This is a genomic window from Prauserella halophila, assembly GCF_024171895.1.
GTDB classification, from domain to species: Bacteria; Actinomycetota; Actinomycetes; order Mycobacteriales; family Pseudonocardiaceae; genus Prauserella; species Prauserella halophila.
In genome coordinates this window covers 973,761-1,031,431 of record NZ_JAMTCQ010000008.1, presented here as the reverse complement: position 1 = coordinate 1,031,431, position 57,671 = coordinate 973,761, and the positions used below count along the sequence as shown (strand labels likewise).

Annotated in this window: 43 protein-coding genes and 2 riboswitches (1 of these 45 only partly in view); of the genes, 20 read left to right on the top strand and 23 right to left on the bottom strand. The window is 72.1% G+C overall.

The window, feature by feature from the left end; all coding sequences use genetic code 11:
* On the bottom strand, positions 1 to 1,831 hold the 5' portion of the coding sequence (locus tag LY41_RS05015) for a Tex family protein (protein ID WP_253862608.1). It extends 605 nt beyond the left edge of the window; only the first 1,831 of its 2,436 coding nucleotides appear in the window; its start codon is at positions 1,829 to 1,831; its stop codon lies off the left edge, out of view.
* A 42-nt stretch (positions 1,832 to 1,873) separates the two neighbouring features.
* Here LY41_RS05015 and ilvD point away from each other — a divergent pair, with 42 nt between their 5' ends.
* The gene (ilvD, locus tag LY41_RS05010) at positions 1,874 to 3,547 is read left to right on the top strand and encodes a dihydroxy-acid dehydratase (protein WP_253862607.1); all 1,674 of its coding nucleotides are present in this window, start codon (positions 1,874 to 1,876) and stop codon (positions 3,545 to 3,547) included.
* A 119-nt stretch (positions 3,548 to 3,666) separates the two neighbouring features.
* On the opposite strand, the gene cobN is transcribed toward ilvD, so the two are convergent.
* Positions 3,667 to 7,275 carry a cobaltochelatase subunit CobN gene (gene cobN / locus LY41_RS05005; RefSeq protein ID WP_253862606.1) on the bottom strand — a complete coding sequence of 1,203 codons (3,609 nt, stop codon included), beginning with the start codon at positions 7,273 to 7,275 and terminating at the stop codon, positions 3,667 to 3,669.
* 183 nt (positions 7,276 to 7,458) lie between these two features.
* Here cobN and LY41_RS05000 point away from each other — a divergent pair, with 183 nt between their 5' ends.
* From LY41_RS05000 to LY41_RS04985, 4 genes are read left to right on the top strand one after another with little or no spacing between them, the layout of a single operon-like run.
* On the top strand, positions 7,459 to 8,769 hold the full coding sequence (locus tag LY41_RS05000; protein ID WP_253862605.1) for a ferredoxin-like domain-containing protein: 1,311 nt from the start codon (positions 7,459 to 7,461) through the stop codon (positions 8,767 to 8,769).
* 55 nt (positions 8,770 to 8,824) lie between these two features.
* Positions 8,825 to 9,454 carry a precorrin-8X methylmutase gene (locus LY41_RS04995; protein ID WP_253862604.1) on the top strand — a complete coding sequence of 210 codons (630 nt, stop codon included), beginning with the start codon at positions 8,825 to 8,827 and terminating at the stop codon, positions 9,452 to 9,454.
* Positions 9,451 to 10,974, top strand: coding sequence for a precorrin-2 C(20)-methyltransferase (locus LY41_RS04990; RefSeq protein ID WP_253862603.1), 1,524 nt, complete (start codon positions 9,451 to 9,453; stop codon positions 10,972 to 10,974). The genes LY41_RS04995 and LY41_RS04990 overlap by 4 nt, the downstream gene beginning before the upstream one ends.
* 17 nt (positions 10,975 to 10,991) lie before the next feature.
* Positions 10,992 to 11,531 carry a nitroreductase family protein gene (locus tag LY41_RS04985; RefSeq protein WP_253862602.1) on the top strand — a complete coding sequence of 180 codons (540 nt, stop codon included), beginning with the start codon at positions 10,992 to 10,994 and terminating at the stop codon, positions 11,529 to 11,531.
* 24 nt (positions 11,532 to 11,555) lie between these two features.
* Here the strand turns inward: LY41_RS04985 and LY41_RS04980 are convergent, their stop codons facing one another.
* Together LY41_RS04980 and LY41_RS04975 are read right to left on the bottom strand one after the other, a co-directional pair.
* Positions 11,556 to 14,744, bottom strand: a complete 3,189-nt coding sequence (locus tag LY41_RS04980; RefSeq protein WP_253862601.1) for an arabinosyltransferase domain-containing protein — start codon at positions 14,742 to 14,744, stop codon at positions 11,556 to 11,558.
* Between the two features lie 51 nt (positions 14,745 to 14,795).
* A complete protein-coding gene (locus LY41_RS04975; RefSeq protein ID WP_253862600.1) occupies positions 14,796 to 15,548 on the bottom strand; it encodes a cobalt-precorrin-6A reductase in 753 nt (250 codons plus the stop codon).
* A 76-nt stretch (positions 15,549 to 15,624) separates the two neighbouring features.
* On the opposite strand from LY41_RS04975, the gene LY41_RS04970 reads away from it, so the two are divergent.
* Entirely contained in the window at positions 15,625 to 16,695 is a 1,071-nt protein-coding gene (locus LY41_RS04970) for a cobalt-precorrin-5B (C(1))-methyltransferase (RefSeq protein ID WP_253862599.1), read from the top strand.
* 265 nt (positions 16,696 to 16,960) lie between these two features.
* Here the strand turns inward: LY41_RS04970 and LY41_RS04965 are convergent, their stop codons facing one another.
* The 3 genes from LY41_RS04965 to cbiE are packed head-to-tail and all read right to left on the bottom strand — an operon-like array spanning position 16,961 to position 19,574.
* Positions 16,961 to 17,569, bottom strand: coding sequence for a DedA family protein (locus LY41_RS04965; RefSeq protein WP_253862598.1), 609 nt, complete (start codon positions 17,567 to 17,569; stop codon positions 16,961 to 16,963).
* 32 nt (positions 17,570 to 17,601) lie between these two features.
* Positions 17,602 to 18,387, bottom strand: coding sequence for a precorrin-4 C(11)-methyltransferase (gene cobM / locus LY41_RS04960; protein ID WP_253862597.1), 786 nt, complete (start codon positions 18,385 to 18,387; stop codon positions 17,602 to 17,604).
* On the bottom strand, positions 18,384 to 19,574 hold the full coding sequence (cbiE, locus tag LY41_RS04955; RefSeq protein ID WP_253862596.1) for a precorrin-6y C5,15-methyltransferase (decarboxylating) subunit CbiE: 1,191 nt from the start codon (positions 19,572 to 19,574) through the stop codon (positions 18,384 to 18,386). Before cbiE ends, cobM begins: the two co-directional genes overlap by 4 nt.
* Positions 19,575 to 19,645: 71 nt before the next feature.
* Positions 19,646 to 19,734, top strand: a riboswitch (adenosylcobalamin (AdoCbl) riboswitch).
* 61 nt (positions 19,735 to 19,795) lie between these two features.
* Between cbiE and LY41_RS04950 the strand changes: the two genes are divergently transcribed.
* The 4 genes from LY41_RS04950 (at position 19,796) to cobC (ending at position 25,012) form a co-directional block, all read left to right on the top strand.
* Positions 19,796 to 21,916, top strand: coding sequence for a magnesium chelatase subunit D family protein (locus LY41_RS04950; protein WP_253862595.1), 2,121 nt, complete (start codon positions 19,796 to 19,798; stop codon positions 21,914 to 21,916).
* A gap of 113 nt (positions 21,917 to 22,029) precedes the next feature.
* Positions 22,030 to 22,632, top strand: a complete 603-nt coding sequence (cobO, locus tag LY41_RS04945) for a cob(I)yrinic acid a,c-diamide adenosyltransferase (protein ID WP_253862594.1) — start codon at positions 22,030 to 22,032, stop codon at positions 22,630 to 22,632.
* Positions 22,626 to 23,966: a cobyrinic acid a,c-diamide synthase CobB gene (locus LY41_RS04940; protein WP_253862593.1), complete on the top strand. Its 1,341-nt coding sequence runs from the start codon at positions 22,626 to 22,628 to the stop codon at positions 23,964 to 23,966. The genes cobO and LY41_RS04940 overlap by 7 nt, the downstream gene beginning before the upstream one ends.
* On the top strand, positions 23,963 to 25,012 hold the full coding sequence (gene cobC / locus LY41_RS04935; protein ID WP_253862592.1) for an Rv2231c family histidinol phosphate aminotransferase CobC: 1,050 nt from the start codon (positions 23,963 to 23,965) through the stop codon (positions 25,010 to 25,012). The genes LY41_RS04940 and cobC overlap by 4 nt, the downstream gene beginning before the upstream one ends.
* Here the strand turns inward: cobC and LY41_RS04930 are convergent.
* Positions 24,901 to 25,455 (bottom strand): thioesterase family protein, encoded by a 555-nt coding sequence (locus LY41_RS04930; protein WP_253862591.1) that lies wholly within the window; start codon positions 25,453 to 25,455, stop codon positions 24,901 to 24,903. The genes cobC and LY41_RS04930 overlap by 112 nt on opposite strands.
* 6 nt (positions 25,456 to 25,461) lie before the next feature.
* Between LY41_RS04930 and LY41_RS23805 the strand changes: the two genes are divergently transcribed.
* Positions 25,462 to 26,040: a multicopper oxidase family protein gene (locus LY41_RS23805; RefSeq protein WP_253862590.1), complete on the top strand. Its 579-nt coding sequence runs from the start codon at positions 25,462 to 25,464 to the stop codon at positions 26,038 to 26,040.
* Between the two features lie 129 nt (positions 26,041 to 26,169).
* On the opposite strand, the gene LY41_RS04920 is transcribed toward LY41_RS23805, so the two are convergent.
* From LY41_RS04920 to LY41_RS04910, 3 genes are all read right to left on the bottom strand, one after another.
* Positions 26,170 to 26,910: an adenosylcobinamide-GDP ribazoletransferase gene (locus LY41_RS04920; RefSeq protein WP_253862907.1), complete on the bottom strand. Its 741-nt coding sequence runs from the start codon at positions 26,908 to 26,910 to the stop codon at positions 26,170 to 26,172.
* A 121-nt stretch (positions 26,911 to 27,031) separates the two neighbouring features.
* Positions 27,032 to 28,051, bottom strand: a complete 1,020-nt coding sequence (cobT, locus tag LY41_RS04915; protein WP_253862589.1) for a nicotinate-nucleotide--dimethylbenzimidazole phosphoribosyltransferase — start codon at positions 28,049 to 28,051, stop codon at positions 27,032 to 27,034.
* Between the two features lie 9 nt (positions 28,052 to 28,060).
* The gene (locus tag LY41_RS04910; RefSeq protein WP_253862588.1) at positions 28,061 to 28,705 is read right to left on the bottom strand and encodes a bifunctional adenosylcobinamide kinase/adenosylcobinamide-phosphate guanylyltransferase; all 645 of its coding nucleotides are present in this window, start codon (positions 28,703 to 28,705) and stop codon (positions 28,061 to 28,063) included.
* Positions 28,706 to 28,741: 36 nt separating this feature from the next.
* Between LY41_RS04910 and LY41_RS04905 the strand changes: the two genes are divergently transcribed.
* The gene (locus LY41_RS04905) at positions 28,742 to 29,686 is read left to right on the top strand and encodes a cobalamin biosynthesis protein (protein WP_253862587.1); all 945 of its coding nucleotides are present in this window, start codon (positions 28,742 to 28,744) and stop codon (positions 29,684 to 29,686) included.
* Here the strand turns inward: LY41_RS04905 and LY41_RS04900 are convergent.
* The 8 genes from LY41_RS04900 to LY41_RS04865 form a co-directional block, all read right to left on the bottom strand.
* Positions 29,680 to 30,609 (bottom strand): CbtA family protein, encoded by a 930-nt coding sequence (locus LY41_RS04900; RefSeq protein ID WP_253862586.1) that lies wholly within the window; start codon positions 30,607 to 30,609, stop codon positions 29,680 to 29,682. The genes LY41_RS04905 and LY41_RS04900 overlap by 7 nt on opposite strands.
* Before the next feature lie 16 nt (positions 30,610 to 30,625).
* Positions 30,626 to 30,859 carry a CbtB domain-containing protein gene (locus LY41_RS04895; RefSeq protein ID WP_253862585.1) on the bottom strand — a complete coding sequence of 78 codons (234 nt, stop codon included), beginning with the start codon at positions 30,857 to 30,859 and terminating at the stop codon, positions 30,626 to 30,628.
* A gap of 43 nt (positions 30,860 to 30,902) precedes the next feature.
* Positions 30,903 to 30,991: riboswitch (adenosylcobalamin (AdoCbl) riboswitch) on the bottom strand.
* Between the two features lie 550 nt (positions 30,992 to 31,541).
* A complete protein-coding gene (locus LY41_RS04890; RefSeq protein ID WP_253862584.1) occupies positions 31,542 to 32,996 on the bottom strand; it encodes a glutamate synthase subunit beta in 1,455 nt (484 codons plus the stop codon).
* A 77-nt stretch (positions 32,997 to 33,073) separates the two neighbouring features.
* Positions 33,074 to 37,615: a glutamate synthase large subunit gene (gene gltB / locus LY41_RS04885; RefSeq protein ID WP_253862583.1), complete on the bottom strand. Its 4,542-nt coding sequence runs from the start codon at positions 37,613 to 37,615 to the stop codon at positions 33,074 to 33,076.
* Positions 37,616 to 38,070: 455 nt separating this feature from the next.
* Positions 38,071 to 38,895 carry a 2-keto-4-pentenoate hydratase gene (locus tag LY41_RS04880; protein WP_253862582.1) on the bottom strand — a complete coding sequence of 275 codons (825 nt, stop codon included), beginning with the start codon at positions 38,893 to 38,895 and terminating at the stop codon, positions 38,071 to 38,073.
* A gap of 50 nt (positions 38,896 to 38,945) precedes the next feature.
* On the bottom strand, positions 38,946 to 41,903 hold the full coding sequence (locus LY41_RS04875; RefSeq protein ID WP_372493091.1) for an FAD-binding and (Fe-S)-binding domain-containing protein: 2,958 nt from the start codon (positions 41,901 to 41,903) through the stop codon (positions 38,946 to 38,948).
* Between the two features lie 25 nt (positions 41,904 to 41,928).
* Positions 41,929 to 43,209, bottom strand: a complete 1,281-nt coding sequence (locus tag LY41_RS04870; RefSeq protein ID WP_253862581.1) for a hydroxyacid-oxoacid transhydrogenase — start codon at positions 43,207 to 43,209, stop codon at positions 41,929 to 41,931.
* Between the two features lie 376 nt (positions 43,210 to 43,585).
* On the bottom strand, positions 43,586 to 44,467 hold the full coding sequence (locus tag LY41_RS04865; RefSeq protein ID WP_253862580.1) for a phosphotransferase family protein: 882 nt from the start codon (positions 44,465 to 44,467) through the stop codon (positions 43,586 to 43,588).
* Between the two features lie 182 nt (positions 44,468 to 44,649).
* On the opposite strand from LY41_RS04865, the gene LY41_RS04860 reads away from it, so the two are divergent.
* The 6 genes from LY41_RS04860 (at position 44,650) to LY41_RS04835 (ending at position 52,486) form a co-directional block, all read left to right on the top strand.
* A complete protein-coding gene (locus LY41_RS04860; RefSeq protein ID WP_253862579.1) occupies positions 44,650 to 46,077 on the top strand; it encodes an MFS transporter in 1,428 nt (475 codons plus the stop codon).
* Positions 46,078 to 46,136: 59 nt separating this feature from the next.
* The gene (locus LY41_RS04855; RefSeq protein WP_253862578.1) at positions 46,137 to 47,336 is read left to right on the top strand and encodes a cysteine desulfurase family protein; all 1,200 of its coding nucleotides are present in this window, start codon (positions 46,137 to 46,139) and stop codon (positions 47,334 to 47,336) included.
* A 4-nt stretch (positions 47,337 to 47,340) separates the two neighbouring features.
* Positions 47,341 to 48,432, top strand: coding sequence for a tRNA 2-thiouridine(34) synthase MnmA (mnmA, locus tag LY41_RS04850; RefSeq protein ID WP_253862577.1), 1,092 nt, complete (start codon positions 47,341 to 47,343; stop codon positions 48,430 to 48,432).
* Positions 48,433 to 48,838: 406 nt separating this feature from the next.
* The gene (locus LY41_RS04845; RefSeq protein ID WP_253862576.1) at positions 48,839 to 50,467 is read left to right on the top strand and encodes an acyl-CoA synthetase; all 1,629 of its coding nucleotides are present in this window, start codon (positions 48,839 to 48,841) and stop codon (positions 50,465 to 50,467) included.
* Positions 50,468 to 50,585: 118 nt separating this feature from the next.
* A complete protein-coding gene (locus LY41_RS04840) occupies positions 50,586 to 51,623 on the top strand; it encodes a uroporphyrinogen decarboxylase/cobalamine-independent methonine synthase family protein (protein ID WP_253862575.1) in 1,038 nt (345 codons plus the stop codon).
* An 11-nt stretch (positions 51,624 to 51,634) separates the two neighbouring features.
* The gene (locus tag LY41_RS04835) at positions 51,635 to 52,486 is read left to right on the top strand and encodes a hypothetical protein (RefSeq protein WP_253862574.1); all 852 of its coding nucleotides are present in this window, start codon (positions 51,635 to 51,637) and stop codon (positions 52,484 to 52,486) included.
* A gap of 48 nt (positions 52,487 to 52,534) precedes the next feature.
* Here LY41_RS04835 and hepT read toward each other — a convergent pair whose 3' ends face one another.
* Positions 52,535 to 52,891: a type VII toxin-antitoxin system HepT family RNase toxin gene (hepT, locus tag LY41_RS04830; RefSeq protein WP_308292210.1), complete on the bottom strand. Its 357-nt coding sequence runs from the start codon at positions 52,889 to 52,891 to the stop codon at positions 52,535 to 52,537.
* A gap of 79 nt (positions 52,892 to 52,970) precedes the next feature.
* Positions 52,971 to 53,153: a hypothetical protein gene (locus LY41_RS04825; protein ID WP_253862572.1), complete on the bottom strand. Its 183-nt coding sequence runs from the start codon at positions 53,151 to 53,153 to the stop codon at positions 52,971 to 52,973.
* A gap of 96 nt (positions 53,154 to 53,249) precedes the next feature.
* On the opposite strand from LY41_RS04825, the gene ligA reads away from it, so the two are divergent.
* Both ligA and LY41_RS04815 read left to right on the top strand, forming a co-directional pair.
* Positions 53,250 to 55,376, top strand: a complete 2,127-nt coding sequence (ligA, locus tag LY41_RS04820; RefSeq protein WP_253862571.1) for an NAD-dependent DNA ligase LigA — start codon at positions 53,250 to 53,252, stop codon at positions 55,374 to 55,376.
* A complete protein-coding gene (locus LY41_RS04815; protein WP_253862570.1) occupies positions 55,369 to 55,863 on the top strand; it encodes a GNAT family N-acetyltransferase in 495 nt (164 codons plus the stop codon). The genes ligA and LY41_RS04815 overlap by 8 nt, the downstream gene beginning before the upstream one ends.
* A gap of 137 nt (positions 55,864 to 56,000) precedes the next feature.
* Here LY41_RS04815 and LY41_RS23800 read toward each other — a convergent pair whose 3' ends face one another.
* Together LY41_RS23800 and LY41_RS04805 are read right to left on the bottom strand one after the other, a co-directional pair.
* Positions 56,001 to 56,930, bottom strand: a complete 930-nt coding sequence (locus LY41_RS23800) for a hypothetical protein (RefSeq protein WP_308292203.1) — start codon at positions 56,928 to 56,930, stop codon at positions 56,001 to 56,003.
* 55 nt (positions 56,931 to 56,985) lie between these two features.
* Positions 56,986 to 57,639 carry an ACT domain-containing protein gene (locus LY41_RS04805; RefSeq protein ID WP_253862569.1) on the bottom strand — a complete coding sequence of 218 codons (654 nt, stop codon included), beginning with the start codon at positions 57,637 to 57,639 and terminating at the stop codon, positions 56,986 to 56,988.
* Positions 57,640 to 57,671 lie beyond the last annotated feature (32 nt).

Genomic DNA, 57,671 nt, shown 5'->3' with positions numbered 1-57,671 from the left:
TGACGCCGCCCAGCGCCCGCGCATTGCCGATGAGTTCCCGGATGCCGGTGCCGGTCTCGTCGAGGATGCGCCGCACGACAGGGTAGGCCTCGGGGTGCACGGCGGAGGCGTCGAGCGGGTCGTCGCCATCCGGGATGCGCAGGAAGCCCGCACACTGCTCGAACGCCTTCGGCCCGAGCCGTGCGACGTCCTTGAGCCCGTCCCGGTCGCGGAACGGGCCCGCGGAGTCGCGGTGGGACACGATGTTCTCCGCGAGCGACGCGCCGATGCCCGACACCCGCGAGAGCAGCGGCACCGACGCCGTGTTGAGGTCCACCCCGACAGCGTTCACACAGTCCTCGACGACCGCGTCGAGCGAGCGGGACAGCTTCGACTCCGACAGGTCGTGCTGGTACTGGCCGACGCCGATCGACTTCGGATCGATCTTCACGAGCTCGGCCAGCGGGTCCTGCAGGCGCCGGGCGATCGAGACGGCACCGCGCAGCGACACGTCCAGGTCCGGCAGCTCCCGCGCCGCGTAGGCCGAGGCCGAGTACACCGAGGCACCCGACTCGGACACCATGACCTTGTTCAGTGCCAGCTCGGGTTTCGCCTTGACCAGGTCGCCCGCCAGCTTGTCGGTCTCGCGCGAGGCGGTGCCGTTGCCGATCGCGATCAGCTCGACGTCGTGCTCGCGCGCCAGCTTCTCCAGCTTCGCCGTCGCCTCGTCCCAGCGCGCCTGCGGCTTGTGGGGGTAGATCGTGTCCGTGGCCACGACCTTGCCGGTGGAATCGAGGACGGCCACCTTCACGCCGGTGCGGTAGCCGGGGTCCAGGCCCATCGTGGCGCGCGTGCCCGCCGGTGCGGCGAGCAGCAGGTCGCGCAGGTTCGTGGCGAACACGCGCACGGCCTCGTCCTCGGCGGCCTGCCGCAGCCGCATCCGCAGGTCGATGCCCAGGTGCAGCAGGATCTTCGTGCGCCACGCCCAGCGCACCGTGTCCGACAGCCACTTGTCGGCGGGCCTGCCCTGGTTGTCGACGCCGAAGCGCTCGGCGATCCGCATCTCGTACTCGGTCGGCCCGGTCCGGGGCTCCTCCTCCGGGTCCGCGGGCCGGTCCGGCTCGGTCGTCAGGTCGAGGATCTCCTCCTTCTCACCGCGCAGCAGCGCCAGCACCCGGTGCGACGGCAGCTTCGTGAGCGGCTCGGCGAAGTCGAAGTAGTCGGCGAACTTGGCGCCCTCGGTCTCCTTGCCGTCCCGGACCTTCGACGTCATCCAGCCGTGGTTCCACATGCGCTCGCGCAGCTCACCGATCAGGTCGGCGTCCTCGGCGAAGCGTTCCACGAGGATGGCCTTCGCGCCGTCCAGCGCGGCCTGCGCATCGGCGACGCCCTTCTCGGCGTCGACGAACGCCGCGGCCGCCGCCTGCGGCTCGGTCGCCGGGTCGCCGAGCAGCCCCTCGGCGAGCGGTTCGAGTCCGGCCTCCCGCGCGATCTGCGCCTTGGTGCGGCGCTTCGGCTTGTAGGGCAGGTAGATGTCTTCGAGGCGGGCCTTCGTGTCGGCCGCCATGATGCTGGCCTTGAGCTCGTCGTCGAGCTTGCCCTGCGAGTCGATCGACTCGAGCACGGCCGTCCGCCGATCTTCGAGTTCCCGCAGGTAGCGCAGGCGTTCCTCGAGCGTACGCAGCTGCGTGTCGTCGAGGGTGCCGGTCACCTCCTTGCGGTACCGGGCGATGAACGGCACGGTCGCGCCACCGTCGAGGAGCTCGACCGTCGCCTCCACCTGGCCGGGGCGGACGCCGAGCTCGTCGGCGATCTTCTGGGGAATGGACACCGTCTGAACCACGCAGGGCATTGTGCCCTGCCGCCCCGGCACGATTCGGGGGAGGATCTCCCCATGGCCGAACACGACGTGAAACCTCGCAGCCGCGAGGTGACCGATGGAATGGAACGTGCGGCGGCTCGCGGGATGCTGCGAGCGGTCGGCATGGACGACGACGATTTCACGAAGCCGCAGATCGGGATCGCGTCGTCGTGGAACGAGATCACCCCGTGCAACCTGTCGCTGGACCGGCTCGCCGAGGCGAGCAAACAGGGTGTGCACGGTGGGGGAGGGTTCCCGATGGAGTTCGGCACCATCTCGGTGTCGGACGGGATCTCGATGGGACACGAGGGCATGCACTTCTCGCTCGTGTCACGGGAGGTCATCACCGACTCGGTGGAGACGGTGATGGAGGCCGAACGCCTCGACGGCGCCGTGCTGCTCGCCGGGTGCGACAAGAGCCTGCCCGGCATGCTCATGGCCGCCGCCCGCCTCGACGTGGCGTCGGTGTTCCTCTACGCGGGCTCGACCCTGCCCGGCAGTGTCGACGGCCGCGAGGTGACGATCATCGACGCGTTCGAGGCCGTGGGGTCCTGTGCCCGCGGGCTGATCACGCGGGAGGAGGTCGACAAGGTCGAACGCGCCATCTGCCCCGGTGAAGGTGCCTGCGGTGGCATGTACACGGCGAACACGATGGCGTGCGCCGCCGAGGCACTGGGCATGTCGCTGCCGGGTTCGGCCAGCCCGCCCTCGGTGGACCGGCGCCGCGACCGGTTCGCCCGAGACGGTGGCGAGGCCGTCGTCGGACTGCTGGGCAAGGGCATCACCACCCGCGACATCCTCACCCGCGAGGCGTTCGAGAACGCGATCGCGGTGGTCATGGCGCTCGGCGGGTCGACGAACGCGGTGCTGCACCTGCTGGCGATCGCCAACGAGGCCGAGGTGGAGGTGACGCTCGACGACTTCTCGCGCGTCGGCGACCGGGTGCCGCACCTGGCCGACGTGAAACCGTTCGGGAAGCACGTGATGACCGCCGTCGACCGGGTCGGCGGCGTGCCCGTGGTGATGAAGGCGCTGCTCGATGCGGGCCTGCTGCACGGTGACTGCCTGACGGTCACCGGGAAGACCGTTGCCGAGAACCTCGCCGAGCTGGCGCCGCCGGAGCTGGACGGCGACGTCATCCGCAAGCTCAGCGAACCGATCCATCCGACCGGCGGGCTGACGATCCTGCACGGCAGCCTCGCGCCCGAGGGTGCGGTCGTGAAGAGCGCGGGATTCGACTCGGCCCGGTTCGAGGGCACGGCGCGGGTGTTCGACGGCGAACAGGCCGCCATGGACGCGCTCGGTTCGCTGCAGGCCGGTGATGTGGTGGTGATCCGTAACGAGGGGCCGCGCGGCGGGCCGGGGATGCGCGAGATGCTCGCGGTGACCGGTGCGATCAAGGGTGCGGGCCTCGGCAAGGACGTGCTGCTGCTCACCGACGGCCGGTTCTCGGGCGGCACCACGGGCCTGTGCATCGGGCACGTCGCGCCGGAGGCCGCGCACGGCGGGCCCATCGCGTTCGTCCGCGACGGCGACCCGATCACCCTCGACATGGAGCGGCGCACGCTCGACGTCGGCGTGGGTGACGAGGAGCTGGCGCGCCGGGCCGAGGGGTGGCAGCTGCCCCCGGTGCCGCGCCGGACCGGCGTGCTCGCCAAGTACGCGAAAACGGTGGGCACGGCGGCGAAGGGAGCCGTCTGCTCCTGAGCTGGGCACCGTGAGGGTGAGCACCGCGAGGTGTGAGCACACCGTGAGGTGTGAGCCGTGAGGTGTGAGCCGTGGGTGCATGACGGGCCCGGCCCGTCATGCACCCACGGGCGAGGACGTCACCTGTCTTCCAGGTCGCCTTCGATCCGGAGGTAGACCTCCTGCATCGCCGACATCAGTTCCGGGTCGGGCTCGGCCCACATGCCCCGGTCGGCCGCCTCGTTCAGGCGTTCGATGATGCCCCGCAGCGCCCACGGGTTGGCCTGGGCCAGGAAGTCCTGGTTCTCCTTGTCGAGCACGTAGGACTCGGTGAGCTTCTCGTACATCCAGTCGTCGACCACCCCGGCCGTGGCGTCGTAGCCGAACAGGTAGTCCACCGTCGCGGCCTGCTCGAACGCGCCCTTGTAGCCGTGGCGCCGCATCGCCGCCAGCCACCGCGGGTTGACGACACGGGCCCGGAACACCCGCGTGGTCTCCTCGGACAACGACCGCGTGCGCACCGCATCCGGGCTGGTGCTGTCGCCGATGTACGAGCGCGGCGCTCTGCCGGTCAGCGCGCGCACCGCGGCGATCATGCCGCCGTGGTACTGGAAGTAGTCGTCCGAGTCGGCGATGTCGTGTTCGCGGGTGTCGGTGTTCTTCGCCGCCACCGCGATCCGCCGGTACGAGGTCTCCATGTCCGCGCGCGCCTCGGCGCCGTCGAGGCCGCGGCCGTAGGCGTAGCCGCCCCACACGGCGTAGACCTCCGCCAGGTCGGAGTCGTCACGCCAGTTGCCCGAATCGATCAGCGGCAGCAGCCCCGCACCGTAGGAGCCCGGTTTCGAACCGAAGATCCGGGTCGTGGCGCGGCGCTCGTCGCCGTGGTCGGACACGTCCGCACGCACGTGGGCGCGGACGAAGTTCTGCGACTCCGGTTCGTCCAGTGCCGCCACGAGGCCGACCGCGTCGTCGATCAGATTCACCACGTGCGGGAACGCGTCGCGGAAGAATCCGCTGATGCGCACCGTCACGTCGATCCGCGGCCTGCCCAGTTCGTCGAGCGGAATCGGTTCGATCCCCGTCACGCGGCGTGAGGCCTCGTCCCACACCGGCCGGACGCCCAGCAGTGCGAGCACTTCGGCGGCGTCGTCGCCGGAGGTGCGCATCGCCGACGTACCCCACACCGACAGCCCCACCGAACGCGGGTACTCGTCGTCGTTGTCCGAGCGGTACCGGCTCAGCAGCGAGTCGGCGAGCGACTGGCCCGTCTCCCACGCCAGCCTGCTCGGGATCGCCTTCGGGTCGACCGTGTAGAAGTTGCGGCCCGTCGGCAGCACGTTGACCAGACCGCGCAGCGGCGATCCGCTCGGGCCCGCCGGGATGTATCCGCCGTCGAGCGCGTGCAGGATCGCGTCCAGCTCGCCGCTCGTGCCGGCGAGCCGCGGCACGACCTCCTCGGCCGCGAACCGCAGCACTGAGGCGACGTCCGCCCGTACCTCGGCGCCCGTGTCGGCGCAGACCTCGTCGACGGCGTCCGGCGACCAGCCGCGCTGCTCCATCGCCTCGACCAGCTCGTGGGCGGTGGCCTCGATCCGGTCCACATCGGACTTCGGTGCGTCCCCGGTGAGCCCGAGCGCGCTGCGCAGCCCCGGCACCGCGGCCTGGGTTCCGCCCCACATCTGGTTGGCCCGCAGCATCGCCAGCACGAGGTTGACGCGGGCCTCACCCGTCGGCGCCTCGCCGAGGATGTGCAGCCCGTCGCGGATCTGGGCGTCCTTGACCTCGCACAGCCAGCCGTCGACGTGCAGCAGCATGTCGTCGAACTCCGCGTCGTGCGGACGCTCCTCGAGTCCGAGGTCGTGGTCGAGCTTGGCCGCCTGCATCAGGGTCCAGATCTGCTGGCGGATCGCGGGCAGCTTCGCCGGGTCCATCGCCGAGATGTTGGCGTGCTCGTCGAGCAGCTGTTCCAGCTTGGCGATGTCGCCGTAGCTCTCGGCGCGCGCCATCGGCGGCACGAGGTGGTCGATGATCGTGGCATGGGCCCTGCGCTTGGCCTGTGCGCCTTCGCCAGGGTCGTTGATGAGGAACGGGTAGATCATCGGCAGATTGCCGAGTACGGCGTCCGGTGCGCACGCCGACGACAACCCGGCCGTCTTACCGGGCAGCCACTCCAGCGAACCGTGCTTGCCGAGGTGCACCACGGCGTCGGCGCCGAATTCCTCCTCCAGCCACCGGTACGTGGCCAGGTAGTGGTGACTGGGCGGCAGATCCGGGTTGTGGTAGATCGCGACCGGATTCTCACCGAATCCGCGCGGCGGCTGGATCATCAGCACGACGTTGCCCGCCTGCAGCGAGGCCAGGACGATGTCGCCGTCGTCATCGCCGGAGCCGCCGTCGACGTAGAGCTCGCCCGGAGGCGGTCCCCAGTGTTCGATCATCTCGTCGCGCAGTTGCTGCGGCAGCTGTTCGAACCACTCCCGGTAGCGCGCGGCGGGAACCCGGATCGGGTTGCCCGCGAGTTGCTCCTCGGTGAGCCACTCCGGATCCTGGCCGCCCGCCTCGATCAGCGCGTGGATCAGCGCGTCGCCGTCGGGCTGGTCCGTACCGGTCGGATCGACGCCCGGGAACGCGTCCGGTCCCAGGTCGTACCCCTGGGACCGCATCCGGCGGAGCAGTTCGACGGCCGAGGCCGGGGTGTCCAGCCCGACCGCGTTGCCGACGCGGGAGTGCTTCGTCGGGTATGCCGACAGCATCAGCGCGATCCTGCGGTCGGAAGCCGGGGTGTGACGCAGGTGTGCGTGCGCGAGCGCGATGCGGGCGACCCGGGAGGCCCGTTCGGCGTCCGGCACGTAGTGGGGCAGGCCGTCCTCGTCGAGCTCCTTGAACGAGAACGGCACGGTGATGAGCCTGCCGTCGAACTCGGGCACGGCCATCTGGTTGCCCGCGTCCATGGGCGAGAGGCCCTCGTCGTTGTCGAGCCAGGTGTCGCGGTCGCTGGTCAGGCACATGGCCTGCAGCGTCGGGATGTCCAGCGCGGCGAGTTCGGCCACGTCCCATGACTCGTCGTCGCCGCCCGCACCCGCCTCGGACGGGCGGGTGCCGCCTGCAGCCAGCACGGTCACCAACAGTGCGTCGGCGTGCTCGAGCTCGGCCATCATCTCCGGCTCGCGCGAGCGCAGCGAGGCGCAGTATATCGGCAGCGGCCGTCCGCCCGCGGCCTCCACCTGATCGGCGAGAGTGTGGACGAACGCGGTGTTGCCGGACAGGTGGTGTGCGCGGTAGTAGAGGATCGCGACGACCGGGCCGTCGGCGGGACCGCTCGAGGTCCGCGGCAGCACACCCCACGAGGGCTGCTCGGCGGGGGGCTCGAACCCGTCACCGGTGAGCAGCAGGGTGTCGGACAGAAAACGGTGCAGCTGGGCCAGATTCTCCGGTCCGCCGTGGGCGAGATAGGTGTGCGCCTGGGTCGCGGTACCGACGGGGACCGTCGACAGTCCCATCAGCTCCGCGTCCGGCGCCTGCTCGCCGCCGAGCACCACCACGTGTGCGCCGCTCTCGCGCACGATGCGGAGTCCCTCGGCCCACGTGCGCTCGGTGCCGAGGATGCGCACGACGACGATCGGCACGTCCTCGAGCAGTCCGGGCAGTTCCTCGAGGTCGAGGCGGGCGGGGTTGGCAAGACGGTAGTCGGCGCCGCTCGAGCGCGCACTCAACAGGTCGGTGTCCGACGTGGACAGCAGCAAGATCACAGGTGGTTCCTCCTCGGCCGTCAACTCTCCGGGGGTGGGCGAGGGGAGTCAAGGTGACGTATTGCTCCGGGGCGCGCTGACCTGGGGGAGGCGCCGCGAACGGACCCTTCGTGCCACGCCGGTCGCCTCGCGGGGCAGCCACGAGGGGTCCGGAGCGCCGGGGAGGCTGCCTAGAGTGGGCGCATGGCCACGACCCGACCCGGTGCTGATCGACCCGGCACCGATCGACCCGGCACCGTCCGGCTCCGCGCGGACGCGTGTCCCGGGGTGCTCGCCACGCACGACGCCGCCGACGGTCCGCTCGCCCGCATCCGGTTGCCCGGCGGCGGGGTGTCGTCCGCGCAGGCGCGGGCGATCGCCATCTGCGCCGAGGAGCTCGGCGACGGTCGGGTCCACCTCACCTCCCGTGCCAATCTGCAGCTGCGCGCGATCCGCGACGTCGACGCTCTCGTCGGCCGGTTGGCCGGGGCGGGGCTGCTGCCGTCGCCGGGTCACGAGCGCATCCGCAACATCCTCGGCTCGCCGCTGTCCGGCCTCGCTCCGGCCGGCGGGCCCGAGGCGGACGAGCCCGGGATGGACGAGCCCGGGATGGACGAGCCCGGCGGCGCCGCCGCAGGCACCGGGACGGCGGCGGGTTCCGGCCCCCCGGCGAGGCTCGCCGACATCCGACCGCTGGTGCGCGAACTCGACGCCGGGTTGCGTGCCGCACCCGAGCTGACCGGCTTGCCCGGCCGGTTCCTGTTCGCCCTCGACGACGGCAGCGGCGACGTCGCGGCCGGTGCCGACCTGTGCTGGCGCGCGACGGCGGCCGGCACCGGGGCCGTGCTCGTGGCCGGCGCCGACACCGGGCTGCGGGTACCGGCATCCCGCGCGGCGGGGGCGATGGTCGCGGGCGCGCGGGCGTTCGACGAGGTCCGCGGCGCGGCGTGGCGGCTCCGCGAGATCGACCCGTCACCCGTGGTCGAGGCACTGGGGACCTACGCGAGCGCGCACGCGGACCCCGCGCCGCAGCGGTTCGCCTCCCCGGTGCGGGTCGGGCCGGTTCCGGGCACCGGTGCCGTCGTCGCCGCGCCGCGGTTCGGGGAGCTGGCAGCCACCACACTGCACCGGCTGGCCGCCCGCGAGCTCGCAGGAGGTGAGGACGACACGGTGCTCACCGTCACCCCGTGGCGGACCGTCGTGGTGCACGACACGTCGCCGGAACAGCTCGCCGGATCCCCGGATCTCGTCGCCGACCCCGGCGACCGATTACTCGGCGTGAGTGCCTGCATCGGGGCGCCGCGGTGCGCGAAATCCCACGCCGACGTGCGTGCCGACGCCCTCGCGCTCGCCCCCGACGGCGTCGACGCCCACTTCGCAGGGTGTTCACGGCGGTGCGGCAGACCGGGCGGATCTCACATCGACGTGGTCGCCGCGGAGGGCGGCTATCACGTCGGGGGTACGTTCGTCGGGCTCGACCGGGTCGCCGAGGCCCTGTCCGCGCAGCGCCGGTGACGACCTCGCCTGCGGGTGCGAGACCATCCGACCGCACGACACGGGAAGGACAGCAGTGATCGACTACATCCGGGACGGAGCGGAGATCTACCGCCATTCGTTCGCGACCATCCGGGAGGAGGCCGATCTCGCCGTGTTGCCGGACGACGTCGCAGGCGTGGCGGTGCGAATGATCCACACGTGTGGCATGACCGATCTCGTCGACGACCTGGCCTACAGCCTGGACTTCGTGGACGCGGGCCGTGCGGCCCTCGAGGCGGGCGCCCCGATCCTGTGCGACGCGAACATGATCGCCAGCGGTATCACGCGCCACCGCCTGCCCGCCGACAACGAGGTCGTCTGCACGCTGTCCGACGACCGCGTCCCGCGGCTGGCCGAGCAGCTCAACAACACCCGCTCCGCGGCCGCGCTCGACCTGTGGCGGGACCGGCTGCCCGGCTCGGTCGTCGCGATCGGCAACGCGCCCACCGCGCTGTTCCGCCTGCTCGAGCTGATCAACGAGGGCGTCGGTAAGCCCGCCGCGATCATCGGCGTCCCGGTCGGGTTCGTGGGTGCCGTCGAGTCGAAGGACCTGCTGACCATGCGCGCACCTGCACCGTATCTGGCCGTGCGCGGGCGCCGTGGCGGCAGCGCGCTGGCCGTGGCCGCGGTCAACGCGCTGGCCACGAAGGAGGAGATCCTGTGAGCTCCGGGACCGGTGTGCTGCACGGCGTGGGCCTCGGCCCCGGCGATCCCGAACTCGTGACGGTCAAGGCCGCGCGGCTGATCTCCGAGGCCGACGTCATCGCCTACCACTGCGCGCGGCACGGCCGCAGCATCGCGCGCTCGGTCGCCGAGCCGTACCTGCGTGACGGGCAGCTCGAAGAGCGCCTCATGTATCCGGTCACGACGGAGACCACGAACCATCCCGGCGGGTACGAGGGCGCGATCGCCGAGTTCTACGAGCTGGCCGCGAAGCGCCTGGCCGAGCACCTCGACGAGGGCCGCAACGTGGTGCTCCTGTGCGAGGGCGACCCGTTCTTCTACGGCTCGTACATGTACATGCACGAACGCCTCGCCGACCGCTACGAGGCCCGCGTCGTGCCGGGCGTGACGTCCGTCAGCGGCGCGTCCGCCGAGCTCGGTCGTCCGCTGGTGCAGCGGGACGAGGTACTCACGCTGCTGCCGGGCACCCTGCCGGCCCCGGAGCTCGCCCGCAGGCTCGCCGACACCGAGGCCGCCGCGGTGCTCAAGCTCGGTCGGACGTTCGGTGCGGTGCACGAGGCGCTCGAGGAGGCGGGCCGGCTCGACGAGGCGTACTACGTCGAACGTGCGAGCTGGCAGGTGCAGCGGGTCGGACCGCTGACCGACGTCGATCCCGAGACGGTGCCGTACTTCTCGCTGGCCGTGGTGCCGAGCCCCGCGTACGCCTCGCGCAAGGCGGGTGCGGACGAAGCGCCTGCGCCCGGGAACGACCCGGCCCGCGGCGACGTCGTGGTCGTCGGTCTCGGACCCGCAGGCCCGGAGTGGCTGACGCCCGAGGCCGACGAGGCGCTGCGGGAGGCCGAGCACCTCGTGGGCTACGGCCCCTATGTGGCGAAGGTGCCGCAGCGGGCCGGGCAGGAGCGGCACGCGTCGGGAAACCGGGTGGAGGCCGACCGCGCCCGCGACGCGTTGCAGCTGGCCGCAGACGGCGCGCGGGTGGCCGTCGTGTCGTCGGGTGACCCCGGCGTGTTCGCGATGGCCTCGGCGGTCCTGGAACAGGCGGAGGCATCCGAGTTCGCCGACGTCTCGGTACGGGTCCTGCCGGGCGTGACCGCGGCGCACGCGGCCGCCTCCCGGGTCGGCGCCCCGCTGGGTCACGACTTCGCCATGGTCTCGCTGTCCGACCGGCTCAAGCCGTGGGACGTCATCGAACGCCGCCTCGACGCCGCAGGCGGGGCGGATCTCGTCGTGGCGCTGTACAACCCCGCCTCGCGCAGTCGCACCACGCAGCTGACGACCGCGCGCGACGTGCTGTTGCGGCATCGGGCCGCCGGCACCCCCGTCGTGATCGCCCGTGACATCGGCGGTGCCGAGGAGGCCGTGCGGGTGGAGACGCTCGGCGGGTTCGATCCGGCCGAGGTCGACATGCGGTGCGTGCTCATCGTCGGCTCGTCCCGCACGCGGGTGCGGACCCAGCCCGACGGCACCCCACTCGTCTGGACTCCGCGTAGTTACGACTGACCCCTCGGGAACGACTGATGTCCGGTGCCGAAGACCCCGTCGACGGCCTGCGCGACCTCGTCGGCAGGCCGTCGCGGCGTCGGTTCACGGCCGATCCGGTGCCGCGCGAGGATGTCGAGCAGATGGTCGATGTCGCGCGGCGCACCGGTTCGGCACGGAACCGGCAGCCGTGGCGGTTCGTCGCGGTCACCGACGCCACCGTGCGGCGACAGCTCGCCGGTTGCGGTGCGTACGCGGGCCATCTCGCGGGTGCGCCCCTGGTGCTGGTGCTGCTGACACGCGACGACGGGTTCCGTGACACGCCCTTCGACCTGGGCAGGGTCGCGCAGTCGCTCATCCTGGCCGCGTCCGCGCTCGGCTACGACTCGTGCCTGGCCACGTTCTACCCCGAGGACAACGTCCGCGCCGCGGACCTCCTGCTGGGCGTCGAGGGGCCGTGGCACGCCGAACACGCGGTATCCGTGGGCCGCCCGCCGCGCGACGACGCCGTATCGGGGACGCCGGCGGTGCCGACGGGCAGGCGCCGGGTCTCGGAGCTGCTGACCTGGCGGGAGTGAGCGGTCGCCGCTCAGCGGTTCTCGTCAGCGGCTCTTGGAGTTGCCGTCCGGCTGCTGCGGGCCGGGGCCGGGGGACTGCCAGCCCCACATGGTCCGCTCACCCGTCTCGACCGTCGGTTCCGTGCCCTGGAGATACGGCCTGACCTCGTACAGCGAGCCCCACGCCTGGCTGGGGTTGCCCCGCACGTAGCTCGGCACCTCGGGGTCGTCGGCGACCTCCTCGAGGTTGCCGATCGGGCCGCCGCCCTGGCTGCTGGCGATGTTCGACTCGTGGGCCAGCGGCTCGGCGACGATCCGGTACTCGGGCATCTCGTAGATGCCGTTGCGGATCGTCATCGGGTTCAGGCACGGGTAGACGAACGAGGCAGGCCAGTCGATGTAGACGGGCGCGTCGCCGACGCGTTCGGTCAGCGTGGTGAACGTCGGCAGGCGTGGTGCGGTCACGGCGACCCAGCCGTCCTCGGTGAGGTCGTCGTCGTGGGCGGCCACGCGCACGGCGGTGGCGCGATCGGGGGTCCGGTCGAGACTCAGCCGCAGGTCCTTCCACTCGCCGTCGCCGTCGCCGGAGGCGAGTAGTTCTTCGGTGCCCACGACCTCGAAGCCCTGCGCGGTCGGCCTGCCGAACTCCAGCCCCACCCGCGTGGCCTTGCCGCCCGGTGCGTAGGCCGACAGTGTGATCTGGTCGGCGTCGCCGCGCTCGCCGAGCCCGAACCAGTGCGTGCGCAGCTGTCCGGTCGGGTTCGCGGACTCGTTGTAGCTGCTCCACATCGGCACCGATTCCGGGGTGAACCCGTGCGGCGGTTCGGCCAGCGCGTCGCCGTCGCCGAGCGGTTCGGTGTGGAAACCCGCCTGCACGGGGCCGTTCGCCTGCGCCGGTTCGGGCAGCTCCCCGGGCCGGTTCTGTCCCGGCTGCGTCTCCTGCTGCGGGGCGGTGCGTTGCCGGCCCGCTGGCAGCTGCTCGAGCATGCTCGACACCGGGTCGCGTTCGACCATCACGTAGTCGCCGAGGCCGCAACTGGAGCCCAGCACGTGCTCGGCGTTGGCCTTGCCGAACGAGTACGTGTCGCGCTGCTCGTGGATCGCCTTGGCCATGGAGCCGACCTCTGCGGCGACGAACAGTCCGCTGACCATGACGAACGCGAGCGAGCCGCGGAACAGCATGCGGTGCTGCGACGGTTGCGGCGCCTGCGGACGTCCCGCGCGGATGTTCTCGACGAACGCGTACAGCGCGAACAGCGCCGCACCGGCCAGCAGCACCGTGGCCAGCTTGATGCCGAACAGCTGGGGCGCCATGTTCCACCACGGCACGCCGAGGCGGGAGACGAACCAGTACGCGTTCGGCCCGGTCAGTGCCAGCGCGGCGACGCCGAGCAGTCCGGCCACGAACAGTGCCTGGTTGCGCCGCGACCGCAGCACCGACGCGCTGACCGCCAGTGCCGTCAACCCGGCCATGGCTGCGCCGACCGCGGCGAAGGCACCGAAGTGGTGCGTGAACTTGGTCGGCGTCAGGGCCATGAGCAGGAAGAACACCGCGGTGGTGCCGATGAGGCGGCGGCTCGGCCCGAGCGCGGCCCCGTTGATCCGGCTGCGGCGCAACAGCACGGCCAGGCACGCAGCCGTGCACAGCAGAAGCAGCAGCACCGGGAACCGGCGGGTGGCCGAGCCGTCCGCGGAGTCGGTGAACAGCAGCTCGTAGCGGTTCAGCTCCTGGAACCACGACAGGTTCGGCCCGACCGCGGTCCGCAGGCGGGTGCCTTCCAGGACCGTGGCGAACGTCTGGTCGGCGAACACGACGACCAGCACCAGGAGGCCGGCGCCTGCGATCGGGGCGAGTACCGGAATCCAGCCGTTGTCGCGGGCGCGCTGGCGCAGCAGCTGGAACAGCGGCTTGGCCGCGACCAGGAACGGGGCGACCGCGATGAGTCCCGTGGGGGTGGCGGCCAGGGTGAACGCGGCGGCGAGCAGGCCGAGGCAGACCGGCAGCAGCCGCCGGGTGACCAGTGCGCGCTCGACGGCGCAGAGGGCGAGCAGCGAGCCGACCGCGGCGACCGGTTCGGGCCGGGTACCGGTGTTGTAGGTCATCCACCAGACCAGGAACACCGTCGCCGCGGCCCAGCCGGCCGCACGGCTGGACCGGACCGCCCTGCCGAGGCGGGGCATCACCTCGCGGCTGATGAGCAGCCAGCTGAGCACGCCGAGCAGGAACGACGGCAGCCTGATCCACGGCGCGACCGTGCTGACGTGCGCCATCAGCTCGTAGACGTGGTAGAACCAGCCGAACGGTGCCTCAGCGACGCCGAACCACCGGTGATAGTTCGTGAGGTACCCGGCGTCCTCGGCGACGCGGGCCATCGACAGGATGTAGCCGTCGTCGGCGGTGACGGGGCCGATGAACACCCAGACACCGAGCATCCCGACGACGAGCGCATCGCGCCCGGTCAGCCGCCACCAGCCGGTCGGGGCCCAGCGCGGTGCGCGGCGGGCGAAGCCGCGGTCGAGCCGGTTGACCACGAACAGGCAGCCCAGCAGTGCGACGACGGCGATGCCGCCCACGACGGTTTTCAGCACCGTCGGTTCCGACTGGTAGCGGGTGTCCGGGGTGATCGACACCGCCAGCCCGTCGACCGGGTCCTGCCCGGTCTCGATCGACGAGTAGATGCCGACGACCCGCGGTCGTACGTCGCCGTCCTCGGCATACACCGGGGTGCCGTCGACCGAGAGGCTCGTGTGCTCGGCGGTCGAGGACACCGAGATGGTGCAGTCGCCCGCGGGCAGCGGCTGGCGGGCGACCTGCTCGCCGCGGCTGAACGCGATGAGGGTGTGGTCGTTGACCCGCAGCTGCATGCCGGCGCCGTCCTCGATGCGTTCCGGCGGGATCGTCGAGAGCAGGTTCGCCGTACCTGCGGCGCGGTCGTCGAGCGATCTGGCCGTCGCGCACGGGACGTCGGCCGTGAGTTCCTGGGCCCAGTATCCGGCGAGCGGGGCGTTGACCTGTTCGGTGCTGCCGCCTGCGGGCCAGCTGATCCGCGCGGTGTCCTGGACCACGGGCAGGAACGGGTACGCGACGGCGCACACGGCGGCGACGAGCCCCAGGATCGTGGCGAGCCACTTCTTCTGTGTGTTCGCGCGAGGGCCCGTTGATCCGGTGGAGCTGCCCGAGTGCCCCGGTTGTTCGCCGGAATTGTCCGTCGAGGTCGAGATCGCTGGCGGCATCGGAGGTCACGCTAGCGGGGCTCCGCCGGCGCCACACCCGCGGGGCTGGGGTCACAGGTGGTCGACAAGCCAGCGTACGGCGGATTTTACATCGGCCGAATGGGGCATATCCGGTCGTGGCGGACGACGTACGACGACGACCGGAACGGCCGCTTCGCGTGCCGCGTGGAGCTTCGCCACGGTCAGGTCCCCGCCGCTGTCCTTCGTCACGAGTACGTCGATGCGATGCCGCCGGAGCAGCTCCGTCTCCTCGGCCACGCGATACGGACCGCGGGACAGCGTCACCTCGAGGCGGGCAGGCAGCGGGCCGTCGGTCTCGTCCGGCGGATCGACGCAGCGGGCGAGCAGCCACATGTCGAGGTCGGCGAACTCGGTGAGTCCCTGTCTGCCGGTGGTGAGCAGCGCCCTGGTGCCGAGTTCGGGCAGCAGTCGTGCCGCGTCGGCGAGTGTGTCGGCCCAGTGCCAGTCGTCGCCCGCGCCCGGTTGCCATCCGGGCCGTTCGAGGCGCAGCACCGGCACCCCGGCCGCCGCGGTCGCCGTGGCGGCGGACGCGGAGATCCGCCTCGCGAACGGGTGCGTCGCGTCGACGACGACGCGGACGTCGTGGTCGGCCAGCCACCGCGCGAGACCGTCGGGGCCGCCGAAACCACCCACTCGGATGTCACCCTCAGGGAGGCGCGGCTTCGCCACGCGGCCCGCGAGGGACGATGTCACCGGGATGTCGCGGGCCACGAGTTCGGCGGCGAGTGCGCGAGCTTCGGACGTGCCGCCGAGGACCAGTACGTGTGGAGCGATACTTCCCATGACCCGACAGTCTGACCGAGCTCTCCGCCCGGCCGGGCGAGTGTGTGACGTAAGCGAGCACTGACGGAGTGATTGTGTGACCGAGCAGCTCCGGTATGGCTGGACGACGGGAGCCTGTGCCACGGCGGCGACGACCGCCGCCTACACCGCGCTGCTGACCGGTGCGTTCCCCGACCCGGTCGAGGTGCGGCTGCCGAAGGAGCGGCGCCCGTCGTTCGCCTTGGCCACCGAGCGGCTCGGTGACGGCGAGGCGAGCGCCGGGGTGATCAAGGACGCGGGCGACGACCCGGACGTCACGCACGGTGCACTGGTGATCGCCACCGTGCGGCCGGGGCAGGCCGGTAGCGGGGTCACGTTCCGCGCGGGTGCGGGGGTCGGCACGGTGACGCTGCCCGGGCTGCCGCTCGACGTCGGCGAGGCCGCCGTCAACCCGGTGCCGCGGCGGTTGATGACCGAGGCGGTGCAGCGGGTGGCCGCCGAGCACGGTGGCGGCGCCGACCTCGTCGTGGAGATCGGCGTCGACGGCGGTGAGGAGATGGCCCGGCACACGTGGAATCCGCGGCTCGGCATCGTCGGCGGTCTGTCGATACTGGGGACGACGGGTGTGGTGGTGCCGTACTCGTGCTCGGCGTGGATCGACAGCATCCGCCGCGGGGTCGACGTCGCGCGGGCGCTGGGGCTGGAGCACGTCGCGGGCGCCGTCGGCTCGACGTCCGAGCGCGTGGCGAAGGAGATGTACGACCTGCCGGACGAGGCGCTGCTCGACATGGGCGACTTCGCGGGGGCGGTGCTGAAGTACCTGCGCAAGAACCCGGTGCCGCGGCTGACGCTGTCCGGTGGGTTCGCGAAGCTGTCGAAACTGGCCGCGGGGCATCTGGACCTGCATTCGAAGCGCTCGCAGGTGGACCTCGCGTTGCTGGCCGACATCGCCGAGCGGGCGGGCCGGGGTGAGCTGGTGGCCACGATCGATGGTGCGAACACGGCGTTGCATGCGCTGGAACTCGCCCGCGAAGCGGGCCTGGAGCTGGGCGACCTGGTGGCCGAACGGGCTCGGGAGCAGGCGGCCGAGGTGCTCGGCGATGCGCCCGTACACGTCGACGTCGTCGCCATCGACCGCGCGGGCACGATCGTCGGCAGGTCGGGCTGACCGCATACGCTTCGTAACCACACCGGCGCAGGAGGTGTGCATCCGGGTGGGCAGGAAAACGCCCCGAAGGGCACCTTGGGGGCGTTGAGCGCCCCCAAGGTGCCCTTCGGGGCATCCCCGGGCGGCAGGGTGGTTACCGGGCGTGGTGGGAAATTCGGTCGACCGGGTGTACACCGCACGCGCACCGCGCCGCGGTGCGCCGATGGCTCGCCGACAACATGGCTCGCCGACAACGGGGTGCCCGCCACAGCCCTGCCCCGCGGGCTCACCGCACAGCAGTGGGCAGCGCTGCATGCGCCGGCAGCGGAGCTGCCGGCGCGGCGCTCCGGCGGGCGGCCCCGATCCTCCGGACGGCCTCGCCCGCAGCGCCGATGACCGTGGCCATGCAGATCCCGGCGAGCAGTGACAGCACCGGATCACCGCGGGTGACCGGGGCTATCAGCAGGCCCATGCCGGTCATGTATCCGCACCAGACGGCGGAGCTGACGAGCGTGGCTGCGGCGAACCGGGCCACCGGAATCCGCACCCGGCCGGCCGCCGCGACGCTGACCAGGCGGCCGCCGGGCAGGAATCGCACCGCCACGAGCGTCAGCATCGGCCTGCGGTGCAGGTGCCTGCGCACCCGGGTGTCGTCGCGCCTGCCACGCAGGAACCGGTGCGACGACCGGCCGAGCGTGTACAGCACCGCGTCCCCGGCGAGCGATCCCACGAAGGCCGCCGCCGCGAGGGCGGCCACGCGGCCGGGATCGCCTGCCGCCGCGACCGACGAGAGGAGGACCGGTTCACTGGGCAGGAACGGCAGCGGACCGTCGGCCAGCACGGCGAGTGCCAGCAACGGCAGGAGCCACGCACTGCCCAGAATGTCGCCCGTCATGCCTCCACGGTCTCGGTCGCGGGGCGGTCGGGTCAGTGGGGCTGTCCCCCGTTTTCGCAGTAGGGGTCACCGGGTGCATGCCGTTCGCGGCCCGCGGAGTACAGGAAGCTGTCGGGGAAGTTCTCGGCGGCCAGGACCTGGCCCACGAAGATCATCGCCGCGCGGTTCAGTCCGGCGTCCCGCACCCGGCCCGCGATGTCACCGAGGGTGCCGCGGAGCACGGTCTCGCCCGGCTGCGTGGCCTTGGCGACCACGGCGGCGGGGCAGTCCGCGCCGTAGTGCGGCAGGAGCTCCTCGACGACCTGCTCGACGCGGTTCACCGCCAGGTGCAGGGCCAGCGTCGCTCCCGATGCGCCCAGTGTCGCCAGCTCCTCGCCCTCGGGCATCGAGGTCGAACGGGCCTGCGCCCGGGTGAGGATGAGGCTCTGCCCGACGGTCGGCACGGTCAGCTCCCGGCCCAGCACGGCCGCGGCCGCGGAGAACGCGGGCACACCCGGGACGACGTCGTACGGCACGCCGGCGGCGTCGAGGCGGCGCATCTGTTCGGCGACCGCGCTGTAGACGGCCGGATCGCCGGAACACAGCCGCGCGACGTCGTGGCCCGCCTCGTGTGCGGAGGCCAGCTCACCGATGATCTCGTCGAGCGTCAGGTCGGCGGTGTCGACCAGCGTGGCACCGTCCGGGCAATGCGCGAGCAGGTCGGTCGGCGTGAGGCTGCCCGGGTAGAGGCAGACGCCGCAGCTCGCGAGCAGCTGCTGCCCGCGGACGGTGATCAGGTCGGCGGCGCCCGGTCCGGCACCGATGAAATGGACGGTCACGGCTTCCTCACATTCCATTGCGTTACAGCGCGGGCGGGGGTCCACCCGGTCAGGCCGCCCAGCGGTGCGGCGCGTTCGACGGAGATCCTGGTCAGCTCGCCGCCGCGGTCGGCGTACTGCGCGGCCAGCGCCTGTTCGGCCTCGAGCGTCACGCCGTGGGCCACCAGCCTGCCGCCGGGGCGCAGCGCGTCCCAGCAGGCGGTCAGCACCCCGGCGCCCCCGACGCCGCCGCCGACGAACACCGCATCCGGGGTGTCCAGGTCCGCGAGCACCTCGGGTGCCCGTCCGGTGACCACGTCGAGGTCCGGGACGCCGAGGTTCGCACCGTTGCGGGTGATGCGTTCGGCGCGTTCGGGCCGTGATTCCACGGCGATCGCCCGGTTGGCGGGATGTGTGCGGCACCACTCGACGGCGACGCTGCCCGCACCGGCTCCGACGTCCCACAGCAGCTCGCCGGGTGTCGGCGCGAGCCGGGCGAGCGCACTGGCGCGCAGGTCGCGCTTGGTGAGCTGGCCGTCGTGGTCGAACGCCTCGTCGGGCAGGCCGGCCAGGAGGGGGTGAGCCTGCCCGGCGCAGCTGATCGCGACGACGTTGAGCGGCGCGCCCGGTGGGTGCGGCCAGTCGCGGGCGGTGCCGTCGAGGCGGCGTTCCCCGGCCGAGCCCAGGTTCTCCAGCACGGTCAGGGTGCTGTCGCCGAACCCGTGCCCGGCCAGCAGGGCCGCGATGTCTCCCGGGGTGTCGGCGCCGGAGCTGAGCACGAGCACCCGCCTGCCGGGGGCCAGCGCGCGGAGCACCTTGTGGGCGTCGCGGCCGACGGCGCTGACGACATCGGTCTCCTCGGCGGTCCAGCCCAGTCGCGCGCGGGCCAGTGTCACCGACGACACCGCCGGCACGATCCGCACCGCATCGGCGCCCAGCCTGCGGACCAGCGTGCCGCCGATGCCCGACAGCAGCGGATCCCCGCTGGCGAGCACGCCGACGCGGCGGTCGGCCAGCTCCGCGAGGACGTCGTCGAGCGCGGGCAGCAGCGGACTGGGCCAGGGGCGCTTCTCGTACGGGCCGTCGGGAACCAGGTCGAGCTGCCGGGGCCCGCCGAGCAGCACGTCGCACGTCTCGAGCTCGGCGCGCGAGTCCGGTGGCAGTGCCTGCCACCCGTCCGCGCCGATGCCCACCACGGTGATTCTCACGCTGAGCCACGGTAGTTGTGTTGCGGCGAACACCCGCGGGCGGTGGAACGTGTGCGATGATGCCGCAGGAAGCGGTCGTCGTGGAACCCGGTGCGAATCCGGGACGGTCCCGCCACTGTGACCGGCCGGTAGGCCGGGAAGTCAGAGCTTCGGTGGCCGCGGGCTTGCGTGGTGTGAAACCCGGTGGGCGTGGAAACCCGCCGTCGAGCAAGGGAGTGTGCATGCGGCTGTACCCGTTTACGGCAGTCGTCGGAATGGCCGAACTGCGCCTCGCCCTCCTGTTGTGCACCATCTCACCGTCGATCGGCGGGGTGCTGGTGCGCGGCGAGAAGGGCACGGCGAAATCCACCATGGTGCGCGCCCTCGCGGGGTTGCTGCCCGATGTGGACGTCGTCGACGGGTGCCGGTTCTCCTGCGACCCGGCGGCGCCCGACCCGTCGTGCCCCGACGGTCCACACCGGACGGTCCCGTCGTCCCGCAGGCCGGCCCGGCTGGTGGAACTGCCCGTCGGGGCCGCCGAGGAGCGGGTCGTCGGTTCGCTCGACTTGGAACGTGCGCTGCGCGACGGCGTCACCGATTTCCAGCCCGGCCTGCTCGCGGGCGCGCACCGCGGGATGCTCTACGTGGACGAGGTCAACCTGCTGCACGACCACCTCGTCGACACGCTGCTCGATGCCGCGGCGATGGCACGGGTGACGGTCGAACGGGAGGGTGCTTCGGTCTCGCACGCCGCCCGGTTCGTCCTCATCGGAACGATGAACCCCGAGGAAGGCGAACTGCGGCCACAGCTGCTGGACCGGTTCGGGCTGACCGTCGAGGTCTCGTCGAGCCGGGACGCCGCCGAGCGGGTCGAGGTCGTGCGGCGGCGGCTGGCCTACGAATCGGATCCGGACGCCTTCGCTGCGGGATACGCCGACGACGACGCCGCGCTGGCCGCCGAGATCGCCGCGGCCCGCAAGCTGCTGCCGTCGGTGGAACTGACCGACGAGGCGCTGCTGCAGATCGCGGAGGTGTGCGCCGCGTTCGAGGTCGACGGCATGCGCGCCGACATCGTCACGGCCCGCACCGCCGCAGCCCACGCCGCCTGGTGCGGCCGCACGACCGTGTCCACAGAGGACATCCGCGTCGCATCGAGGCTGGCCCTGCCGCACCGGCGCAGGCGCAACCCGTTCGATGCTCCCGGTATCGACTCCGAGCAGCTGGAACAGGCACTCCAGGACGCCGAGCCGCCGGAGCAGAACCCGGACAGCGACGATCCGGACGACGAGAGCGGCGGCGACGGCAGTCCCGGCGGTCCCGACGACGGCGGTCCCGACGACGGTGGCCCCGACGACGGCGGCCCCGATGACGACGGACCCGGTGACGGTCCCGACGACGACGGTCCTGACGGCGGCCCCGGCGGGGGCGCGCCCGACGAGAATCCGCAGCACGGCAACGGGAACCCGCAACACGAGCCCCGGAATCCGCAACACGGCGATCCGGACGCGGAACACGGCGACGGTGCCCAGCCACACACCGAACAGCGGGCCGGCACGGACACGCCGTACCGGGCGAAGCTGTTCACCGTCGACGGCGCCGGTGCGGGCGCGGACGGCAGGCGTTCCCGCGCCGAAGGGGACCGTGGCCGGATCGTCGGCGTCCGCCCGGACGGTGAGCGGAGCGGATCGCCGCACCTCGTCGCGACGCTGCGGGCGGCGGCGCGGCAGCGACCACAGCGTGGTCCGCGCGCCGACGGAGCCGGTCCGGTCGTGCTGCCCCGGGACCTGCGGTTCGCCCGGCGGGAAGGCAAGGAGGGCAACCTCGTCCTGCTGTGTGTCGACTCGTCCGGCTCGATGGGGTCGAAAACGCGCATGCGCGAGGTGAAGACCGCCGTCCTGTCGCTGTTGCTGGATGCCTACCAGCGCCGCGACAAGGTCGGGCTGGTCACCTTCCGCGCGTCCGAGGCGCAGGTGGCGCTACCACCGACCGGCAGCGTCGATGTCGCGGCCGCACGGCTGGAGGAGTTGCCGACCGGCGGGCGCACGCCGCTAGCAGAAGGGCTGACCCGTGCGGCCGAGGTGCTGCGGGTCGAGGCGTTGCGCGACGGCGACCGCAGGCCACTGCTGGTCGTCGTGACCGACGGCCGGGCGACCAGTGGCCCCGAGGCGCTGCAGCGTGCCCACACCACCGCGGACGGCCTGGCGCGCAGCGGGGTGTCCACTGTGGTCATGGACTGTGAATCCGGTCGCATGCGGCTCGGCCTGGCGAAGACGCTGGCAGGCCGGCTCGGTGCCGAGCACGTGGCCGTCGGGGACGTGGCGGCCGAGAAGCTGACCGACGAGGTGAAACGGAGGGCGGCCTGAATGAGGATTGACGGTGGGTTGTTCAGGACGCCCGACCGGGTTGGGCCCCCGCTGTGGCACGCTTTTTCGCCACAGCAGGGGAGGGTGTCCCGCAAGAAACGGAGGGCGGCCTGATGCCGCAGGGGAAGCCGGACGTGGTGCCGGACGACGGACTGACGACGCGACAGCGGCGGAACCGGCCGATCCTGGCCGTCCACACGGGACCGATGAAGGGAAAGTCCACGGCGGCGTTCGGGATGGCGCTGCGGGCGTGGAACCAGGGCTGGAACATCGGCGTGTTCCAGTTCGTCAAGTCGGCCAAGTGGCGTGTGGGCGAGGAGAACGCGCTGCGCACGCTCGGGGAGACCGGTCAGGGCGGGCCCGTCGAGTGGAACAAGATGGGCGAGGGCTGGAGCTGGTCCCGCAAGAAGGGCACCGACGAGGACCACGCCGAGAATGCTCGTGAGGGCTGGGCGGAGATCAAGCGCAGGCTCGCCGAGGAGACGCACGACTTCTACGTGCTCGACGAGTTCACCTACCCGCTGCACTGGGGCTGGGTCGACGTCGATGACGTGGTGGAGACACTGCGGAATCGGCCCGGCCGCCAGCACGTGGTGATCACCGGCCGCAACGCGCCGCAGGCCCTCGTGGACGCGGCCGACCTCGTCGCCGAGATGTCGAAGGTCACCCACCCGATGGATGCCGGGCAAAAGGGCCAGCGGGGCATCGAGTGGTAGCCCGCGTCGTCGTTGCCGCGCCCGGGTCCGGGCACGGCAAGACGACCGTCGCGACGGGCCTGATGGCGGCGCTGCGCGGCCGCGGGACCGCGGTGTCCGGGCACAAGGTCGGCCCCGACTTCATCGACCCGAGCTATCACGCCATGGCCACCGGAAGGCCTGCGCGCAACCTCGATCCGTTCCTGCAGGGCGAGGACCGCGTCGTTCCGCTGCTGCAGCACGGGTCGAGCGGTGCCGACGTCGCGGTGATCGAAGGCGTGATGGGCCTGTTCGACGGTGCGCTCGGCACCGACGGCTACGCGTCCACGGCGCACGTCGCACGGCTCGTCGACGCGCCGGTGGTGCTGGTTGTCGACGCGAGTGCGGCGAGCCGGAGCGTCGCGGCACTGGTATTGGGATTCGCACGCTACGACCCGGACCTCGAGCTCGCCGGCGTGATCCTGAACAAGCTGGGTTCGCAACGGCACGAGGACGAGATCCGCGGGGCACTCGCGCCGACGGGGATTCCCGTGCTGGGTGCGCTGCGGCGCAGCGACGACATCCACGCGCCGAGCAGGCATCTCGGGCTCGTCCCCGCGGGTGAGCGCGAGACCGGTGCGCGGGAGTTGCTGCCCAAGCTGGCCGACTGGATCGCGGACGGGGTCGACCTGGACGCCGTCCTGCGGGTCGCACGTGGAGCGCGGCGGTTGACGGCCGCGCCGTGGTCGCCCGGGCCGGTCCACAGTGGACCGCGCGCCGTCGTGGCCGCCGCGGCGGGGGAGGCGTTCACGTTCCGGTACACCGAGACCGTCGAGTTGCTCGCAGCCCACGGTGTCGACGTCGTGGACGTCGATCCGTTGCAGGACGAGGCGCTGCCGCCCGAGTGTGCCGGCATGTACTTCGGCGGCGGATTCCCCGAGGCGCATCTCGAGGAGCTTTCGGCGAACGCACCGTTGCGCACCGCGATCGGCGAGGCCCTCTCCGGCGGGATGCCCGCGGTGGCCGAATGCGCGGGCCTGCTGTACCTGTGCCGGGAACTGGACGGGCTGCCGATGGTCGGCGCGCTCGACGCGACGGCCCGGATGACCCGGCGCGGCGCGCTCGGCTACCGGACGGCGACCGCGGCCCGCGACAACGTCCTCGCCGCCGAGGGCGATGTGGCACGCGGGCACGAATTCCACCGCACCGTGGTCGAACCGCGGGCGGGGTCGACACCGGCGTGGCGATGGAACGGCGAGGCGGAGGGCTTCGCGACGCCGACGCTGCACGCGTCCTACCTGCACGTCCACTGGGCGGGACATCCCGAGCTGGCGCGGACGTTCGCGGATGCGGTGCACCGGAGGGCGGCCCGATGACCGGCGGGGAGCGTGCCGGCGGCGAGCATCGCACCCGCGACATCGACCTGTGGCATCACGGCGACCGCGAGGTCGGCGACGGCCTCGTCGACCTCGCGGTGAACGTCCGCGTGCCGCAACCGCCGGAATGGTTGCTGGCCGAACTGCGCGACAGCCTCTCGGCTGTCGCCGCCTATCCCGACGTGTCCGGTGCCACCGAGGCGATCGCGGCGCGGCACGGCCGCCACCCCGACGACGTGCTGCCGACCGCGGGCGGCGCCGAGGCGTTCACGCTGCTGGCGCACGCCTGGCCCGGGTGCAGGCCCGCCGTGGTGCATCCCCAGTTCACGGAGCCGGAGGCGGCGCTGCTCGCCGCGGGACACGACGTGACGCGGGTCGAGTTGCCCGCGTCCGGCGGGTTCGCGCTCGACGCCGACCCGGTGCCCGCCGACGTCGACCTCGTGTTCGTAGGCAACCCGACGAACCCCACGTCGGTGCTGCACCCGGCGTCGTCGATCCGGGCGCTGGCGCGGCCCGGCAGGCTGGTCGTCGTCGACGAGGCGTTCCTCGACGCGGTTCCCGGGGAGCCGGAAAGCCTCGCAACGGAGCGGATTCCGGGGATCGCCGTGGTGCGGAGCCTGACGAAGACGTGGGGCATCGCCGGGCTGCGCGCCGGGTACGTGCTCGCCGAACCCGCCGTCGTCGAGCGGCTGCGCGGGCTGCAGCCGCCGTGGTCGGTCTCGACCCCGGCTGCGGTCGCGATGGCGGCGTGCAGCAGGCCCGGTGCCGTGGCCGAGGCCGACGAGCTGGCCCGCGTCGCCGAGGCCGACCGCGACCGGCTGGTCGCACGGTTGCGGGACCTCGGCGTGGAGGTGGCAGGCACACCGCGGGCGCCGTTCGTGCTGATGCGCGTGCCGGACGGGGAGAAGATCCGGCTGGCGTTGCGCGAGGCGGGCTACGCCGTGCGGCGCGCGGACACTTTCCCCGGCCTCGGACCGGACTGGCTGCGCATCGCCGTGCGGTCCGACATGGACGGTTTCCTCGACGCCCTGGCAGCCCTTCGCTGACCCGCGTGTCCTGCGCCCGCCCGTCGCCCGGCCACGGCCCCCCGACGCCGCGCTGCCGCGCGGCACGCGAGCCACCCCGGCGCGGGCCTGGCGCGCACGTGCACGGTGAGTTCCACGGTGGACGAACCGGCCACGCCGAGGTCGAGTGCGACGGGTGCCGCGGCGTCGACGAGCATGGCCAGCCCGACAGGGTCGGCATCGCGCCCGTCGGCGAAGCGCATCCAGAACTCCGACACCGGCTCCCGTGACGGCCTGCCGTGCCAGAACCCGGGCACCCGGTGCAGCCGGTAGTCGACACGCGCACTGATGGTGGCCTCCGACAGGTCCAGGAGCGGCACCGGGTCCGTGCACTCCGCCGGATCGGGCAGGACGGGCGGCTCGGCACCCAGAGTCGTCGGGCCCGGTTCGGTGGACAGGTCCGCGTAGGTTGCCGGTGCGAACACGACGCGGTGGAACTCGCACCGGCCGAGCGGTTCGACGTGCTCGTCGACTTCCGCGAACTCCGCGCAGGAAGCCGGGCCCGGATGGTCAACGATCTCGGCGACGGCTCCACCGCGACGGTGATGCGGTTCGACGTCACCCGCGCGGTCAGCGACGACCGTGGCGTTCCGGACGTCCTCAGTCCCACGTTCGAACGGCTACGCGAGAGCGACGCCGTCCGAACGCGACAGATGACGTTCCGCTCGCAGGGCATCGACGGGGCGCACGGGTGGGTGGTGAACGGCGAACCGTTCGCGCCGGACTCCGTGCAGGCGACCGCGGCGCTCGGCAGTACGGAGATCTGGGAACTGACGGCGGACTTCCACCACCCCGTCCATCTGCACCTCGCGCCGTTCCAGGTCCTCGGCAGGGGGACCGGCGGCCCCGGACCGTACGACCACGGCTGGAAGGACACCGTCGACCTGCGGCCCGCCGAGGCGGCGCGGATCCTCGTGCGGTTCGACGGGTACCGGGGCCGCTATGTGTTCCACTGCCACAACCTCGAACACGAGGACATGGTAATGATGGCGAACTTCGACGTCGTCTAGTGGCGGCCGTGCTCGGCCGGGCCAGGCACGGACGCCCCGGCGCGACGGCGCCGAACGTGGTTCCGTTCCGGACCCGTTCCTGCACCGAACGCAGAACACGCGGTGCTGGGCGCAGGACACGCGCGAGGGTCAGATGCTGAGTACCAGGAGGGTCGTGGCGAGTGCGATTTCGACGCCGCCGCCGAGGACGTCGCCGGTGCTGCCGCCGAGTCTGCGTACGCACCGCCGGAGCAGCACACCCGCCGCAGCCCAGCCGGTCAGCACCGCGACGGGACCCTGCCACCACGCGACGGCCGGGTCGAATCCGGCCAGGACGGACAGCGATGCGACAGTCAGTGCCACCGCGGCGGCGACCGTCACCGGGACCGCGCCCGACACGGCCGCGCCGAGACCTTCCGGCCGCGCCGACGGGACGAACCGGGTGCAGCACAACGGCAGCACCACGCGGCTCGCGACCACCGCCACGACGACGGCCGTCACCCCGCCGCCCGCGGCCACCACGCCCGCGAGGGCGCCGGTCTGCACCAGGAGGACCAGCAGCAGCGTGGCGACGCCCGTCGGCCCGGCGTCGCCGCGGCGCATGATGTCGAGCGCGCGGTCGCGGTCGTAGGACGCGCTCAGGCCGTCGGCCGTATCGGCGAGGCCGTCGAGGTGCAGTCCGCGCGTGGCCAGTGCCAGCGTGGCGAGTGCCAGCGCCGCCACGACGAACGCGGGCAGTCCGAGCAGCCGGCCCAGCCAGACGACGAGCCCGGCCGCGACGGCGAGCGCCAGGCCGGCGAGCGGTGCCGCCGTCATGGCTGTGCCCGCGACGCGGCGGTCGACCGTCCGCGGTGCGGGCACGGGCAGCGCCGTCAACGTGCCGAACGCCATCCGCAGACCGTCGGCCGCGGCGCGTCCGAGTGCCGGATCGCCCCCGGACGGCGGTCCGTCCCCGGAACCGGGATCGGCCGCAGGTTCGTGCGCTGTAGGTTCGTGCGCCGCAGGTTCGTGCTCAGCCAAGGTCGGCCAGCCGTCCCATGCCCGCGAGCACGGCGCGGGCGTTGCGCAGCACCGGAACGGCTTGCACGGCACCGCTGCCCTCACCGAGTCGCAGCCCGAGGTCGAGGATCGGCTCCAGTCCCAGCGCCTTGAGCGCAAACGCTTGCGCCGGCTCGGTCGACCGATGCCCGGCCACCCACCACTGCTCGGCGCCCGGCGCGATCTCCCGTGCCACGACCGCCGCCGCACACGGGAACACCCCGTCCAGCACGACCGGCACCCTCCGCCCGGCCGCACGTACCAGGAATCCGGCCGTCGCCGCCGCGCAGGCACTGCCCAGCGACGTCAGCGCGGCGAACGGATCGTCGGTGGTGGCGCGCGCGAGGGCCTTGTCGAGCACCGCCACCTTGCGGGCACGGCCGTCGTCGTCGACGCCCGTGCCCGTGCCGACCACGTCCTCGGCGGGCAGCCCCAGCACCGCGGCCACGAGCGCCGAGGCGATCGTGGTGTTGCCGATACCCATGTCACCGGGGACGAGCAGGTCCGCCCCGTCGTCGATCTCGGCGTCGGCGGCCGCGGTGCCCGCATCGAACGCCTGCCGGGCCTGACCGGGTTCCAGCGCGTCGGCCACGTCGATGGCCCCCGAACCCCGCCGGATCTTGTGCCGCCGCACCTCGGCGGGCACGTCGTCGAGCGGATCGTCGACCGCCAGGTCCAGCACGCGCACGCGCGCGCCCACGTCGCGGGCCAGGACGTTCACGCCGGACTCGCCCGCCAGGAACACGCGCACCATCGCCGCCGTCAGATGCCGCGGATACGCCGACACCGCCCCGGACGCCGACACCCCGTGATCGCCCGCGAACACCACGACCCGGACGTCGTCCAGCGGGCGCGGCGGCACCGAGCCGTGCGCGGCGCACAGCCACGCGGCCAGCTCTTCGAGCCTGCCGAGCGCGCCGACCGGTTTGACCAGGCCGTCGAGCTGCTGCAGCGCTGCGTCGCGGGCGTCGTCGTCGAGCGGGGGGATCTGCACGGAGTTCTCCTATTCCAGCGTCAGTACACGGCCGGCGACGATCAGCCGAACCGCGTCGGAATGCGTGGCCACGGTGGTGTTCAGTGCGCCGAGCACGTCCCGGAAGATGCGTCCCGACGCCGATGCGGGGACGACGCCGCTGCCGACCTCGTTGCTCACCGCGACGGCGGGTACGCTGGCCTGCCGCCACGCGTCGGCGAACGCACCGAGCCGTTCGTCCACGCGTTGCTGCCAGCCGTCGCGTTGTTCCCACGCGCCGGACTCGTCGAGCACGCGCGTCAGCCACGTGCCGAGGCAGTCGATGAGCACCGGGGAATCGGCGTCACGCAGGGCGGCCGTGACGTCGCCCGTCTCCACCGTGGCCCAGTGTGACGGTCTGCGTGCGCGGTGGGCCGCCACGCGGGCGCTCCAGTCCGGGTCGTCGTCGCTCGGGGGCATGCCCGCGGCGATGTAGGTCACCCCGGGATATCTGCCCACGAGCTGTTCGGCGTAGCGGGACTTGCCCGACCGGACGCCGCCGAGCACGAGCGTCTTGCCGCCCTCGACGTCGTTGGCCCGCTGCACCGGGGCCCGGCGGCCGCGCAGTGCGGAGGCCGCGGCTTCGAGTCGGCCTGCCGCGAACTCGGCGAGGCGCCGCTTCGGATCGTTCGTCATGCAGGGCATTCTGGACCACTCGTTAGGGTGAGCGCTGTGGTCCGTGTTCAAGCTGTCACCGCTGCCGGGATTGTGGCCGGGTATGCGGCCGATGTCGTCGCAGGCGACCCCCGGCGGGGGCATCCCGTCGCCCTGTTCGGTACCGCGGCCGCCGCGCTCGAGCGGCGCATGTGGGCCGACTCCCGCGTGCGCGGTGCCGTGTACGCGGGAGTGTGCGCGGGCGGCGCAGCGGCCGCCGGCGCGATCGTGTCGGCCGCGACCCGGCGCAGGCCGCTGGCCCGGTTCGCCGCCACGGCCGCCACGACGTGGGCCGTCCTCGGCGGCACCGGCCTGGCCCGCGAAGGCGACGTCATGGCCGGGCACCTGGCGGCGGGCGAGCTGCCGGAGGCGCGCGTACGTCTCGGGCACCTGTGCGGACGCGACGCCACCGAGCTCGACGCGACGGGGCTCGCCCGCGCCGCGACCGAGTCGATCGCCGAGAACACGTCCGACGCGGTCGTCGCCCCGCTCGTGTGGGGCGGGCTCGCCGGCCTGCCGGGGCTGCTCGGCTACCGCGCGTTGAACACGCTCGACGCCATGGTCGGGCACCGCTGCGCCCGGTACGAACGGTTCGGCTGGGCGGCGGCACGCGCCGACGACGTCGCCAACCTCGTCCCGTCGCGGCTGTCGGCCCTCGCCGCTGCCGTCGCCGCACCCGGTCTCGGCCGGAGGCCGGGCGCGGCGATCCGGGCGTGGCGCCGCGACGCCCACCGGCACCCGAGCCCCAACGCCGGTCCCGTCGAGGCCGCGTTCGCCGGCGCGCTCGGCGTGCGGCTGGGCGGAACCAACGTCTACGGCGGGCGCACCGAGAACCGTGGCACGCTCGGCGCCGGACCGTCGCCGGGAGCTGCCGATCTGGCACGGTCCGTGCGCCTGTCGCGACTCGTCGGGCTGGTCTCGCTCGTCGTCACCGCCGGGGTCGCCGCGGCGCGGCGTCACTGACGCGCCGCCTTCGGGGCGCCGTCACGGGCCTGTCCCGGTGCCTTCTCGGGGCTCGGTGCCGTCTCGGGTCCCAGTGCTTTCTCGGCGAGTACTGCGAACCCGAGACCGAGCGCGCACCAGAGCACGGCCTGCGTGCCGAGCGAGGCGAGCCGGAAGTCCCACAGCAGCGAGCCGGGGAAGCCGTCCGGAACCTCGTCGACCGCGGGCAGTAGGGCAGCGGCGATGGTCATGACGGTGACGTATCCGCCCACGCCCAGCAGCCCGCCGCACGCGGCGCCGGAGCGGTCGGCCACCGCTCGGCCTGCGGCGACCGCCACCATCGCGGTCGCCACCGACAGTGCCAGGAATCCGAAGTAGAGCGCGGTGCGATCCTCGATCGTGCCCGCCTGGCCCACCGCCGGCGGATTCGCCGGATACTTCAGGAACGGCACCAGCACCACCACCGCGAACCCGCCTGCGGCCAGCAGCGCGGCCGACACGCGGGGCCGCAGCGTGGTCACGCGGCCTTGCGCCACGGCGAACGCGATCGCGAACAGCCCGCCCACCGCGACGGCATACCCGGTCACACCGGTGGCGAGGCCGATCGTGCTCTGTACCCCACGGCCGACGAGCGCGTCGTCACCGTGTTCGTGTCCTCCGTCCTCTCCGGACTCGGGCACGCCACCGGATTCGGGCGCAGCACCGGATTCCGACGCGTGGCCGGGCGATCCGGCGTGAGTGTGGGATTCCGCGTGAGCCGTGTCGCCGCGCGAGGCGGTATCGTCGTGCGAGGCAGCGTCGCCATGAGATGCGGTGGCGTGTGATTCCTCGAGTGCGATGGCGTCGCCGACCGGCGGTTCGCCCACGACGTAGGCGAACGCGGCCGCGAGCAGACCGGCGGCAAGGCCCGCGAGCATGCCGCGGACCAGCAAGGTCCTCATCATGGTGACCCCCGGCCGGTCAGTGGCACGGGAAGGCCAGCAGGTGCCGGCCGTCGTGGACGAACTCGTGCACCAGACCGTCGGACACGAGCGAGACGGCGCCCGCCTCGGTGCTGACGAAGAAGAGCACGAGCAGCGCGAGCAGGGTGGTGAAGATCGCCCACGGCACGATGTCGCGCAGGGGAATGCGGATGGCATCGGGGCGGGGGACGGCGCCGGTGCGTGGGATGGAGACGACGTTCGGCTGTGACATCGCTGAACCTCCTTGGGCTTGTCGCGGCCCGATCGGAACGGTGGCGATGGCGTTGGGTCTGACTACGGGGCACGTGCCCGATCACAGTGGCGCGACCGTGCCGGGTTCTCACCGGCTTCCAGCCACCATCGCATGAGCCGTTCGAGGCTAGGCCCGCCCGGCGCGGAAAGTCAACGCGGTGTGGTGTGGCCCGCGTGACTGCGCCCACCCGTCGCCCGACCACCGGCCCCCAATGTCGCGTTGCCGCGCTGCCGCGCGACTGCGTCCTCGCGCGTGTTCTGCACTCAGCCCCGCGTGTTCTGCAGCCGTACATCGTCGGCCGCCGCCTCCTGACAGCGTGCCGACGGGGGACACGCCCCCGGAGAACGCAACACGGGCTCCGGAAAGCGCAACACGGGCCCCGGAAAGCGCAACACGGACCCTGGAAAGCGCAACACGGGCCCCGGGGAACGCAACACGCGCCCCGGGGAACGCAACACGGGCCCCGGAAAGCGCAACACGCGGGCATGAGTGCAGAACACGCGGCGGGTGGGCGTGCGCTCCGTCGGGAACGCCCACCCACCCGCCGCGTGGTGTCGAGCTGCGCCGCTGTTCTGTTGCGCCGCTGCTCCGTTATGCCGTTATGTCGTTGCACCGCGCCGCCGTTGCGCAGCTGCACCGCGCCGGTGCGCGCCGGCAGGGGTTACGAGAGCGGCCGGTCCGTCGGTGCGATCGGCGTCGGGAGCATGTCCCGGTCGGTGAGGTACGCGTCGACGCCAGCGGCCGCCGAACGGCCCTCGGCGATCGCCCACACGATCAGCGACTGACCCCGGCCCATGTCACCGGCGACGAACACGTTGTCCACACTGGTCCGGAACGACTCGTCCCGCGCGACGTTGCCACGCTGGTCCAGTTCGACGCCCAGGTCCTCGACCAGCCCGGCCTGCTGCGGCCCGACGAAGCCCATGGCCAGCAGCACCAGCTGCGCGGGCAGGTCCTGCTCGGTGCCCTCGACCGGTTCGAAACCGCCGCTGTCGCCGCGCTGCACCTCGGCGATCCGCAGGGCCTGCAGGTTCCCGTCGGCGTCGGCCACGAACTCCTGCGTGTTCACCGAGTACAGCCGCTCGCCACCCTCCTCGTGGGCCGAGGAGACGCGGTAGATCATCGGGTACGTCGGCCACGGGTGGGCCTCCGACCGCGACTCTGGCGGCTTCGGCATGATCTCCAGCTGCGTCACCGAGTTCGCACCCTGCCGGTGGGCCGTGCCCACACAGTCGGCGCCGGTGTCGCCGCCGCCGATCACCACGACGTCCTTGCCCGCCGCGTCGATCGGCGAGACGTCCAGCTCCCCGCTGGCCACCTTGTTCGCGGGCGGCAGGTACTCCATCGCCTGGTACACGCCGGTGGCGTCCCGGCCGGGAGCGGGCAGGTCCCGCCACGCCGTCGCGCCGCCGGCCAGCACCACCGCGTCGTACTGCGAGCGCAGCTCGTCGGCCGTGACGTCCACGCCGACGTCGACGTTCGTGCGGAACTCGGTGCCCTCCGCGCGCATCTGGTCGAGACGACGGTCGAGGCGGTGCTTCTCCATCTTGAACTCGGGGATGCCGTACCGCAGCAGCCCGCCGATCGCGTCGGCCCGCTCGAGCACGACCACGTCGTGGCCCGCGCGTGTCAGCTGCTGGGCGGCAGCCAGGCCCGACGGACCCGAGCCGACGACCGCGACCGTCTTGCCCGTCTTCGTCGTCGGCGGCTGCGGTGTGACCCAGCCTTCCTCCCAGGCGCGGTCGATGATCGAAATCTCGACGCGCTTGATCGTCACCGGGTCGTCGTTGATGCCCAGCACGCACGCCGTCTCGCACGGCGCGGGGCACAGCGTGCCCGTGAACTCGGGGAAGTTGTTCGTGGCGTGCAGCCGTTCGATCGCGTCGGCCCAGTCGTCCCGCCACGTCAGCGTGTTCCACTCGGGGATCAGGTTCCCCAGCGGGCAGCCCTGGTGACAGAACGGGATGCCGCAGTCCATGCAGCGGCCCGCCTGGTCCTTCAGCTTCGTACGGTCGAAGTCCTCGTAGACCTCACGCCAGTCCTTGATCCGGATGTCGACGGGACGAGACTTCGGTGTCTCCCGCTGCGTGTTCAGAAAACCCTTGGGGTCAGCCATGAGCCGCCTCCATTGTCTTGTGGGACACCCACGCCCGGTCGGCGTCCATGACTGCTGCTCCGTGAACTCCGCGATGGTCAGCCATGAGCCGCCTCCATGATCGCCTCGTTCACGTCCCTGCCGTCGCGCTCGGCCTGAGCGCTCGCCTGCAGAACACGCTTGTAGTCCTTGGGCATGACCTTCGTGATCCGCGGCAGTGCGGACTCCCAGTCGGTGAGCAACGTGTGCGCCACGGCCGACCCGGTCTCGGTGTAGTGCTTCTCGACCGCTTCGAGCAGGACCTCGACGTCCTCCTCGTCGAGTCCTTCCAGATCGACCATCTCGCCGTTGACGCGGACCGGGTCGAGGTCGAGCACGTAGGCCACGCCACCGGACATGCCCGCGGCGAAGTTGCGGCCCGTCCTCCCGAGCACGACCACGCGGCCACCGGTCATGTACTCGCAGCCGTGGTCGCCGACACCCTCGACGACGGCCAGTGCGCCGGAATTGCGCACACAGAACCGTTCGCCGACCTTGCCGCGCAGGAACAGCTCGCCGCCCGTGGCGCCGTAGCCGATGACGTTGCCCGCGATGATGTGCTCCTCGGCCACGACCGGCGAGTCCTGGGGCGGCCGCACGGTGATGCGCCCGCCGGACAGTCCCTTGCCGACGTAGTCGTTGCCGTCACCGAGCAGCCGCAGCGTGATGCCCTTCGGCACGAACGCGCCGAACGCCTGGCCCGCCGTGCCGGTGAACGTGACGTCGATCGTGTCGTCGGGCAGGCCCTCGCCGCCCCACTGCTTGGTCAGCTCGTGCCCGAGCATGGTGCCGACCGTCCGGTTGACGTTGCGCACCGGCAGGTCGAGCGTGACGTGGTCGCCGGAACGCAGCGCGCCCTCGGCCAGTTGGATCAGCGTGTTGTCGAGTGCCGAGTCCAGGCCGTGATCCTGCGCGACGACCTGGTGCCGGGCGGCACCCGGCTCGATCTCCGGCACCTCGAAGATCGGTGACAGGTCCAGGCCCTCGGCCTTCCAGTGGTCGACGGCGTCGCGGGTGTCGAGCAGCTCCGCGTGGCCGACGGCCTCGGCGATCGACCGGAAACCCAGCGCCGCCAGGTACTCCCGCACCTCCTGGGCGATGTACTCGAAGAAGTTCACCACGTAGTCGGCCTTGCCGCTGAACTTCTCCCGCAGCGCGGGGTTCTGCGTCGCCACGCCGACCGGGCAGGTGTCCAGGTGGCAGACGCGCATCATGATGCAGCCCGACACCACCAGCGGTGCGGTGGCGAAGCCGAACTCCTCGGCACCCAGCAGCGCCGCGATCAGCACGTCGCGGCCCGTCTTGAGCTGACCGTCGGTCTGCACCACGATCCGGTCGCGCAGCCGGTTCGACAGCAGCGTCTGCTGCGTCTCGGCCAGGCCGAGCTCCCACGGGCCGCCCGCGTGCTTGATCGACGACAGCGGGGACGCGCCCGTGCCGCCGTCGTGACCGGAGATGAGCACGACGTCGGCGTGCGCCTTCGACACACCCGCGGCGACCGTGCCGACGCCGACCTCGGACACGAGCTTCACGTGGACGCGCGCGGCCGGGTTGGCGTTCTTCAGGTCGTGGATCAGCTGCTTGAGGTCCTCGATCGAGTAGATGTCGTGGTGCGGCGGCGGGGAGATGAGCCCCACACCCGGCGTGGAGTGCCGGGTCTTGCCGATCCACGGGTACACCTTGCCGCCGGGCAGCTGCCCGCCTTCACCGGGCTTGGCGCCCTGCGCCATCTTGATCTGGATGTCGTCGGCGTTGACGAGGTACTCGCTCGTCACGCCGAACCGTCCACTCGCGACCTGCTTGATCGCGCTGCGGCGCTCCGGGTCGTACAGGCGCTCGGCGTCCTCGCCGCCCTCACCGGTGTTGGACTTGCCCTGCAGCCGGTTCATCGCGATCGCGAGGGTCTCGTGCGCCTCGGCCGAGATGGACCCGTACGAGATCGCGCCCGTGGCGAACCGCTTGACGATCTCCGAGACCGGTTCGACCTCCTCGATCGGCACCGGCGGCCGCTCGCCCTCCTTGAACTTGAACAGCCCGCGCAGCGTCATCAGCTGCTCGGCCTGCTCGTCGACGGACTTGGTGTACTCCTTGAAGATCTCGTACTTACCCGCCCGCGTGGAGTGCTGCAGCTTGAACACCGTCTGCGGGTTGAACAGGTGCGGTTCGCCCTCGCGCCGCCACTGGTAGTCGCCGCCGGTGGCGAGCTCGCGGTGGCTGGGCCGCACGTCGTCGGCGGGGAAGGCGCGCCGGTGCCGCTCGGTGACCTCGCGGGCCAGCACGTCGAAGCCGACACCGCCGAGCCGCGACGTGGTGCCCGTGAAGCACGTGTCGATGACGTCGGAGCCGAGGCCGATCGCCTCGAAGATCTGCGCACCGGTGTACGAGGCCACCGTGGACACGCCGATCTTCGACATCGTCTTGCGGACGCCCTTGCCGAGCGCCTTGATGAGGTTGGTCGTGGCCTCCTTGGCGCTGACCCCGGCCACGCGCCCCTGTTCGGCGAGCTCCTCGACGGTGGCCATCGCCAGGTACGGGTTCACCGCAGCGGCGCCGTAGCCGATCAGCAGCGCGATGTGGTGCACCTCGCGGGCGTCGCCGGCTTCGACGATCAGCCCGACCTGGGTGCGGCTCTTCTCGCGCACCAGGTGGTGGTGCACCGCGCCGGTCAGCAGCAGCGACGGAATCGCCGCCTGACCCGGGTCCACCCCGCGGTCCGACAGGACGATCAGCCGCGCGCCGTCGGAGATCGCCCGGGACACCTCGGTGCGGATCTCGTCGAGCCTGCGCTGCAGCGCCTCGCCGCCGCCCGCCACGTCGTAGGTGCCGTGCACGGTGTACGACGAGTACTCGGGCAGGGTGCCGTCGTCGTTGGCGTGGACCAGCTTGGCCAGGTCGTCGTTGTCGAGCACCGGGAACGACAGGACGATCTTGCGTGCGTGCTCGGGGCCGGCCTCGAGCAGGTTCGGTTCCGAGCCGAGCTGCGTGCCCAGCGCGGTGACGAGCTCCTCGCGGATGGCGTCCAGCGGCGGGTTCGTCACCTGGGCGAACAGTTGCGTGAAGTAGTCGAAGATCGGACGCTGGCCGCTCGAGAGCGGCGCCACGGGGGAGTCGTTGCCCATCGACCCGATCGGCTCGGCGCCGGTGCGGGCCATCGGCTCGAGCAGCACGTCCAGCTCCTCGGCCGTGTAGCCGAACGCCTGCTGCCTGCGCACGAGCGAGGCGTGCGTGGGCACCTCACGCTCCCGCTCGGGCAGGTCGGCCAGCTTGAGCCTGCCCGCATCGAGCCACTCGGCGTACGGGTTCTCGGCGGCGAGCTGGCCCTTGACCTCGTCGTCGTCGACGATCCGGCCCTCGGCCGTGTCGACGAGGAACATGCGGCCCGGTTCGAGCCTGCCCTTGCGGACGATCGACGACTGGTCCAACTCGAGCACGCCGGCCTCGCTGGCCAGCACGACGAGGCCGCCGTCGGTGATCCAGTACCGCGCGGGCCGCAGGCCGTTGCGGTCGAGCACGGCGCCGATCTGCGTGCCGTCGGTGAACGAGACCAGCGCCGGGCCGTCCCACGGCTCCATCATCGTGGCGTGGAACTCGTAGAACGCGCGGCGGGCCGCGTCCATCTCGGCATGGTTCTCCCACGCCTCCGGGATCATCATGAGCACCGCGTGCGGCAGTGACCGGCCGCCGAGGTGCAGCATCTCGAGCACCTCGTCGAACGACGCCGAGTCGCTCGCGCCGCGGGTGATGACCGGGTAGATCCGGCGCAGCGGCCCGGGGATGAGGTCGGTGTCGAGCTGGGACTCGCGGGCGTCCATCCAGTTGCGGTTGCCCTTGAGCGTGTTGATCTCGCCGTTGTGCGCCACGTACCGGTACGGGTGTGCCAGCGGCCACGACGGGAACGTGTTCGTGGAGAAGCGCGAGTGCACGAGGCCGATGGCGCTGACGACGCGCTCGTCGGTCAGGTCCGGGAAGAACTTCGGGACCTGCGGCTCGGTGAGCATGCCCTTGTACACGATCGTGCGCGCCGACAGGCTCGGGAAGTACACCCCGGAGTCCTCGAGCTGGTGCTCGGCACGCTTGCGCACGACGAACGCGGCGCGTTCGAGTTCGAGCCCGGCCAGCGTGTCCTCGACGTCCCGCTGCGCGCCGAGGAACACCTGGGCGAAGTACGGCATCGCCTCGCGGGCGCTCGGGCCGACGTGCTCGGCGTCGACCGGCAGGTCGCGCCAGCCGAGCACGCGCAGGTTCTCCTCGGCGGCGATGCGCTCGATGGCCGACATCGCCTTGTCGCGGGCGGCCTCGTCGGTAGGCAGGAACGCCGTGCCGGCGGCGTACGCGCCGGGCTCGGGCAGCTCGAAGTCGGTGACCTCGCGGAAGAACGCGTCCGGGATCTGGATCAGGATGCCGGCGCCGTCGCCGGTCTCGGTCTCGGCGCCGCGCGCGCCACGGTGCTCCAGGTTGCCCAGAGCAACCAGCGCTTGACGGACGATCTCGTGGTCGGGACGGCCGGACAGATCGGCGACGAAAGCGACACCACAGGCGTCGTGCTCGTGGCTCTCGTCGTAGAGACCGGTGTTCGGCTTACGCGGGGCGTGGCGGGTCACGGCTTGCCGCCCTCCTTGGCTCGGCACCGCCAGGCCGCGCTGCCAGCCGGCCGGTGTGATCCGGTCGGCTAACGGTCCGGTCTGGTGATGCGATGGTCAGTAGGGGACTCGTCGATGGCGTCCCGTCCACCTTCCGGCGGCGGGCATGGCACCGAAACGTTGACCACACGCCGTTGTGTGGGCCTGTCGGGCTCGAATGAGCCCTCGCGCGCAGTTCTTCGTTGTGGCGAACGGCGCTGGTGCGCAGACACGCGCCGTACCCGGGCAGGGTTCGCCTGCCGCGTGCGGCGCGCGCTGAACATCCCGGGATTGAACCGGTCTTATGACAGTAATGTGAAATCGCCGTTGTCGGGACTTCTCAGTGAGCGCTCGTGGGATACAACACTGCGGGATTGACGTCCGATCCGTCAACTGACTGATCCCGGGTCATCTGCTGTGACCTGCGAAAAGGATGGTCATTTCGCCGGTGCGGACCAGGGTGACGCAGTGTCGGCACCGAAGGTGGCCGTGACGTCTCCGAGACCATTCATGTGGGCGACGACGGTCTCCGAGGGCCCGACGGAGAAGGCCGGCGTCATCGCTCCCGGCAGCACGACGTGCCCCGGTTCGAGCGAGATGCCCAGCGGGCCGATCGTGTTGGCCAGCCACACGAGGGCGTTGAGCGGCGAGCCCAGCACCGCGCTGCCCGTTCCGGTGGCCGCCAGCTCGCCCGAGACGTACAGACTGCAGCCCATCAGCCGCAGGTCGACGGCCGGCAGCGGAGTCGGCTTCGTGCCGAGCACCACACCGCCGGAGGAGGCGTTGTCGGCGACCGTGTCGACGATCGAGATGCGCCAGTCCCGGATGCGCGAGTCGACGATCTCGAGCGCGGGCAGCACGAACTCGACCGCCCTCGCCGCGTCGGCCACCGTGACGCCGGGCCCGGTCAGCTCCCTGCCGAGGACGAACGCGACCTCGGGTTCGATGCGCGGTTGCAGGAACGCCGCCGTGATCGGCTGGTGCTCGAGGTGGAACATGCCACTCGTGAGATGGCCGAAGTCCGGCTGGTCGACGCCCATCTGCTGCTGCATCGCGGGCGAGGACAGGCCCACCTTGTGCCCCTTGACGATCTCGCCTGCCTCGACCCAGCCGCGGACCTGCTCCTGCTGGATCCGGTAGGCGTCCGTGACCGTGAGTTCCGGACGGGCCTCGACGATCGGGTCGGTGGGCGTACCCGTCTCGTAGGCCCGCCGCAGGCGTTTCGCGAGGTCTGCCGTGGTGGCGTCGTCGATGGCGTCCATGGGCTCACGGTCGGGGTCCGCGACGGGCGCCGGCAAGAGGACTGTTCCGGTCACCGGGACGGCCGGTGGCCACGGCCGCCCAGGGCTCGGTCGAGGATCTCGGCCAGGTGCAGCGCACGCCGCGACGTCAGGTCCGCGATCTGGGTGCGGCAGCTGAACCCGTCGGCGAGCACGAGCGTGTCCCCGGACGCGGCTTCCACCTCCGGGACGAGTGCCCGCTCGGCGGCGGCGACGGACACGTCGTAGTGGCCCTGCTCCATGCCGAAGTTGCCGGCCAGGCCGCAGCAGCCGGAGTCGAGCGTGCGGCAGGAGATCCCGGCCTTGGCCATCACCCGCTGGTCGGCGGCGTTGCCCGCGACGGCGTGCTGGTGGCAGTGCTGCTGGGTGATCGCCGGCACGGGCCCGTCCGAGCCGAGCTCGGGGAAGTCGACGTCGGGGGCGTACTGCTCGAGGAACTCCGCCAGCGTGAGGGCGTTGATCCCGTCCCCGGTGCCGCCGTCGATCTCGGCGGCGTCGAACAGGTCGTGGATGTCGTGGCGCAGCACCGCCAAGCAGCTCGGCTCCAGCGCGACGATCGGCGTGCCCGCGGCGATCTCCGGGCCGAGCACCGTCAGCGTCCGGCGCAGCACCGTGCGGGCGATGCCGAGCTGGCCGGTGGAGATCCACGTCAGTCCACAGCAGACCGACGAGCGGGGCAGCACGACGTCGAATCCCGCGTGGTCGAGCACGCGGGCCGCGGCGAGGCCGATGTCGGGGGAGAAGTGGTCGGTGAAGGTGTCCGGCCACAGCACGACCCGGGGACGGGTGAACGTGGGCGGCATGGTTTTCGCGCGGCTGCGCAGGCGGGTGCGCAGCGTGCGGCGGGCGAAGCGGGGCAGCGAGCGTTCCGGTGCGACGCCGCCGAGCCGGCTCAGCGCCCGCGACAGGCGCTGCGACCCGAGCACCGCGTTGGCCACCCGCGGCGCCACCGAGGCGAGCCGCGACCACAGCGGCAGGAAGCCGAGCGAGTAGTGCGACGCGGGCCGGATGCGGCGCCGGTAGTGCTGGTGCAGGAACTCCGCCTTGTACGAGGCCATGTCCACATTGACCGGACAGTCGGACAGGCATCCCTTGCACGCCAGGCAGAGGTCGAGCGCGTCGCGTACCTCGGTGGAACGCCAGCCGTCGGTGATCGTCTCGCCGCGCATCATCTCCGACAGCAACCGGGCGCGCCCGCGCGTGGAGTGCTCCTCGCGCCCCGTGGCCATGTAACTCGGGCACATCACCCCGGTCGAGGTGTCGACGCACTTGCCGACGCCGACGCAGCGGCGCGCCGCCACGGCGAGACTGCCGCCGTCGTGCGGGTACTTCAGCGTGAGCGGCAGCTCGCGCACCGGACCGTCGAACCGCAGGTCGGCGTCCATCGGGCGCGGGTGCACCAGGACATCCGGGTTGAGCAGGTCGCCGGGATCCCAGATGGCCTTGAACGCCTCGAACAGGCGCAGGATCTCCGGCGAGTACATGCGCGGCAGCAGCTCGGCGCGCGCCTGCCCGTCGCCGTGCTCACCGGACAGCGAACCGCCGTGCGCGACGACGAGATCGCCCGCGTCCTCCATGAACGAACGGAACCGGGCGCGGCCGTCGTCGTCGGTGAGCGTGAAGTCGATGCGCACGTGGACGCAGCCCTCGCCGAAGTGGCCGTAGGGAATGCCGCGCAGCCCGTGGTCGGCGAGCAGCCGCCGGAACTCCCGCAGGTAGGACCCGAGCCGCTCCGGCGGCACCGCGGCGTCCTCCCAGCCCGGCCAGGCCTCGGCGCTGCCCTCCGGCGTCGGGATGCGGGTCGCGATGCCGGATGCGGCCTCGCGGATCGACCACAGTTGCTTCTGCTCGGCCGGATCGTCGGCGATCGACGTCGTCGCACCCGTCTCGTCGGCCAGCGTGGCGGCGACCCGCTCCGCGCGCGCCCGCGCGTCGGCGATGTCGTCGCCGCCGATCTCGGCGAACAGCCAGCCGCCGCCCTCGGGCAGCCGGTCGAGCGCGGCGGGCCTGCGGCCGCGCACCAGCAGGGCGTCGATCATGTCCGAGCCCATGCCCTCCAGCGTGAGGGGTTCGAGCGGCAGGGCGTGGGGCACGGCATCGGCGGCGGCCACGTCGTCGGCGTAGCCGGCGACGAGCAGTACGCGGGCCGCGGGTGCGGGCACCAGGCGCACGGTCGCCTCGGTGAGCAGCGCGCACGTGCCCTCGCTGCCGACGAGGGCGCGGGCGACGTCGAAACCGTTCTCCGGCAGCAGCCGGTCCAGCGCGTAGCCGGACACGCGGCGGGGCAGCGACGGGAATCCCTGCCGGATCGTGGCCAGGTGGTCGTCGACGAGTGCCTTGAGCGCCCGGGTGTGGGCGTTGTCGGGCGCCTCGCCGGGGCCGAACGTCATCGCCGTGCCGTCGGCGGCCAGTACGTCGAGCGCGACGACGTTGTGCGTCGTGCGGCCCCACGCCACCGAATGCGAACCGCACGAGTCGTTGCCGATCATGCCGCCGAGCGTGCAGCGGCTGTGCGTCGACGGGTCCGGCCCGAACGTGAGCCCGTGCCGGGCCGCCTCGGCGCGCAGCGTGTCCAGCACGACGCCGGGCTGCACGCGCGCCGTCCGCGTCTCGGGGTCGAGGTCGAGGATGCGGTTCATGTACCGCGTGTGGTCGAGCACGACGCCCTCGCCGACGGCCTGCCCGGCGATGCTGGTGCCCGCCCCGCGCGCCGTGATCGGCACGCCGAGCTCGCGGCACACGCGCAGCACGGCGTGCACGTCGCCGGCATCGCGGGGGAAGACCACCGCGCGCGGCACGTGGCGGTAGTTCGACGCGTCCACGCTGAACACGGCGCGGGCGGTCGGATCGGCCTCGACGTCGCCGGTGACGGCGGCGCGGAGCCGGGCGGCGAGCCACTCGGCGTCGGCCCGTGCCGTGTCGGGCTGCGGCGCGTCGGGGCGGGGCGGGTCGGCGGGCGCTGCGGCGGCTTCGTTCACGGGATCGCTCACGGCGCCCACCGTAGGCGCCTGTGGCCTACCAATTCTCGAGCGACTCGGTGAGAACCGCTTCGACGTCCTCGTCGTGCACCGTTCGGGGTGCGACGGCCAGCAACCGCTGCTGCTGCATCGTTCCCTCGACGAGCGCGCCGATGTCGGAACGACCGTAGCCGACGCCGGACAGGCCGTTGGGGACACCGATGTCGCGCATCAGCGACGTCAGCGCCGCGGGCAGCCGTTCGCGCTCGTCGGCGGTGGCCTGCTGCGCACGCGGATCGAGGATGTCGGCCGCGCGCAGGTGTTTGCCCGGGTCGGTGGGGAAGGTGAAGCGGAACGCCGCCGGTGCCGTCAGCGAGACGGATTCGCCGTGCGGCACGAGCGCGACCTCCTGCGGATAGTTCGCAGGCCGGTACTCGCGCACCCTGCCCGCGATCGGATACGCGCACGCGTGCGGCACGTGCACGCCCGCATTGCCGAAGCCCATCCCCGCGAACGTCGCCGCGAGCATCATGTCGGTGCGGGCCTCGAGGTCGCCGCCGTTGAGGACGGCCTTGCGGAACGAGCGCGCCAACAGGTGCAGCGCCTGTTCGGTCCAGGCGTCGGAGATGGGGTTCGAGCCGTTGTAGGCCACCCGCGTCTCCGGAGTGTGTCGGGGGAACGAGTGGAACGGGCGTGCGGTGTAGGACTCGAGGGCGTGGCACAGCACGTCCATCCCGCTGGCCGCGGTGACCTCCGGCGGCATGGACAGCGTCAGCAGCGGGTCGATCACGGCGAGGTTCGGCCGCAGGTGGGAGTGGCTGATCCCGGATTTGACCTGCAGGTCGAGGAAGTCCATGACGCACACGGGAGTCGTCTCGGAGCCGGTTCCCGCCGTGGTCGGGACCGCGACGAGCGGTTTCAGCGGACCGTCGGGTGCCTTGCCCCTGCCGATCGGCTTGTTGACGTAGTCGTCGAGGTCGGCCGGGTAGGTCGTGAGGAGGTTGACCGCTTTGGCCGTGTCGATGGCCGAACCGCCGCCGACGCCGATGAAACCGTCCCACGTGGACTCGCTCGCGGCCTCGACCGCGTCGCGGACGCTCCGGTCGGTCGGCTCGACGTGCACCCGGTCGTAGATCTCGACGGTGAGCCCGCCCGCCTTGGCGGCATCGGCCACGCGCTGCGGCACCCCGGTGGCGGCGACGTCCGGGTCGGTGATGATCAGTACCCGCCGGGCGCCCAGTTGCGCGAGGTCCCAGCCGATCTCGTCCACGGCGCCCGCGCCGAACTTCAGCGGTGTCGCACCCCAGGTGAACACGGTCTCGTTCAGGTACTCGGTCATGCTGCCCACCTCCTCCTGGGCGGGGTCACGGCACCGGGCAGGGGCGCAGTGGGTGAGGCCACGGGCGGGCACTCGGTCATCGGCGAGCTCCAGGTTCATCGCGCGGCAGCCGGCAACCGCGGCCGCGTCGCGCTCCGTTGCGGACGGATTCGAGCCTTGCATCCCCGCGCTCGTTGATCAACCACTGAGCCGGTGTCCGATGTCCTGGCGGAGAGCTGAGGGAGGAGGCGACGGAATGCGCTGACGATCTCGGTGCTCGAGTGCTCGACCCTTTCGACCGAAAAGGCCATGGCGGTGCTCGTAGTCGGGGATCTCGACCCGGAGGTGGCGCTCGGGATTGGCCGTGTCGGGCCATGCCGGGCCATGCCGGGTCAGTTCAGGCAGGCAGGAACCAGCGGCGGGCCAGCGACGACAGCGTCGGGTCGTCGGGGGCGGGCAGGAGCCGCAGGTACGTCGACAGGTTCGAATACCGGTGCAGCAGTGTGTAGGCCAGCAGCCGGTGGGCGAGAGCGTCGTCGAGTTCGCTCGCGGCGTAGCCGTACCCGAGCAGCAGCTCCCGCAGCAGCGCCGTGTCGCCTGCCGCGAGGAACACGCCGACCGCCGAGAACTCGTACTCCGGTGCGCCCCGCATGGCGGGTTCGAAGTCGAGCAGCCCCGTGGGGGCGCACGTGTCGGGGTCGACGAACACGTGTTCCGGCATGACCTCGGTGTGCAGCAGCACCGGTGTCGCCGCGCCCAGGTCCACCGCGTCGAGGTCCACCGCGTCCAGGAAGCCGGGAATCTGCTCGCGCCAGTGCCGGTCCAGACCGAGACCGCCCTGGTGGGCCATCACCTCGCTGCGGCGATCCGTGAGGAACCGGGCCCAGTCGGCGGGCCACAGCTCCGGTGGTGGGACGGTATGGAGTTGTGCCAGCAGTCGGCCGATGCGGCGCATCAGGAGCACGCGGTCCGATGTGGACATCGAAGGCCAGGCCGTCGCGAGGTCCACGCCCGGAAGACGCCGCATCACGACGTACCGCCAGTCGTCGATCTCCCCCTCGCTCTCGACCCGGGGAGTCGCGACGTCGAGCTTGCCGTCGACCGCCCTGAGGGCCGCCAGCTCGGTGAGCGCCTCGTCGACGTCATCGGCCGGGTAGGCCTTCAGGACGAGGTCGTCTCCGACCGCGAAGACCGGCAGTGAACCGGTGGGCATCGGCTGCACCGGAAGGCCGGCGATGCCTTCGCGGGCGCACGCCGCCGCGACGGGGAAGGTGTCCACCGGAGCAGGCTACGACGGCACACCCCGCCGTACGAGCGGTTTCGGTGATTTCGGCCCGCGTTCCGGCGCCGAGGACGTCCCGGTGCCGGCGGAGCGGTGCCGGCGCGGCCGGGTGTCGGCGACGGAACGGTCGACGTCCGGGACTGGACCTCTAGTATGCTTGAGGTTGCATCGTTGCTGTCATGACGACGACCGACCCAGGCCGGCAGCACGTGGAGTCCTCGCCCCGGCGCCGGAGCGTGCTGTGGAGCCCCGAACACCGGACGACCACGGCGGGCGTGCTGCTGCTGGTCACGCTGATGGCCTTCGAGAACCTCGGGGTCGCGACCGCGATGCCGACGATGGTCGCCGACCTCGACGGCGGGGCGCTGTACTCGTGGCCGTTCACCTCGTTCCTGGTCGCCAGCGTGGTGGCGACGGTGCTGTCCGGTCGTGTGTGCGACCGCCGGGGTCCGGTGCCGTCGCTGCTCGGCGGCCCGGTGGTGTTCCTGGTGGGCCTGCTGGCGGCCGGGTTCGCGCCGAACATGGCCGTGCTGCTGACGGGGCGGTTCCTGCAGGGGCTCGGTACCGGCACCGTGCTGGTCGCCACGTCGCTGTTGATCGCGCTCGTGTTCACCGACGAGGAACGGCCGGTGATCTACGCCGCCAACGCGGCGGCGTGGGTGCTGCCCGCGGTGATCGGGCCGTCGATCGCGGGGCTGGTCACCGACACCGTCGGCTGGCGGTGGGTGTTCTACGGGCTGGTGCCGCTCGTCGTCGTGGGGCTGGCCCTGCTGGTGCCGGTGGTGCGCCGCATCGCGGCGTATCGTCCGCCGCCGACCCGGCGCGCGGCGAGCGTGCCCGCCGCCGTCACGGTCGCGGTGGGGGTGGCCGCGCTGACGTGGGCCGCCCAGCATCCGTCGCCGCTCGCGCTCGGCTACGGCGCAGCGGGCCTGGTCGCGGTCGGGTTCGCACTGCGCAGGCTGCTGCCTGCCGGGACGCTGACCGACCGCGGCGGACTGGGCGGACTGGTGCGCTCGCGGGCGTTGCTGGCGGGCACGTTCGCCGGCATGGAGGCGTTCCTGCCCCTGACGATGACCGCCGTACACGGCTACAGCCCCGCCCTGGCGGGACTGCCGCTGACCGTCACGGCACTGAGCTGGTCGGTGGGATCGGCGCTGCAGGGTCGGTTCCCGGGCTGGGACCGCGACCGGCTGGTGCGGACCGGGTTCGCGCTGGTCGGAACGGGGGTGGCGCTGTTCGGCTGCGTCGCGTTGCCGGGATGCCCCGGATGGGTGGCGTTCGTGGCGGCGGTCGTCGGCGGTGCGGGGATGGGCATGGCCTTCCCGTCGGTGCAGGTTCTGATGCTGCGGCGGGCCGACGAATCGGAACGCGGGTTCGCCAGCTCGGCCATGCAGCTCGGCGACTGGGTGACATCGGCGCTGGTCATCGGCTTCGGCGGGGTGCTGCTCGGCGTGCTCGGGTCGGCAGCGGCGCCCGGTACACCGATCGTGGTGCTCGCCGCGTCGCTGACGGCACTGGCCGTGGTGGGCGGCACGTCGGCCGGTGCGCGACGGCAGGGCAATGACCTGGGAACGGACCTGGGAACGGACCTGGAAGCGGACCTGTGAGCGGTCCGTGAGCGACGCCGCAGCGTTCGCCGTGAGGGCCCGACTACCCTGGTGAGGCGATGACCTACCTCGACCATGCGGCGACCACCCCCATGTTGCCGGACGCCATTGCGGCGATGAGCGACGCGATGTCCACCGTGGGCAACGCGTCATCGCTGCATTCCTCGGGGCGCCGGGCACGGCGCGTCGTCGAGGAGGCCAGGGAGGTCGTGGCCGAGGCGCTGGACGCACGGCCGTCCGAGGTCGTCTTCACCGGCGGCGGGACGGAGAGCGACAACCTCGCCGTCAAGGGCACCTTCTGGGCGCGCAGGGACGCCGACCCGGCGCGCCGCCGGATCCTGCTCAGTGCCGTCGAGCACCACGCCGTGCTCGACGCCGTCCACTGGCTGGCCGACCACGAGGGCGCCGAGCTGACCTGGCTGGAGGTCGACGACCACGGCCGGGTGCGGCCCGAGACGTTGCGCGCCGCCTTCGAACAGGGCCATTCCGACATCGCGCTCGCGACCGTCATGTGGGCGAACAACGAGGTGGGCACCGTCAACCCGGTCGCCGAGCTCGCGGCCGTCTGCGCCGAGTACGACGTCCCGCTGCACACCGATGCGGTGCAGGCCGTCGGGGGCGTCGAGGTCGGATTCGCCGCCTCGGGCGCGCAGGCGCTGACGCTCACGGGGCACAAGATCGGCGGGCCGTACGGCGTCGGTGCCTTGCTGCTGGACCGGGCGACCCCGGCCGTTCCGCTGATCCACGGCGGCGGACAGGAGCGTGAGGTGCGGTCCGGGACGCTGGACGTGCCGGGCATCCACGCGTTCGCCACGGCCGTGCGGGCCTCCGTCGAGCATCGCAGGGAGGTCGCCGACCGCGTGGCCAAGCTGCGCGACGAGCTGATCACCGCGGTGCAGTCCGAGGTACCGGACGCCGTGCTGAACGGCCTGCCCGCCGGGTCGCCGGACCGGCTGCCCGGGATCGTGCACGTCACGTTCCCGGGGTGCGCAGGCGACAGCCTGCTGATGCTGCTCGACGCGAAAGGCGTCGAGTGCTCCACCGGCTCGGCGTGCACCGCGGGCGTGGCCGAACCGAGCCACGTGCTGACCGCGATGGGCGCCGATGCCACGGCGGCCCGCGGTTCGCTGCGGTTCTCGCTGGGCCACACATCCACCCAGGACGACGTCGACGCGCTCGCGCGGGAACTGCGCGGTGCCGTCGACAGGGCACGCCAGGCGGGCCTCGCCGGCATGCGTAAGCAGAAGCAGGAGGCATGAGCCGATGCGCGTACTGGCCGCGATGAGCGGGGGCGTGGACTCGGCGGTGGCGGCGGCGCGTGCCGTCGAGGCCGGACACGACGTGACGGGCGTACACCTGGCGTTGTCGGCGAAGCCCGGCACGCTCCGTACCGGGGCCCGCGGGTGCTGCACCGTCGAGGACTCCCGCGACGCCCGCAGGGCCGCCGACATCCTCGGCATCCCGTTCTACGTGTGGGATTTCGCCGAGCGGTTCACCGAGGAGGTCGTGGAGACCTTCGTCGGCGAGTACGCGGCGGGACGCACACCCAACCCGTGTGTCACCTGCAACGAGAAGATCAAGTTCGAGGCGCTGCTGGAGAAGGCGATCGCGCTCGGCTTCGACGCGGTGTGCACCGGGCACTACGCCCGCCTGTCCGTCTCCGGCGGGGTGCCGGAGTTGCGCCGCAGCGCCGACGACCACAAGGACCAGTCGTACGTGCTGGCCTCGCTGACGCCGCAGCAGTTGCGGCACGCGATGTTCCCGCTCGGCGCCTCGCGCAAGCCGGACGTGCGCGACGAGGCCGCCGAGCGGGGACTGGCCGTGGCCGAGAAGCCCGACAGCCACGACATCTGCTTCATTCCCGACGGCGACACGAAGAAGTTCCTGGACGACCGGTTGGGGGAGCGGCCCGGCGACCTCGTCGACGCCGAGACCGGTGCCGTGCTGGGCCAGCACAGCGGGGTCCACGGCTTCACGGTCGGCCAGCGCAAGGGCCTCGGCATCGACGCGCCCGCGGCCGACGGCAAGCCGCGGTACGTGCTGTCGCTGGAGCCGGTCTCCGGAACGGTGGAGGTCGGTTCGTCGCAGGAACTGTCGGTGTCCACGATCGACGCCGACCGCGCGATCTGGCCGTCGGAGCAGCCGCTGCCCGGTCCGACCGAGTGCGTCGTGCAGGTGCGGGCGCACGGCGGGATGGCGCCTGCCGTGGCCGAGGCCGACGGCGATGCGGTGCGGATGTCGCTGCGCGAACCGTTGACGGGTGTCGCCCCGGGGCAGGTCGCGGTCCTCTACCGCCCCGACTCCGAGGCGGGCGACGTCGTCCTCGGCAGCGCGAAGATCGCCGCCACGGCATAACTCCTCCCGACCCTCCCGCGCATGTCCTGCACTCGGACACGCGTGTTCTGCATCGGGACACGCGTGTTCTGCGTTCGTGCCGAGCCCGTCGCCGTGTTGCATCCTCGGGTGGCCGTGTTGCGGTCTCCGGTGGCCGTGTTGCGGATTCCGGGGCCTGTGTTGCGGTTCCACGTCGCCGTGTTGTGCATCCAGGCTGCCGTGTTGCGTGTTCCGGACGGGGAGCCGTGTCCATGGCCGAGTGGGTCGGCGTTGCCCGAGTGCAGGACACGCGGTGCTGAATGCAGAACACGCGGTGCTGAGTGCAGGACATGCGGTGTTGAACGGTTCATTCGGGTGGGGGATGATCGCGGCCACGACGCAGGTCGAGTGCGTCGTGATCCCGACGTCGCGATCACGAAGGAGCCGAATGACGAACGCAGGGACCGCCGCACCGGACAGCGCCGCATCGGACAGCGCCGCATCGGACAGCGCCGCACCGAGTGGCATTCGTTCCAGCACGATCGCCGACATCCCGCGGCGCAGCGCCTCGCGGACACCGCACCGGGTGGCGATCCGGTTCGCCGACCGCACGTGGACGTACGCCGAGCTGGATGCGGCCGTCACGCGCGCCGCCGCGCACCTGCTCTCGCTCGGCCTGCGCCACGGCGACCGCGTCGCCGCCTACGGCAAGAACTCCGACGCGTTCCTCATCGGTTTCCTCGCGTGTGCCCGCGTGGGACTGGTTCACGTGCCGGTCAACTACAACCTCACCGGTGACGAGCTCGCCTACCTGATCACCCAGTCCGGCAGCCGCATGGTGCTCACCGACCCGGCACTGCGCAGCAACCTCGACGCCCTCGACCTGCCCGTCGAGCGGATCCTGCCGCTGCGGGACGCCCCGGACGACTCACTGTTGGCGGTCGCGAGCACCGGAGACGCCGCAGACCTCGACGCCGCAGACCCCGACGCCGCGCTCGACGCCCAGCTTGCTACCCCGGTCGCCGACACCGACCTCGCCCAGCTGCTCTACACCTCGGGCACGACGTCGAAGCCGAAGGGCGCGATGATGACGCACCGCGCGCTCGTGCACGAGTACCTCTCGTGCATCGTCGATCTCGACCTGTCCGCCGACGACGAGCCGTTGCACGTCATGCCGCTGTACCACTCGGCGCAGCTGCACGTGTTCCTCATGCCGTGGCTGGCGGTCGGTGCCACCAACACGATCGTCGAAACCCCCGACCCCGCCGACATCCTCCGCCGGATGGCCGACGACCGGCACGGCGCGTTCTTCGCCGCGCCGACGCTGTGGGTGGCGCTCGCCAACCACGCCGACTTCGACACCCGCGACCTGTCCGCGCTGCGCAAGGCCTACTACGGCGCGTCGATCATGCCCGGTCCGGTCCTGCAGCGCCTCCGCGAGAAGCTGCCGCAGCTCGGGTTCTACAACTGCTTCGGCCAGTCGGAGATCGGTCCATTGGCGACCGTGTTGCGGCCCGAGGACCACGAGACCCACCCCGAATCCGCGGGCCGTCCCGTGCTGTTCGTCGAGGCGCGGGTCGTCGACGGCGAGGGCCACGACGTCCGACCGGGTGGCGAGGGCGAGATCGTGTACCGGTCCCCGCAGCTGTGCCTCGGCTACTGGGACAAGCCCGAGGAGACCGCCGAGGTCTTCAGCGGAGGGGGATGGTTCCGCTCGGGTGACCTGGTGCGGGTGGACGAGGACGGCTACGTCTTCGTCGTCGACCGCATCAAGGACGTCATCAACACCGGTGGCGTCATGGTGGCCTCGCGTGAGGTCGAGGACGCGCTGTACACCCACCCGGACGTCGGCGAGGTGGCCGTGGTCGGCCTGCCCGACGAGAAGTGGATCGAGGCCGTCACCGCCGTCGTGGTCCCGAAGGGCGGCGGTGAGCCCGGCGAGGACGAGCTGACGCAGTGGGTCCACGATCGGCTGGCGACCTTCAAGGTGCCCAAGCAGGTGCACTTCGTCGAGGACCTGCCGCGCAACGCCTCCGGCAAGATCCTCAAGCGGGAATTGCGCGACCGTTTCGCCTGAGCGCGGACGTGGCGCGTACGAGACCGGCCGCGGGTTCGCCGGCGATCATGCCGGCGTTGCGGCGCGAATCGGTGGTGCCCCGCTCGTGGCGGCAGGCGGATGGGAAACAATCGGGACCGTGGAACAGCGAGTGTGGCCGAGCGGCGTGGCGACGGGGATCGGATCGATGCCGGGCACGGACATCGCCGAGGCGGCGGCGATCGTGTTCGGGGAACTGCCGGACCTGCCGCATCTACCGGAACTGCCCGACCGCGGAGTCGGCGCCGACCTGCTCGGCCGTACCGCCGGGATGCTCGTCGACCTGGCGGTGGACGTCGTGCCGACGGGGTATCGCATCGCCGACCGGCCGGGCCGGCACCACCGGCGGGCGGTCGACCTGGCGCGCTGGGACATCGACGCCGTCACCGAGGCGGCCAACCACGCGGGCACCGCGCCGTGGGCGGTGAAGACGCAGGTCTCCGGGCCGTGGACGACGGCGGCGGGTATCGAACTCGCCCGCGGGCGCCGGGTGCTGACCGACCACGGCGCGACGCGCGACGTCGTGGAGTCGCTGCTCGAAGGCATCACCGCGCACGTGGCCGAGTTGTCGCAGCGCACCGGCGCCGGCGTCGTCGTGCAGCTCGACGAGCCGACGCTGCCGGACGTGCTGGCCGGCGCGCTGCCGACACCGTCCGGGTACGGCACGGTCGGCGCGGTCCCCGAACCCGAGGCGCGGGAACTGCTGCACCACGTCGTCACGCGCGTCGCCGACATCACCGGCAACCCGGTCATCGTGCACTGCTGCGCGCGCAGGCCCCCGGTGGCGCTGTTGCGTGCGGCGGGCGCGCACGCGATCGCCCTCGACGCGACACTGCTCGACGGCGCGCCGGGCAGTCTGCTCGACGAGCTCGGTGAGACGTGGGATGCCGGCGTGCAGCTCGGTCTGGGGCTGATCCCCGCCGAACCACCCGCCGTGTGGCCGGATCTGGATCGCGTGGCACGGCCCGCGCTCGACCTGGTGGACCGCCTCGGGTTCAGCCGGTCGATCCTGGCCGAGCGTGCGCTGGTGACGCCGACGTGCGGGCTCGCGGGGGCGACCGGGGACTGGTTGCGCCGCGCGCTGGCGCTGACCCGCGACGTCGGCAAGGCATTCGTCGAACCGCCGGAACGCTGGTAGAGGGGCAGATCATGGGGTGGTTCCGCAGGAAGCGGTCCGGTGTGGACGGCAGCAGGCGCCGGGGTGACGACGGCACGGGCGACGGGGCCGGCGCGGCAGGTGCGCAGGCCGGGGACGCGCCCGATCCGCGGACGCCGTGGCCCGACCAGGCCGTGCCGGACGATCCGCACGCCGCCGCGGCCGGGTTCTGGGCGACGTGGGCCGAGCTGCTGCCGCACCTGAGCACGGCGCTGGGGGAGGGCGACACCGAGCGCGCCGAGAACCTGCTCGTCGGACCGGTGGCGGGCGTGCACCCCGGTCTGCAGTTCAGCGTCGACCGTGGCAGCCGGGCGATCTACGCGCTCGTGGTCAGCAGCAGGGAGGACCCGGAGCTGCGTCCCTACACCGATGCGTGGTGGGAGGCGGCGCCGCCGGACGACGCGATCTGGGAGTTCCACGACTCGGTCCCGCCCGTGCCCGATCCGGCGGGCGTCGCCGTGAACTTCGCGGGGCAGCGGTTCGACCTCGGCGACGTGCGCGTGGTGGCGCAGGTCGACGACGCGGGTCTCGTCGACGTCGCGGTGCACCACCCGCTGCTGGGCGAGGTCGATGACTTCTCGCGCACCACGATGACGTTCCTGCCGCTCGACGTGACCCTCGGCGAACGCCTCGCCGCCCAGCGCCTGCGCCGGGTCGAGACCGCTGTCGCCGAACCCGACAACGCGATCACCCTGGGCGAGCTCCGCGACCTGGTGCGCGCACTCGCCGGCATTCCCGCGGACGACGGTGACGGCGGGGTGGACGACGGCGCGGACAGCGACGGTTCTGCGGACGACGACGGCGCCGCGGGCGGCTACGGCGACGGTGGAGAAGCCAGCCGATAGCCGGTCACCGAGCTCCGCCCGTCCCCGTTCCGGTCGAACCGGTCCTGTTCAATGCTGCTCGAGGGCGAACGCGGCGACCTGCCGCCGGTACTCGGTGTACGACTCGAGGGCCATGGGCACGGCAGCGGCCACGATGTCGTAGTCGATGCTCACGTACTCGTGGACGATCGTGTTCCGCAAACCGACGGACGGTTTCAGGTTGTCGGCCAGCTCGCGGGTGATGGCTCCGGCTTCATGGGCGAGGTCGAAGCTCTCGCGATAGTCGCCGGGGCCGCGTCCGACCACGGCTGCTCCCACGTGCGTATTGGTGTCGTTCGCGAGGTCGACGAGTCTGCACAGCAGGCGCTCGACGGCCGCGGACACCACGACGTCACTGCGGAGCTTGTCGGATCTGAGATCGTCGATGCTCGCCAGACCTTCAAGGCCCGGTCGATCGCTTCGAGCTTGTTGCGGATCACCCCGGGTTGCACGGCTTTTCCGGACATCACTCCGCCATCAGTTCGAGGTCTCGTGGCGGTCGCAACGGCTCGGAATCCACGGCACTACCGTGCGCGACCAGCAAGTCGACCCGGTGCCGGGCGCACAGTGCGGCGAGGGAACCGTCCGCGGACATGGTCCGGAGCCGGTCCAGTGCGGTGTACGGGCTCGATGTCGACGGGACGGTCACGCCTCCAGCATACGGCCGCGGGAGACCCGCGGGCAGCGTTCTCGCGCCCGGAGTGGGTCGGCGGAATGTCGGGCCCGGTGACTACTCTCAGGCGGTGTGAGCACTGAGGACCTGTCGGGCGGCCACGTGGCCGAGGACATCAAGGACGTGCCCGCCGCTGCGCGTGAGGAGCACGCGGCGCTGACCGAGGAGGTCGAGGGCCACCAGTTCCGCTACTACGTGCTGGACTCGCCGACCGTCTCGGACGGCGAGTTCGACACGATGCTGCGGCGGCTCGAAGAGCTGGAACGCGACTACCCCGGACTGGCGACGCCGGATTCGCCGACGCAGAAGGTCGGCGGGACGTTCTCGACCGAGTTCGTCGCCCACGATCACCTCGAACGCATGCTCAGTCTCGACAACGCGTTCGACGTCGACGAGCTGCGCGCGTGGGTCGACCGGGTGGAGAAGGAGATCGGCGGCCGCACGCGGTACCTGTGCGAGTTGAAGATCGACGGGCTCGCGGTGAACCTGCTCTACGAGAACGGCAGGCTCACGCGCGCGCTCACCCGCGGCGACGGACGTACGGGCGAGGACGTCACGCTGAACGTCCGCACCCTGCAGGACGTGCCCGACCAGCTCACCGCAACCGACGAGTTCCCCGTGCCCGAGCTCGTCGAGGTGCGCGGTGAGATCTACTTCCGGGTCGAGGAGTTCGCAGAGCTCAACGCCGGTCTGGTCGACGCGGGCAAGCCGCCGTTCGCCAACCCCCGCAACGCCGCGGCGGGTTCGCTGCGGCAGAAGGATCCGAAGGTCACCCGCATTCGCCCGCTGCGGCTCATCTGCCACGGCATCGGGAAGCGGCAGGGCTTCGAACCGGCCCGGCAGTCCGAATCGTACGAAGCGCTCGCCGCGTGGGGCCTGCCCGTATCGAGCCACAGCACGACGATCGACGACGTCGAGGTGCTCGCGGCCCACATCGAGTACTGGGGCGGGCACCGCCACGACGCCGAGCACGAGATCGACGGCGTGGTGGTGAAGGTCGACGACGTCGCGCAGCAGCGCAGGCTGGGGGCCACGGCCCGCGCGCCGCGGTGGGCGATCGCCTACAAGTACCCGCCGGAGGAGGCGACGACGCGGCTGACCGACATCCGCGTCAACGTCGGCCGTACCGGCAGGGTCACGCCGTATGCGGTGATGGAACCGGTGAAGGTCGCCGGCTCGACCGTCGCGATGGCCACCCTGCACAACCGGGAGGAGGTCGAGCGCAAGGGCGTGCTCATCGGCGACCGCGTGGTGATCCGCAAGGCGGGGGACGTGATCCCCGAGGTCCTCGGTCCCGTGGTCGACGTGCGCACCGGTGACGAGCGGGCGTTCGTCATGCCCGGCCATTGTCCGGAGTGCGGCACCGAGCTGGCGCAGCAGAAGGAGGGCGACGTCGACATTCGTTGCCCCAACGCCCGCAGCTGCCCGGCACAACTGCGGGAGCGGCTGTTCCATCTGGCCGGCCGCGGCGCGTTCGACATCGAGGTGCTGGGATACGAGGCGGCGGCCGCGCTGCTCGAGTCGGGCGTGCTGACCGATGAGGGGGACGTGTTCGCCCTCGACGAGGACAAGCTGAGCCGGGTCGACCTGTTCGTCACCAAATCGGGTGAGCAGTCGGCCAACGGTGCGCGGCTGCTGGCGAACCTCGACGCTGCGAAGGACCGTCCACTGTGGAAGGTTCTGGTCGGATTGTCCATCCGGCACGTCGGGCCGACCGCGGCGCAGGCGCTGGCCCGCGAGTTCGGTTCCGTCGAGGCGATCGACGCGGCGACCGAGGAGGAGATCGCCGACGTCGACGGTGTCGGCCCGACGATCGCGGCGGCCGTGCGCGAGTGGTTCGCCGTCGACTGGCACCGCGAGATCGTCGACAAGTGGCGCGCCGCCGGGGTGCGCATGGAGGACGAGCGGGACACGTCGATCCCGCGCAACCTCGAAGGACTGTCGATCGTCGTCACCGGATCGCTGGAGAACTACTCCCGTGACGAGGCGAAGGAGGCGATCATGGCCCGCGGCGGCAAGGCGGCCGGGTCGGTGTCGAAGAAGACGGCGTTCGTCGTCGTCGGCGACGCGCCGGGCTCGAAGTACGACAAAGCCCTGCAGCTCAAGGTGCCCGTTCTCGACGACGGCGGCCTGACCGTGCTGCTGCAGCAGGGCCCGGATGCGGCGCGCGAGGTCGCGGAGGTTGGCGCCGATGAGTGAGATTCGGGTACGGATCGCACGGCCCGAGGAGTACGCGGCCATCGGAGAGTTGACGGTCGAGGCGTACACGGCGGGTGGACACCTCGCCGACGACGTCGGGTACGACGCGTCGCTGCGGGACGTCGCCGGCCGCGCGGCGACCGCCGAGGTGCTCGCCGCGACCGGCGGTGAGGGTGCGGTGCTCGGCTCGGTGACCGTCGCGGAGGCCGGCACTCCGAAGGCCGAGGTGGCGCGTGCCGGTGAGCTGGAGTTCCGGATGCTCGCGGTGTCGCCGGCAGCCCAGGGCAGGGGAGTGGGCGAGGCGCTCACCCGAGCCGTGCTCGACCTCGCCCGCGAACGGCGGGTCAGCCGGGTCGTGCTGTCCAGTCGCGACCGCATGACCACGGCCCACCGGCTCTACGAACGCCTCGGCTTCACCCGCGCCCCCGAATCGGACTGGGCCCCGCATCCGGACATCCCGCTCCTGGCCTTCGCGATGGACGTGTGATGACGCCGGACGTGCCCGGCCCACCGCCGACGATCCGGCGCTGACGATCCGGCGCTGACGATCCGGCGCCGACGGCCCGATGCCGACGACTCACCACCGACGGCCCGGTGTGACGCCGATCGGCCGATCGGCACGGCTCAGCGACGGATGCGGGTGACGAGCTGTCCGACGGCGTAGATCACCGCCGCGGCCGCGATGCCGGCCAGTACGGTGCCCGTGACGCCGACGCGGTCGACGAACCACTCGACCACGTGGCGGCTCCGCGAATCCGGGTCGGCCAGCACGATCAGGGAGAACGCCCCGGCCAGGACGATCACGCCGGCCAGCACCCACCGTGCGCGGCGCTGCCCGAGACCGAGCCGTTCGACCACCACCCGGCCCGCGTTCACGATCCGCCGCGCCCGCAGGATGTGGAACCCGCCGAGCAGCAGCACCAGCCGCAACACCTGCAGCGGCCCGATCACGAACACCACCGCGGGCACCGTGGCCGCCACCACGAGCAGTTGCCAGCGGTACCGGCGCAGCCATCGCCGCACGCTGCCTTCCAGCCACAGCAGCGCCACCGATTCGCCGACGAGCACCGCCACCGACGCCCAGTTCAGCACCGTTCCGATCGCCGCGGCGGTGCCGCCCGCGCGGGTCAGGAAGACGGCCGGGATCGACGCCAGCGCCGCGATGAGCACCGGGACGGTGAGCTTGCGCTCGACCTCGTCTGCCCGGTCCTGCTGCGTCTCCGCCGATGACTGCTCCGGCCACTCGGGGGCGTCGGCCCACGGGCCGCCGTGATGACCGGCGTTCGCATCCGTGGTCTTCGGGACCGTGGCGTTCGGGACCGTGGCCTTCGGATTCGTACCGCTCGCACCGGTGTCGCTCCCGCCGGCGCCGTGGACACCGCCGGCGTCGTCGTCGCGCACGTCCTCATCCACGTCGCCGTCACCCACACCCACATCACCCACACGCGCGTCACCTGCACGCACGTCGTCGTGACCGCCCGTCGGTGCCGCGGCACGTGTGTCGGCGGCGATGGGCGTGTCCCCGGTGTCGTCGGGGTGGGGCGGGACGGACACGGTGGGCTCGGCGACCTCGATGCGACTCGGCGGGCTCGGTGGGCCCCGGTGCGGCTCAACCGTCCAGGACCACCGCGACAATACCGGCAAGGTGGGCGAGACGGGCGACCTCGGCGGCGCGGAACATCGGCCCGCCCGGCCGTCCGAGCAGCAGCACCAGGTCGGGTTTGCCGAGCGGGGTGGCCGCCAGTTCGGTGCCCAGCTCACGCCACGTGTCGGGAACCCAGGGCGACTCGCCGTCGAGCACCGTCGCGCGTTCCAACGGCAACCACGGCACGTCGCCGATGCGCGTTTCCGGGGCGGCACCCGACGCCGCGAGGCGCCGCACTCCGCCGGACGTGTGCTGCACGACCACCGACCAGCCCGCGTGCATGATCTTGGGAACGCCGTCGGCCAGCACCGCCAGCCCGTGCGCGGGCTGCTCGGCGATCTCCTCGACGAGTTCGAGCTCGCTGTGGGTGTCGAGCACGCCCGCGTAGGGGCGCACCGCGTCCACCTCGACCCCGTCGACGCTCTCGGCCGCCGTGATCAGCGCGTCCGGCAGCCGGTCCGACGGCAGGTCCACGACCAGGTCGTCGATCGCGGTTCCGCTCGAGCGTTCCACGACGTCCACGCTGAGAATGTCGGCACCCACCGTCCCGAGGGCCGTGGCGATCGCGCCGAGAATGCCCGGAGTGTCCGGCAACTGCACACGGATCAGGAACGACACCGCGGTCTCCCTTCAAGCAGGTGCGAGAACCG

Bases quoted from the DNA above. Each gene is read 5' to 3' on its own strand.
- LY41_RS04965 (WP_253862598.1), bottom strand. From the start codon at position 17,569: ATGACGGGCGACATTCTGGGCAGTGCGTGGCTCCTGCCGTTGCTGGCA.
- LY41_RS04950 (WP_253862595.1), top strand. From the start codon at position 19,796: ATGCGGCTGTACCCGTTTACGGCAGTCGTCGGAATGGCCGAACTGCGC.
- LY41_RS04890 (WP_253862584.1), bottom strand. From the start codon at position 32,996: ATGGCTGACCCCAAGGGTTTTCTGAACACGCAGCGGGAGACACCGAAG.
- LY41_RS04985 (WP_253862602.1), top strand. From the start codon at position 10,992: ATGTCCGGTGCCGAAGACCCCGTCGACGGCCTGCGCGACCTCGTCGGC.
- LY41_RS04880 (WP_253862582.1), bottom strand. From the start codon at position 38,895: ATGGACGCCATCGACGACGCCACCACGGCAGACCTCGCGAAACGCCTG.
- LY41_RS04815 (WP_253862570.1), top strand. From the start codon at position 55,369: ATGAGTGAGATTCGGGTACGGATCGCACGGCCCGAGGAGTACGCGGCC.
- LY41_RS04900 (WP_253862586.1), bottom strand. From the start codon at position 30,609: ATGATGAGGACCTTGCTGGTCCGCGGCATGCTCGCGGGCCTTGCCGCC.
- LY41_RS04860 (WP_253862579.1), top strand. From the start codon at position 44,650: ATGACGACGACCGACCCAGGCCGGCAGCACGTGGAGTCCTCGCCCCGG.
- LY41_RS04920 (WP_253862907.1), bottom strand. From the start codon at position 26,910: ATGGCGTTCGGCACGTTGACGGCGCTGCCCGTGCCCGCACCGCGGACG.
- LY41_RS04855 (WP_253862578.1), top strand. From the start codon at position 46,137: ATGACCTACCTCGACCATGCGGCGACCACCCCCATGTTGCCGGACGCC.
- mnmA (WP_253862577.1), top strand. From the start codon at position 47,341: ATGCGCGTACTGGCCGCGATGAGCGGGGGCGTGGACTCGGCGGTGGCG.
- LY41_RS04870 (WP_253862581.1), bottom strand. From the start codon at position 43,209: ATGACCGAGTACCTGAACGAGACCGTGTTCACCTGGGGTGCGACACCG.
- LY41_RS04895 (WP_253862585.1), bottom strand. From the start codon at position 30,859: ATGTCACAGCCGAACGTCGTCTCCATCCCACGCACCGGCGCCGTCCCC.
- cobC (WP_253862592.1), top strand. From the start codon at position 23,963: ATGACCGGCGGGGAGCGTGCCGGCGGCGAGCATCGCACCCGCGACATC.
- cobO (WP_253862594.1), top strand. From the start codon at position 22,030: ATGCCGCAGGGGAAGCCGGACGTGGTGCCGGACGACGGACTGACGACG.
- ilvD (WP_253862607.1), top strand. From the start codon at position 1,874: ATGGCCGAACACGACGTGAAACCTCGCAGCCGCGAGGTGACCGATGGA.
- LY41_RS04845 (WP_253862576.1), top strand. From the start codon at position 48,839: ATGACGAACGCAGGGACCGCCGCACCGGACAGCGCCGCATCGGACAGC.
- LY41_RS04975 (WP_253862600.1), bottom strand. From the start codon at position 15,548: ATGGGAAGTATCGCTCCACACGTACTGGTCCTCGGCGGCACGTCCGAA.
- LY41_RS05000 (WP_253862605.1), top strand. From the start codon at position 7,459: ATGGCCACGACCCGACCCGGTGCTGATCGACCCGGCACCGATCGACCC.
- LY41_RS04910 (WP_253862588.1), bottom strand. From the start codon at position 28,705: ATGACGAACGATCCGAAGCGGCGCCTCGCCGAGTTCGCGGCAGGCCGA.
- LY41_RS04835 (WP_253862574.1), top strand. From the start codon at position 51,635: ATGGGGTGGTTCCGCAGGAAGCGGTCCGGTGTGGACGGCAGCAGGCGC.
- LY41_RS04980 (WP_253862601.1), bottom strand. From the start codon at position 14,744: ATGCCGCCAGCGATCTCGACCTCGACGGACAATTCCGGCGAACAACCG.